The sequence below is a fragment of the Sarcina ventriculi genome (assembly GCF_900456775.1).
Lineage (GTDB): Bacteria > Bacillota > Clostridia > Clostridiales > Clostridiaceae > Sarcina > Sarcina ventriculi.
In genome coordinates this window covers 634,387-692,057 of the sequence record NZ_UAUL01000001.1, presented here as the reverse complement: position 1 = coordinate 692,057, position 57,671 = coordinate 634,387, and the positions used below count along the sequence as shown (strand labels likewise).

46 protein-coding genes and 1 riboswitch (1 of these 47 running past the window's edge) are annotated in these 57,671 nt (G+C 27.3%); of the genes, 30 read left to right on the top strand and 16 right to left on the bottom strand.

The window, feature by feature from the left end:
- The first annotated feature begins 164 nt into the window (after positions 1-164).
- From DR020_RS03055 to DR020_RS03030, 6 genes are all read left to right on the top strand, one after another.
- On the top strand, positions 165-1,373 hold the full coding sequence (locus DR020_RS03055; RefSeq protein WP_112365230.1) for an ammonium transporter: 1,209 nt from the start codon (positions 165-167) through the stop codon (positions 1,371-1,373).
- Positions 1,374-1,564: 191 nt separating this feature from the next.
- A complete protein-coding gene (locus DR020_RS03050) occupies positions 1,565-2,722 on the top strand; it encodes an iron-containing alcohol dehydrogenase (protein ID WP_055259776.1) in 1,158 nt (385 codons plus the stop codon).
- A gap of 218 nt (positions 2,723-2,940) precedes the next feature.
- Positions 2,941-3,618: a FadR/GntR family transcriptional regulator gene (locus tag DR020_RS03045; RefSeq protein WP_112365229.1), complete on the top strand. Its 678-nt coding sequence runs from the start codon at positions 2,941-2,943 to the stop codon at positions 3,616-3,618.
- Between the two features lie 212 nt (positions 3,619-3,830).
- Positions 3,831-4,217: a CidA/LrgA family protein gene (locus DR020_RS03040; protein ID WP_055259772.1), complete on the top strand. Its 387-nt coding sequence runs from the start codon at positions 3,831-3,833 to the stop codon at positions 4,215-4,217.
- A gap of 77 nt (positions 4,218-4,294) precedes the next feature.
- Positions 4,295-5,005, top strand: a complete 711-nt coding sequence (locus DR020_RS03035; protein WP_055259770.1) for an LrgB family protein — start codon at positions 4,295-4,297, stop codon at positions 5,003-5,005.
- A gap of 241 nt (positions 5,006-5,246) precedes the next feature.
- A complete protein-coding gene (locus DR020_RS03030; protein ID WP_112365228.1) occupies positions 5,247-5,831 on the top strand; it encodes a DsbA family oxidoreductase in 585 nt (194 codons plus the stop codon).
- A 64-nt stretch (positions 5,832-5,895) separates the two neighbouring features.
- Here the strand turns inward: DR020_RS03030 and DR020_RS03025 are convergent, their stop codons facing one another.
- On the bottom strand, positions 5,896-7,263 hold the full coding sequence (locus DR020_RS03025; RefSeq protein ID WP_112365227.1) for an APC family permease: 1,368 nt from the start codon (positions 7,261-7,263) through the stop codon (positions 5,896-5,898).
- Positions 7,264-7,537: 274 nt separating this feature from the next.
- Between DR020_RS03025 and DR020_RS03020 the strand changes: the two genes are divergently transcribed.
- Both DR020_RS03020 and DR020_RS03015 read left to right on the top strand, forming a co-directional pair.
- On the top strand, positions 7,538-8,230 hold the full coding sequence (locus DR020_RS03020; RefSeq protein ID WP_160110437.1) for a hypothetical protein: 693 nt from the start codon (positions 7,538-7,540) through the stop codon (positions 8,228-8,230).
- Positions 8,231-8,279: 49 nt separating this feature from the next.
- A complete protein-coding gene (locus DR020_RS03015; RefSeq protein ID WP_112365225.1) occupies positions 8,280-8,696 on the top strand; it encodes a hypothetical protein in 417 nt (138 codons plus the stop codon).
- 293 nt (positions 8,697-8,989) lie between these two features.
- Here the strand turns inward: DR020_RS03015 and mgtA are convergent, their stop codons facing one another.
- The gene (gene mgtA, locus DR020_RS03010; protein WP_112365224.1) at positions 8,990-11,635 is read right to left on the bottom strand and encodes a magnesium-translocating P-type ATPase; all 2,646 of its coding nucleotides are present in this window, start codon (positions 11,633-11,635) and stop codon (positions 8,990-8,992) included.
- A 615-nt stretch (positions 11,636-12,250) separates the two neighbouring features.
- Here mgtA and cooS point away from each other — a divergent pair.
- Positions 12,251-14,278, top strand: a complete 2,028-nt coding sequence (cooS, locus tag DR020_RS03005; RefSeq protein WP_058992329.1) for an anaerobic carbon-monoxide dehydrogenase catalytic subunit — start codon at positions 12,251-12,253, stop codon at positions 14,276-14,278.
- A gap of 242 nt (positions 14,279-14,520) precedes the next feature.
- Complete coding sequence (locus DR020_RS03000; protein ID WP_055259758.1) at positions 14,521-15,705, top strand: hypothetical protein; 1,185 nt, start codon at positions 14,521-14,523, stop codon at positions 15,703-15,705.
- 156 nt (positions 15,706-15,861) lie between these two features.
- Here DR020_RS03000 and DR020_RS02995 read toward each other — a convergent pair whose 3' ends face one another.
- Complete coding sequence (locus DR020_RS02995; protein ID WP_055259756.1) at positions 15,862-16,335, bottom strand: hypothetical protein; 474 nt, start codon at positions 16,333-16,335, stop codon at positions 15,862-15,864.
- A 429-nt stretch (positions 16,336-16,764) separates the two neighbouring features.
- A complete protein-coding gene (locus tag DR020_RS02990) occupies positions 16,765-19,134 on the bottom strand; it encodes a glycogen/starch/alpha-glucan phosphorylase (protein WP_112365300.1) in 2,370 nt (789 codons plus the stop codon).
- A 278-nt stretch (positions 19,135-19,412) separates the two neighbouring features.
- Here DR020_RS02990 and DR020_RS02985 point away from each other — a divergent pair, with 278 nt between their 5' ends.
- Both DR020_RS02985 and DR020_RS02980 read left to right on the top strand, forming a co-directional pair.
- Positions 19,413-21,398 carry a sigma-54-dependent transcriptional regulator gene (locus DR020_RS02985; RefSeq protein WP_112365223.1) on the top strand — a complete coding sequence of 662 codons (1,986 nt, stop codon included), beginning with the start codon at positions 19,413-19,415 and terminating at the stop codon, positions 21,396-21,398.
- Between the two features lie 103 nt (positions 21,399-21,501).
- Complete coding sequence (locus DR020_RS02980; RefSeq protein WP_112365222.1) at positions 21,502-22,446, top strand: PH domain-containing protein; 945 nt, start codon at positions 21,502-21,504, stop codon at positions 22,444-22,446.
- Positions 22,447-22,580: 134 nt separating this feature from the next.
- Here the strand turns inward: DR020_RS02980 and DR020_RS02975 are convergent, their stop codons facing one another.
- The 3 genes from DR020_RS02975 to DR020_RS02965 are packed head-to-tail and all read right to left on the bottom strand — an operon-like array spanning position 22,581 to position 25,975.
- Positions 22,581-23,981, bottom strand: a complete 1,401-nt coding sequence (locus DR020_RS02975) for an FAD-binding oxidoreductase (RefSeq protein ID WP_055259750.1) — start codon at positions 23,979-23,981, stop codon at positions 22,581-22,583.
- Positions 23,982-23,984: 3 nt separating this feature from the next.
- Positions 23,985-25,172, bottom strand: coding sequence for an electron transfer flavoprotein subunit alpha/FixB family protein (locus DR020_RS02970; protein ID WP_055259748.1), 1,188 nt, complete (start codon positions 25,170-25,172; stop codon positions 23,985-23,987).
- Positions 25,173-25,186: 14 nt separating this feature from the next.
- Complete coding sequence (locus DR020_RS02965; RefSeq protein ID WP_055259746.1) at positions 25,187-25,975, bottom strand: electron transfer flavoprotein subunit beta/FixA family protein; 789 nt, start codon at positions 25,973-25,975, stop codon at positions 25,187-25,189.
- Between the two features lie 713 nt (positions 25,976-26,688).
- Between DR020_RS02965 and larA the strand changes: the two genes are divergently transcribed.
- The 7 genes from larA (at position 26,689) to DR020_RS02930 (ending at position 32,118) form a co-directional block, all read left to right on the top strand.
- Entirely contained in the window at positions 26,689-27,963 is a 1,275-nt protein-coding gene (larA, locus tag DR020_RS02960; protein WP_112365221.1) for a nickel-dependent lactate racemase, read from the top strand.
- A 258-nt stretch (positions 27,964-28,221) separates the two neighbouring features.
- Complete coding sequence (locus tag DR020_RS02955) at positions 28,222-28,653, top strand: GtrA family protein (protein ID WP_112365220.1); 432 nt, start codon at positions 28,222-28,224, stop codon at positions 28,651-28,653.
- Positions 28,654-28,662: 9 nt separating this feature from the next.
- Positions 28,663-29,088 (top strand): GtrA family protein, encoded by a 426-nt coding sequence (locus DR020_RS02950; RefSeq protein ID WP_055259740.1) that lies wholly within the window; start codon positions 28,663-28,665, stop codon positions 29,086-29,088.
- Between the two features lie 163 nt (positions 29,089-29,251).
- Positions 29,252-30,490 (top strand): NAD(P)-dependent oxidoreductase, encoded by a 1,239-nt coding sequence (locus DR020_RS02945; protein WP_112365219.1) that lies wholly within the window; start codon positions 29,252-29,254, stop codon positions 30,488-30,490.
- Positions 30,491-30,612: 122 nt separating this feature from the next.
- Positions 30,613-30,969: a winged helix-turn-helix transcriptional regulator gene (locus DR020_RS02940; RefSeq protein WP_058992335.1), complete on the top strand. Its 357-nt coding sequence runs from the start codon at positions 30,613-30,615 to the stop codon at positions 30,967-30,969.
- A gap of 195 nt (positions 30,970-31,164) precedes the next feature.
- Complete coding sequence (trxA, locus tag DR020_RS02935; RefSeq protein ID WP_055259734.1) at positions 31,165-31,476, top strand: thioredoxin; 312 nt, start codon at positions 31,165-31,167, stop codon at positions 31,474-31,476.
- A 123-nt stretch (positions 31,477-31,599) separates the two neighbouring features.
- Entirely contained in the window at positions 31,600-32,118 is a 519-nt protein-coding gene (locus tag DR020_RS02930) for a nitroreductase family protein (RefSeq protein WP_112365218.1), read from the top strand.
- Positions 32,119-32,256: 138 nt separating this feature from the next.
- On the opposite strand, the gene DR020_RS02925 is transcribed toward DR020_RS02930, so the two are convergent.
- The 4 genes from DR020_RS02925 to DR020_RS02910 form a co-directional block, all read right to left on the bottom strand.
- Entirely contained in the window at positions 32,257-33,024 is a 768-nt protein-coding gene (locus DR020_RS02925; RefSeq protein ID WP_112365217.1) for an SDR family NAD(P)-dependent oxidoreductase, read from the bottom strand.
- A 30-nt stretch (positions 33,025-33,054) separates the two neighbouring features.
- Positions 33,055-33,807, bottom strand: coding sequence for an EFR1 family ferrodoxin (locus DR020_RS02920; protein WP_055259728.1), 753 nt, complete (start codon positions 33,805-33,807; stop codon positions 33,055-33,057).
- A 13-nt stretch (positions 33,808-33,820) separates the two neighbouring features.
- On the bottom strand, positions 33,821-34,207 hold the full coding sequence (locus DR020_RS02915; RefSeq protein WP_055259726.1) for an ArsR/SmtB family transcription factor: 387 nt from the start codon (positions 34,205-34,207) through the stop codon (positions 33,821-33,823).
- Between the two features lie 343 nt (positions 34,208-34,550).
- Entirely contained in the window at positions 34,551-35,774 is a 1,224-nt protein-coding gene (locus DR020_RS02910; protein WP_112365216.1) for a multidrug effflux MFS transporter, read from the bottom strand.
- A gap of 386 nt (positions 35,775-36,160) precedes the next feature.
- Here DR020_RS02910 and DR020_RS02905 point away from each other — a divergent pair, with 386 nt between their 5' ends.
- From DR020_RS02905 to DR020_RS02870, 8 genes are all read left to right on the top strand, one after another.
- Positions 36,161-37,027, top strand: a complete 867-nt coding sequence (locus DR020_RS02905) for a LysR family transcriptional regulator (protein ID WP_055259722.1) — start codon at positions 36,161-36,163, stop codon at positions 37,025-37,027.
- Between the two features lie 210 nt (positions 37,028-37,237).
- Positions 37,238-38,479, top strand: a complete 1,242-nt coding sequence (locus tag DR020_RS02900) for an NAD(P)-dependent malic enzyme (protein ID WP_055259720.1) — start codon at positions 37,238-37,240, stop codon at positions 38,477-38,479.
- 255 nt (positions 38,480-38,734) lie between these two features.
- Positions 38,735-39,691 carry a 2-keto-3-deoxygluconate permease gene (locus DR020_RS02895; RefSeq protein WP_112365215.1) on the top strand — a complete coding sequence of 319 codons (957 nt, stop codon included), beginning with the start codon at positions 38,735-38,737 and terminating at the stop codon, positions 39,689-39,691.
- Positions 39,692-40,244: 553 nt separating this feature from the next.
- Positions 40,245-41,204, top strand: coding sequence for an AEC family transporter (locus DR020_RS02890; protein ID WP_201784282.1), 960 nt, complete (start codon positions 40,245-40,247; stop codon positions 41,202-41,204).
- 154 nt (positions 41,205-41,358) lie between these two features.
- Entirely contained in the window at positions 41,359-42,201 is an 843-nt protein-coding gene (locus tag DR020_RS02885) for a fumarate hydratase (protein WP_112365214.1), read from the top strand.
- 18 nt (positions 42,202-42,219) lie between these two features.
- Positions 42,220-42,780, top strand: a complete 561-nt coding sequence (locus DR020_RS02880; RefSeq protein WP_055259712.1) for a Fe-S-containing hydro-lyase — start codon at positions 42,220-42,222, stop codon at positions 42,778-42,780.
- A gap of 265 nt (positions 42,781-43,045) precedes the next feature.
- Positions 43,046-45,196, top strand: a complete 2,151-nt coding sequence (locus DR020_RS02875; RefSeq protein ID WP_112365213.1) for a YhgE/Pip domain-containing protein — start codon at positions 43,046-43,048, stop codon at positions 45,194-45,196.
- Positions 45,197-45,223: 27 nt separating this feature from the next.
- Positions 45,224-47,536 (top strand): YhgE/Pip domain-containing protein, encoded by a 2,313-nt coding sequence (locus DR020_RS02870; RefSeq protein ID WP_112365212.1) that lies wholly within the window; start codon positions 45,224-45,226, stop codon positions 47,534-47,536.
- Positions 47,537-47,804: 268 nt separating this feature from the next.
- Here the strand turns inward: DR020_RS02870 and DR020_RS02865 are convergent, their stop codons facing one another.
- Together DR020_RS02865 and DR020_RS02860 are read right to left on the bottom strand one after the other, a co-directional pair.
- On the bottom strand, positions 47,805-48,533 hold the full coding sequence (locus DR020_RS02865) for a hypothetical protein (RefSeq protein WP_112365211.1): 729 nt from the start codon (positions 48,531-48,533) through the stop codon (positions 47,805-47,807).
- A gap of 138 nt (positions 48,534-48,671) precedes the next feature.
- Positions 48,672-49,697, bottom strand: coding sequence for a HoxN/HupN/NixA family nickel/cobalt transporter (locus tag DR020_RS02860; protein ID WP_112365210.1), 1,026 nt, complete (start codon positions 49,695-49,697; stop codon positions 48,672-48,674).
- A 906-nt stretch (positions 49,698-50,603) separates the two neighbouring features.
- Between DR020_RS02860 and DR020_RS02855 the strand changes: the two genes are divergently transcribed.
- Positions 50,604-50,825, top strand: a complete 222-nt coding sequence (locus DR020_RS02855; RefSeq protein WP_055259703.1) for a hypothetical protein — start codon at positions 50,604-50,606, stop codon at positions 50,823-50,825.
- Positions 50,826-51,135: 310 nt separating this feature from the next.
- Here DR020_RS02855 and DR020_RS02850 read toward each other — a convergent pair whose 3' ends face one another.
- Both DR020_RS02850 and DR020_RS02845 read right to left on the bottom strand, forming a co-directional pair.
- The gene (locus tag DR020_RS02850; protein ID WP_055259701.1) at positions 51,136-52,578 is read right to left on the bottom strand and encodes an amino acid permease; all 1,443 of its coding nucleotides are present in this window, start codon (positions 52,576-52,578) and stop codon (positions 51,136-51,138) included.
- A 116-nt stretch (positions 52,579-52,694) separates the two neighbouring features.
- Positions 52,695-52,866, bottom strand: a riboswitch (Lysine riboswitch).
- 83 nt (positions 52,867-52,949) lie between these two features.
- Positions 52,950-54,782, bottom strand: a complete 1,833-nt coding sequence (locus tag DR020_RS02845; protein WP_112365209.1) for an APC family permease — start codon at positions 54,780-54,782, stop codon at positions 52,950-52,952.
- Positions 54,783-55,232: 450 nt separating this feature from the next.
- Here DR020_RS02845 and DR020_RS02840 point away from each other — a divergent pair, with 450 nt between their 5' ends.
- Both DR020_RS02840 and DR020_RS02835 read left to right on the top strand, forming a co-directional pair.
- Positions 55,233-55,796, top strand: a complete 564-nt coding sequence (locus DR020_RS02840) for a nitroreductase family protein (RefSeq protein ID WP_055259697.1) — start codon at positions 55,233-55,235, stop codon at positions 55,794-55,796.
- Between the two features lie 171 nt (positions 55,797-55,967).
- The gene (locus tag DR020_RS02835) at positions 55,968-56,417 is read left to right on the top strand and encodes an S-ribosylhomocysteine lyase (protein WP_055259695.1); all 450 of its coding nucleotides are present in this window, start codon (positions 55,968-55,970) and stop codon (positions 56,415-56,417) included.
- A gap of 91 nt (positions 56,418-56,508) precedes the next feature.
- Here the strand turns inward: DR020_RS02835 and DR020_RS02830 are convergent, their stop codons facing one another.
- On the bottom strand, positions 56,509-57,671 hold the 3' portion of the coding sequence (locus DR020_RS02830; protein WP_112365208.1) for a TIGR03111 family XrtG-associated glycosyltransferase. Its footprint extends 163 nt past the window's final position; only the last 1,163 of its 1,326 coding nucleotides appear in the window; its start codon lies off the right edge, out of view; the stop codon is at positions 56,509-56,511.

The window sequence follows — 57,671 nt, the reverse complement described above, 5'->3', positions numbered from 1 at the left end:
AGTGCTTTCTATAAATAAATACATTTATTTTATATTTTAGGAAATACTATATATTGCATAGTATTTTAATGTTTAATTATGTGAACAATTTTTTTGACTCATACTAATGATAATTATAATAAAATAAAATTTTAATAATTAGTTGTAGAAAAGGAGAGATTAAAATGCCTACAATAAACAATGGAGACGTAGCTTTTATGGTAGTGACTACAGTTCTTGTATTTTTGATGACACCAGGTTTAGCCTTTTTTTATGGAGGTCTCGTAGAAAAAAGAAATTCATTAACAATGATGATGTACTCATTCATTGCTATAGGAGTAGTAACTGTTATGTGGACCTTAGGTGGATTTTCATTAGTTTTTGGAAGAGACATTGGAGGATTTATAGGTGATATATCGCAATATTTTATGTTAAAAGGAGTTGATTTTACAGTAAATCCCATTTATGGTTCTAGAATACCCTTTTTAATGTATTTTATGTATCAATTGATGTTTGCTATTATAACAGCGCCTCTTATGACAGGGGCTTTTGCTAATAGAATGAATATAGTTGGATGGATAAAATTTTTAGTTCTTTGGATGATAGTTATTTACTTCCCAGTAGCACATTGGGTATGGGGAGGCGGTTTTTTAGCAAAATGGGGATTTGTAGATTATGCTGGAGGAACCGTAATACATACGACAGCAGGTTTTGGAGCTTTAGCAGCAATATTATTCTTAGGAAAAAGAACTGTTAGACCTCACAAAGGTCCTGGAAATATAGCGCTTGTACTAATTGGTGGAGCCATTTTATTATTTGGATGGTTTGGATTTAATTCAGGAGGAGCTTTAGCAGGAGGGGAAACTGCTGCTTTAGCTTTCACAAATACTGGAATAGCTGCGGGATTTGCATCTATAGTTTGGGTTATAATAAGTTATATTAAAGAAAAGCATTTCTCGATAGTAGAATTTATAACAGGAGCTGTTGCTGGTCTTGCAACAATAACACCATGTTCAGGTTATGTAACACCACAAGGATCAGTATTTATTGGTATTATAGCAGCTGTGGCCTGTTTTATATTTGTTCATTTAGCAAAATCATTAAAATTAGATGATGCTTTAGATGTTTGGGGAGTGCATGGCATGGGTGGATTTATAGGCACTCTTTTAATAGGATTATTTGCAGTTAGTGCGGTTAATGGAATTAGTGCAAGTTTTAATCAATTCATAGTTCAACTTTATGGAGTTATTATTGTAGCAGCATATTCATTTATACTGACATTTGTAATATTAAAAATATGCGATATGACTGGAACTATAAGGGTGAGTCCAGAAGTTCAAAAAGAAGGTTTAGATAAGAATCTTTTACATGAAAAATTTTCAGTAGAAGAATAAAGAGATTAGTATAGGCTATGGCCTATACTAATTTTTATTAAATGATTGGGACAGGTTATAAAGTAAATATATCGTTTGATAGTGAAAGTTGTTCATTAGCGAATAAATTGATATAATTAAGTGAAATATTTAATTATAGATAATGTTAAAATGAATTACATAATATTTTTGTACGATAGAGGTGAAATAAAATGTTAAATTTTGATTTTTATAATCCAACTAAGATAGTTTTTGGAAAAGATAGATTAAATGAATTAGATAATCTTATAAAAAAAGATGCTAAAGTGTTGATTCTTTACGGTGGTGGTAGTGTAAAGAAATTTGGAACATTAGAAAAGGTTATGAATGGTTTAGGGAATAGAAAAATTTTTGAATTTGGTGGAATAGAGCCAAATCCTAAGTATGAAACATTGATGAAAGCTGTAGAAATAGTTAAAAGAGAAAAGATAGACTTTCTTTTGGCAGTTGGTGGTGGCTCTGTAATGGATGGAACTAAATTTATAGCTCTTGCTGCATGTTATGAAGGAATTGAAGCTTCAGATATATTATTTGGAAAAGAAACTTCAGCAATAAAAAAAGCTATACCTATAGGAATGGTTGTAACTTTGCCAGCAACAGGTTCAGAAATGAATAGAGGTGGAGTTATTACATTTAATTATGGAAAATGGTCATTTTATAATGATTTAGTTTTTCCTAAATTTTCAATATTAGATCCAACACTTACTTTTTCTCTTCCAAAATCCCAAGTTGCAAATGGGATTGTTGATACATTTGTACATGTGTGCGAACAATATATGACATATCCTGTAGATGGAAGATTTCAAGACAGAACATCAGAAGGAATATTAAAAACATTAATAGAAATTGGAAAAATTACAGTTGAAAATCCTACAGATTATAATGCGAGAGCGAATCTTGTTTGGTGTGCAACTATGGGATTAAATGGTCTTATAGGAGCTGGAGTCCCTGTTGATTGGAGTACTCATAGAATTGGTCATGAGATAACAGCTATGTTTGAAGTAGATCATGCTAAAACACTTGCAATTGTATTGCCATCTCTTTGGAATGTAACAAGAAAAGATAAACATGATAAATTAGTTCAATATGCAGAGAGAATTTGGAATATATCAAGCGGTAGTGATGATGAAAAAATAGATTTAGCTATTGAAAAAACTAGAGAGTTTTTTGAGGGATTAGGAATAAAAACTCATCTATCTGATTATGGTATACAATTTGATGAAATTGAACATTTAGTTAAAGCCTTAAAGGATCACGGTAGAGTAGCATTATCAGAAACTGGTAAAATAACTTTAGATGTAAGCAGAAAAATATTAGAAGGCGCTATATAAATATCTAAATTTAATATAGAAATAATAATAATTTAAATAAACTGTATTAAAACATAATTTAGTTTTAATACAGTTTTTTATTTTGATTTTGTTGTAGTATAGTGGTAAAATATTAAAATTGCAATAAAAGTTTGATAAAATATAATCATAGATGTAGAAAAGTATTAATTATGTTTTAGGAAGAAAGGAGGAAAAATCTAAATTTTAGATTTATATGTATGGAAAACAAAACAAATAGGGCCTACGAGGTAGTAATAGAGGCTATAAAGAAAAAAATAAAAAATGGTGAAATTAAAAAGGGTGAAAAATTAAGACCAGAGAGAGAGATTGCAGAAGATTTGGGGGTTAGTAGAGCATCTGTTAGAGAAGCTATAAGAGCTTTAGATGTTATTGGGCTTATTGAAAGTAGGCAAGGTGCTGGAAATTATATAAAAGAAACATTTGAGGAATCTTTAATACAACCATTATCAGTAATGTTTTTATTAGAGCAAAATGATTTTACGGAGATAAATGAGTTTAGGTTTATATTAGAAAGTCAGGCAGCTGTTTTAGCAGCTGAGAGAATAGATGAAAAAGATATAAAAAAGTTAGAAGAATTAATAGATGAGATGAGCAAAACATCAGATGAAGAAAAAAATGTTGAAATAGATAGACAACTCCATTATATAATTGATAATGCATCTAAAAATAGAGTAATATCTAGTATATTAGCGGTAATATCAGAGCTTATTGATGAAAGTATAAAGGGAACTAGAAGTGAGTTAGCTAGAAAGGATGCACAAAATAGCAAAAAGCTTTTGGAGATACACAAAGAGTTAGTTGATGCAATGAAAAGTAAAAGTAAAAAAAGAGCATATGAGGCTATGCAAAGGCATAGAGAAATTATAGAAATATAAATATATCACTAAAAAAACTATAAAGTCTTAACTTAATAAAGACTTTATAGTTTTTTTATTATTAAAAATAATGAATTTTAAGTAAATTTATCATTTATATAAAAGAAGTTTAAATAAAACACTAGCCAAATACAAATAAATGTTGTACAATATGTTATGTTATTGGTCATACCAATTTGGAATAATTAAATATATCAATAGGAAGTGGGTTTATGAAATTACTTAGAGAATGTTTAATAATTTTAGTTATTTATTTTGTAGGGGAATTTATATCTAGTACATTTAAGTTATCAATACCAGGAAATATTATCGGAATGCTACTTCTTTTAGCGCTTCTTATGACAAATGTCGTTAAGGTAGAACAAATAGAAACAGTATCAAATTTCTTATTAGATCATTTAGCATTCTTTTTCTTACCAGCTGGGGTAGCACTTATAACTGCTCTTGGAATATTAAAATTAGATGGTATTCAATTAGTGATTATTGCTATAGTATCTACTTTAGTGGTAATGAGTGTAACAGCTATATTAGTTCAATTCTTCATAAAGAAAATGAGCAAAGATAAAAATGAAAATAATGTAAATGTAAGCAACAAATAATTAATCATTATGGAGTAATAGATTTTAGTATATGAAAAAAGTTATAAAAAAATAAGGAAATAAGGAGGTCAATACATATGCAAGCTTTAATTAATAACGGATTGTTTGGAATATTAATAAGTATATTAGGTTATGAAATAGGAATGTTTATATTTAAGAAAACTAAAATAGTTGTATTTAATCCTCTTCTTATAGGAATCATTTTTGTTATACTAGTTTTAGTTTTTGGTCATATAAGTTATAATACATATAATTCAAGTGCAAAATTCATAAATGATATGTTAGAACCAGCAACAGTAGTTCTTGCAGTACCACTTTATAAACAAATAAAACTTTTGAAAAAGTATTTATGGCCTGTTATACTTGGCTTATTGTGTGGATGTTTAGTATCTATGAGCTTTGTTTCAGTTTTATGTTATCTTTTCGGATTTAATGCAAAACTTATTGCATCATTGATTCCAAAATCAGTTACAACACCTATAAGTTATGCTATCTCAAGTAATTTAGGAGGAATAACTTCAATTACAGTAGTATGTGTAATAATAACAGGAATTACAGGAGCAATAGTTGGTCCTACTATATTTAAATTGTTTAAGATAAAACATCCAGTAGCTATGGGAATAGCTTTTGGAACAGCATCACATTCATTAGGAACAGCAACAGCTTTTGAAATGGGAGAAATTCAAGGTGCTATGAGTTCATTATCAATAGGACTTGCGGGAATCATAACAGTTATTTTATCAACTCCAATCTACATGTTGGTATTAAAAATATTTAAGTTAAATTAGCAATTTTAGTGACAATGGGTAAAATTTAATAAAATAGATGATGAAAAACTAAGAATAATATAAAATTCTTAGTTTTTTCTATTATTTTACTGAAATATTAAGATATTTGAATAGAATTCGTGATGATTGAGAAATATAGTTTATTTAAAGGTATCAAAATGTCGAATTTTGTAGTAATATATAATTATACAGATGTTCATATAATGTTCATATATTTTTATTTTGTTAAAGGAGAGTTGAGATGGGGCTTAACATTAAGGTTTATTTGGATTATATTTGCCCTTTTTGTTTTTTAACAACATTTTCTTTTAATGCTGCTATAAAAAATAAAGATGTAAGTGTTGAATATATACCATTTGAGATTCCTAAATTAAAATTAGAAAATGATTTATTTAGAAAAAATTTTTGGAGCAATATATTAGAAAATACAGCTAAAAATTTCGGGCATAAAGCAAAAATACCAGATATACATAGACCAAAGAGTAAGTTTGCTTCAGAAGCTTATTATTTTGCAGATGAAAACGGCAAGGGAAAGGAATTTAATAGTAAAGTTTACGAAGCATTTTTTGAAAAAGGTAAAGATATTAACCGTATTGATGTATTATCTGAGGTGGGAAGCGAGATAGGAATAGATTCAGATGATATAAAATCAGTATTAGAAGCTAGAAAATATAAGGAACAACATGAAGAAGCTATAAAAAGAGGCAAAGAAGAAGGAATAAATGCTGTACCAACAATAATAATAGGGCATACTAAAGTTGTAGGATATAAGAGAAGAGAATTTTTTGATAGTATAATAGAAGAAGAAATTGAACGACTTAAATAGCTATATAATTAAGATTAAAACCACAAAATATTTTATAATATTTTGTGGTTAATAATATGGCTTTTTACTTTATTTTAGAGTGTTTATATGAATATGTAAAATAAAGAATTGCAGCAAATACAATGAATATTGCGAAATATATCCAAATCTTATAAGGTAAATTAAAGATTAAAAATCCACAACTAAGAGCTGCAAGTATAGGGATTAAAGGAACTAATGGTGTTCTAAATCCTCTTTTTAAATCAGGTCTAACCTTTCTAAATACTATAACTGATATAGATACTATGAAATAAGCAATTAGTAAAGCCATGTTTGAAAAATTAGCTAAAGATCCTAAATTAATAAAACCAGCTAGGATAGCGGCTACAATTCCAATAGACCATATTGATACTAGAGGAATGTTTTTAGAATTTGTTTTAGCAAATTTAGAAGGAAGCAAACCATCTCTTCCAACTGACAGCAAGACACGTGATGAACCATAAGTTTGACCAAATATAACTGCCATAGTTCCGATGACAGCGCCTACTGATAAAATAGCTGCTATTTTAGTTCTTCCAACACTATTTAGGGCATAAGCTAAAGCATCGCCAGTATCAAGTTTTGAGTAAGAAGACATACCAGTTAAAATTAAGGCTACTATGATATATATTATAGTAGAAATAACTAAAGATAATATTAATGCTATTGGTATAGTTCTTTGAGGATTTTTAGTTTCTTCAGCAGCAGAGGCAGTAGTGTCAAAACCAGTATAAGCAAAGAATACTGATGAAGCACCAGAAAAAACACCAGTAAATCCAAAAGGAAGGAAAGTGTTCCAATTATCAGTATTAATATAAAAAACACCTACAACTATAAAAAGAAATATAACTCCAAGTTTTATTAATACCATTAAATTATTAAATTTTTTACTTTCTTTAGTTCCAATAGATAATATGAACATTATAAATAATATTACTAGTATTCCTGGTAAGTTTACAATACCACCGTTTGCAGGAATAGTAGTTAAATATGTAGGTAAATTTATACCAAGTGCCGATAATATGTTAGTGAAATAAGCAGACCAACCAGCCCCAACGGTTGCTACGGACAATGTATAACCTAAGACTATACATAAACCTACTATATAAGCTAAAAATTCACCCATAGAGGCGTAAACATAAGTATAAGATCCACCTGAACTTGGCAAAGTCGATGAAAACTCAGCATAACAAAGTACAATGAAAATACAAGCGATACCTGAAATTATAAAGGAAAGAGATACTCCAGGCCCAGCTTCTGTTGCAGCAACAACGCCAGTTAAAACCATAACTCCAGTTCCTATAACAGCACCTATGCTCATAAGAGTCAAATCAAAAACTCCAAGAGTACGTTCTTTATGAGCCTTGTTTTCATTTAAAATATCATTTGTATTTTGCTTTCTAAAAAGATTCAAAAGACAAAACCCCCTTTTTTATTATTCAAAACAATATTAGCACTAAAATATGTTTTATTCAATTAAATTAATAATTAAAATGAAATTATGCTAACGATTTACTAAATTTATTTCTAAAATTAAATAATTTATTACAATTTACGCCTAAATACGATTTAATTTTGCTTTTCTTATAAATAATTTTAATATAGTTAAATTTTTTTTAAATAAAAGTCTAATTTTCATTTTAAAATATGTAATTAAATGTATAAAATAAAAAATATGTCTTACGAAAATGATAGAAATTTTTCAAAAGTATTGTTATACTGTATTTATAGTTAGAAATAAACAAAAAATGCTTGAAGTGGGACGACCATTTGTATTGCCAACTAAAAGGGAGATGAGTCATGTGGGAAAGAAAATATGGTCAATAATAACAAATGCGATAGCGTTAACTGTAAGAACATGTACATTTACAACTCCAGTAATGACTGAAGCTGTTGGTACTTCAAATGGAAGAAATATCAAGTTGAGTTCTAATGAATTTAAAATTAAATCATTTAATAATGATACAGATAATTGTAAAATTACTAAGGAGAAAAGTAGAAGAAAATCAGATAATGGGGATTGTGCTGATTTTGTTACTAATGTAAATGTTCAAGGTATAGGGACTGAGGAGATTTTAGCAGAATTTAATTTAAATAAGGTATTGAATATCAGTTTGTCTGAAAGAAGTAACATAATAATAAAATGTTATGATAAAGATGACAGGGTACTTATTTCTAAATTTAAGTATTATGATGAGTATTTGATAGATGCTATGGGTAGACATGCTTATGGCTTGTCCAAACCAATATTACAGTCTGGAAAATATTTTATAAAGATTAATAATAAGGATACAACTATAAATGTTCTAGATGTTGTTAAAGTTGAATTGATTTTTGTCGATTCAAGCGGAGAATCAAAAAGCATAATATTTAAAGAATAGTAGAGTTTAAATTAATAATGAAATTTTGAGAAGTAAAGGGGAAGTTATTATGAAAGATAAAAAGTTAATGGCAGTGATAGCAGGAACAGCAGCTGCAGCAGGTGTTGTAGCAACTATAGCAGGGATAAAATCTGCAAAAAATTTAAAAAGCTGTTGTGAAGATGATTCTTTAAAAAATGATTCAGAAATATCAATAGAAGAATACAGTGAAGAAAGCAAAGAAAAAATAAATATAATTAATAATAAAATAGAAGAATTAAATCAAAAACAATTAGAACTTGAGGCTGAACTTGAAGCTAAAAGAGATGAAATATTAAAATTAAAAGAAGAAGTTATATTAGAAGAAGAAAAATTGAGACAATCAATAGAAGAAGCAAAAGGTGCACAACTTGAAGAGGCAGCTGATTTAAGCGAAGAGGTTGAATCTGATGAAGTTGTGGAAGAAAAAGAAGCAACTGTTGAATAAATCAATCCATATATAGTATAAGTTATCCACAATATCCACAAGATATTGTGGATAACTTTTTGTATTAATTGAAAAAATTAATATTTAAATATAAAAATAATCTACGAGTAAAATTTTCTCGTAGATTATTTTCATTAATTTAAATACTTTAATACATAATAAATATGTTTTGTGGTTATTAAATTTTAAAGATCTTTTTTGATTAGAACAATAGCTGGAAGAACTAAATAAGCTATAAATCCAGCAATGAATCCAATAATGCTTAGTGTACTCATCTAATTCACCCCCATTCATTATAGGAGAGCGCCAAATCTTTTTATATAAAGTTTCTTTAACGCTTGAACTAATAAACATAATACTATCATTAATCCAAAGATATATAATAAGTACCAAGGTGTTATATACACCATACCCATAGCTTGACCGATAGGGGTATATGGTAGTATCCAACCAACCGCCAAAGAGGCTAGTATTGACACACTAAATAATTTTGACGGATTGCTTTGTAAGAAAGGTATTTTTTCTGTTCTTAATGCAAATAGAACGAACACGGAGTTTGATACACCTTCAATAAACCAACCAGTTTGGAATAAAGCAGATTGAGCATCTGTTGTACAACCAAAGTAAAACCACATGGTAATAAAACAGATAATATCAAATATTGAGTTAGAAGGTCCAAATACTATAAGCATTTTTGACATTTCTTTAGCATTCCATTTTCTTGGTTTAGCAATAAGTTCTGGATCAACATTATCCCAAGCGATAAATACTTGAGTAATATCGTAAACTAAGTTTTGTACTAATAATTCAATAGGTAGCATTGGAACAAATGGTAAGAATATACCTGCCATAAGAACACTTATAGAGTTACCATAGTTGTTACTTGCGGTAATTTTTAAATATTTTGTAGTATTAGCAAAAACTTTTCTACCTTCAATAATACCTTCTTGAAGTACCATAAGATCTTTTTCTAAAAGAATAACATCAGCACTTTCTTTAGCAATTTCAACAGCAGTATCAACTGAAATACCAACATCAGATTCTTTTAATGCAATAGAATCGTTTATACCATCTCCCATAAAACCAACAACTTTGTTAGCGCTTTTTAATACTCTAACAATTCTTGCTTTTTGAAGAGGATTTAATTTAGCAAAAACATTAGCTTTTAATGCTTCAGCTCTTAATTCATTATCAGACATCTTAGAAACTTCAGAACCAAGTAAAATTCCAGTTATCTTAAATCCTACTTGTTCACAAACTTTTTTAGTAACTAGTTCATTGTCTCCAGTTAGAATTTTTACATCAACACCATAGTATTCAAGTGCATCTAATGCGGCTTTAGTTGTTTCTTTTGGTGGATCTAAAAATCCTAAAAATCCTATTAAAGTCATTTCTGATTCATCTTCTAAGGCTGCAGAAGTTTTAGAAAGTTGTTTTTTAGCAAGAGCTATAACTCTCATACCTTCAAGGTTTAATTTATTCACTTTTTTCTTTAAATTAGAAATAATTTTAGAATCTATTTCTAATAATTCACCGTTCATCTCTATGTATTTAGAAATATGTAACATTTCTTCAAAAGCACCTTTTGTTATTAATAAAGGTTCGTTATTTTCTTCAATTAAAACAGACATTCTACGTCTATTAAAATCAAAAGCTAAATCATCATGTTTCTTAAAATTGTTATCTAATTCTTTAGCAAGATTTAATTCTTTAGCACGTTCTATTATGGCAAAGTCAATTACGTTTTGTAATCCGTTTTGTTTTGCACTATTTAAGTAAGCATACTTAAGGACTTCATTAGAAGTGCTACCAGTTATATCAATACATTCTTCAACTCTTATATGATCATCTGTTAATGTTCCAGTTTTATCTGTACAAAGTATTTCGATAGATCCAAAGTTTTGAATTGCACCAATTTTTTTTACAACTGTTTTACGTTTAGCCATTTTTAAAGCACCTTTAGTAAGGTTTTCAGATACAATAGCAGGTAACATTTCAGGTGTTAAACCAACAGCAAGTGATGCAGCAAAAGTTAATGCATCAAAGAAACTACCTGTTTGATACCAGTCTATAACAAGAACTAGAGGCACCATTACAGCCATAAATATTAAAAGCATTTTAGAAACTTTTCTAACACTTTTATCAAATTCTGTTTCAGGGTCTGCCTCTTGTAATGAAGATTGCATAGCACCAAAATATGTATTTTGACCTGTGCCGATAACAACAGCAATAGCTGTTCCACTTACAACACTAGTTCCTAGAAGGCAAACGTTTGTATAATCTCCAATTTCTGAGCTATCAGAATTGTTTATAGTAAATTTTTGTACAGGTTCAGATTCTCCAGTCAAAGCTGATTGACTAATCATAAGATCCTTGCACTCTAAAATTTTTAAATCAGCAGGAACGATATCTCCAGTTCTTAGCTTAACTATATCTCCAACTGCTAATTTTCTTGTATCAATTTGTTCGAAATCTTTATCATTTCTTTTTACTAGACATGTATTTTTTATGTAACTTGCCAAAGCTTTTGCAGATTTTCCCGATCTATACTCTTGAGAAAATTGAATTACTCCACCTACTACTATTAATACAAGTATAATGTTGATTTGAGACCAACTTTGAGTTCCTGGAGCTACAAACACAACATTTGTAAGATAACTTATAATAGCAATTATAACTAATACAAATACAAATGGATTTATGAAAGCTTTGCAAAATTGAACTATTATTGGTTTTTCTTTATTTGGATCAGTGCTATTATTTCCGTAAGTGGATATGTTTTTCTTAATTTGTGCTTCACTCAAACCATCAAGAGATGTATTGAATTTTTTAAATAATTCTTCATTGGAAAGTGTACTATTTTCATGTATTTTTGAACTAATACGTTTGAAATTCTCTTGATCTAATTTTTGAGCTTTTTTTCTTTTTTTATCGCTCATTTTTAATCTCCTTAATAATTACGGTACAAATAATTTTAAAAATCAAATTAGATTTTACTTTATTTATTTCATTATCTTGATAGCGCTAACAAATAGCAATGTATTTTATTAAGTATAAAACCTCCTTTTATATAATAAATAAAAAGTAATAAATAACTTACATATAAATTGATAATTGATTATCTGTTGAAAATAAATTATCAATTAGGATTATACTATATAAATATTCTCAATTCAATAAAAATTTAAACCTTTTACATAGATTTCTTTATTATTTAATTAAATTATTAACAAAAAAAACTAGTAAAAAGAAGAAATATCATATAAAAAAGAGAAAAACATTACATTAGATATGTGTAATGTTAATATATTTTAACAATTACTATATAATCAATAATAAATAAGTATAAAAAAAACATAAAATCAATAATAAGTAATATTTAAAACGTAATGATAATAATAATTAAATAATATAAAAAAACTAAAAAAAAATAGAGAAAAAATTAAAAAAACATTTGAAAAAAAGTCGAATAGTAGTATAATTATAATAAAGTTAATAATTAACTGCTGAACAGTTTGACAAATGTTTGACAAATAAAGGAGGATTTTTTTAATATGGATACAAGAGAAGTAATAAACAAATTACATAATCAAGAAGCAAAAGAACTTAAAACTACTAGTACTCATGCTCATGAACATGGAGCAGATGACTATGATTATATGAAGGCAGTTGCTGAGTATAAAAAAACATTCGCATCAAAAAAAGATGTAATAGAAAAAGCAGCTGACCCAGCAGTAAGAGAAATGTTATTACATATGGAGAAATTAGGAATAGATACTCCTTTTGATAGATTTGATCAACAAAAACCACAATGTAGCTTTGGTATAGCAGGGGTATGTTGCCGTATATGTACAATGGGACCTTGTAAAATAACTGCTAAAAGCCCAAAAGGAGTTTGTGGTGCTGATGCTGACCTTATAGTTGCTAGAAATATATTAAGAAGTATGGCAGGTGGGGTAGGAGCTCATGGGGCTCATGGTAGAGAAGTTATACTTGCGTTAAGATTTGCAGCAGAAGGAAAGTTAGATTTACCTATATTAGGAGAAAATATATTAAGAGAAAGTGCTCCTAAATTAGGAATAAAAGATTATGAAAAAATGTCAGTTAAGGAATTAGCTATGGCTGTTTCTGATGTTTTACTTGCTGATATGTCAAGATCTCTTCCAGATGAATATCAAACAATAAAAGGTTTTGCTCCATTAGAAAGACAAGAAAAGTGGAAAGAAATGGATATACTACCTATTTCGGCTTATCATGAAGTTTTTGAAGCATTACATAGATCAAATGAGGCAACAGATGGAGATTGGAAGAACATTATGCAACAATTTGCAAGATGTGGTCTTACATTCTTATATTCAGGAGTTGTAGCACCAGCTATTGCAACAGATGCTTTATTTGGATTACCAAAGAGACAAACATCAAGAGTTAATGTTGGAGCATTGGAAGAAGGATATGTAAATATAGCTGTTCATGGACATTTACCAGTTCTTGTTAGCGAAATCATAAAACAAGGTAGAAGTGAAGAATTTATAAATTTAGCTAAATCAAAAGGAGCTAAAGGAATTAAATTCTATGGAATTTGTTGTACAGGCCTTTCATCAATGTATAGATATGGTGATGTAGTTCCATTATCTAACTCAGTTGGAGCTGAACTTATATTAGGAACTGGAGCATTAGACTGTTGGATTGCTGATGTACAAGATGTATTCCCAGGAATTATGGATGTTGCTAGATGTTTTAAAACTACAGTAATTACAACAAGTGATTCTGCAAGACTTCCAGGAGCAGAACATTATGCTTATGACCACTATCATTCAAATATAGGTGAAACAGAAAACTTAGCTAAGAAAATAATGACAAGAGCTATTGAAAGTTATGCTGATAGACGTAATATACCAGTTCATATACCACAATATGAAGTTGAAGCTGAGGTTGGATTTACTTCTGAATATGTAAAAGAGAGATATGGCGGAAGCATGAAACCACTTGCTGATGCAGTTAAAAGTGGTAAAGTGTTAGGTATAGTTAACCTAGTTGGATGCTGTAATCCAAGAGTTGTTTATGAAAGAGCTATTGTTGATGTTGCAACAAAATTACTTGAAAATAATATTCTTATATTAACAAACGGTTGTGCATCATTCCCATTATTAAAAACAGGAATGTGTGCTGTTAAAGCTCAAGAATTAGCAGGAGAAGGATTAAGAAGCATTTTAGGAGATGACCTTCCACCAATATGGCATGTTGGAGAATGTGTTGATAACACAAGATCAACTGAAATATTTGCAGGAGTTGCTGGTGAACTTGGATTAGAAATGAAAGATATGCCTTATGCAATGTCAAGTCCAGAATGGGCAAATGAAAAAGGTATAGGAGCTTCATATTGCTTTAGACTTATGGGAATTAACACATATCATTGTGTATATCCACCAGCTCATGGTTCACAAAATGTAATGAATTATATTTTAGATTCAAGCAAAACTTTAGGTTCAACTATGAATATAGAAGTAGATCCACTTAAATTAGCTGATAAAATAATAGAAAATATGAAAAATAAGAGAAAAGCATTAGGTTGGGATAAATAATATTAAATAATATAATTCCTTATAATTATTAAATAGATAGACAGGGAGAGGTTTTAACAATATCCCCCTGTTTTTTTGTTTTTAAATATACATTTTTTACTTACATCTAAAATTGATGTATAAATACAAAGTTACATTTAAAATATAGTTGTGTATCTTAATAATTATATAAAAGTGCTGTATAATAGTTTTTAGCATTATAAAGAGGAGGTATTTAAAGATAACGCTATCTTTTGACAATCATGAGGAGTAATAAAGTAGATTTTTATATAAAAAAATATATACAAAAGTATAAATATGAACTGTTTATAATAATAATTTCTATTTTAGCTATTTTTATTAGATGTATGTTTTTTAATGTTGTAAGTGGAGATTATAAATATTTTTTAGAAGGATGGTTTAATACATTAAAAGCGAATGGAGGTATATTTGCCATAAAATATCATATAGGAAATTATACAGCTCCATATATGCTGATATTAGGAATTTTAACCTATATTCCAATTAAGAGTTTATATACTATAAAAATTGTTTCAGTAATATTTGATTTTATTGGTGCATTTGTGGGTGCTCGTATAGTATATAAACTTTGCAAGAATAAAAAATATAAAAAATTTTTAAGTCTTTGTACATATGCAGCAATATTATTTAGTCCTACAGTTATATTAAATAGTGCAGCCTGGGGGCAATGTGATATGATTTATGCCACATTTGTATTGGCTTCATTGTTATTTTTATTTGATAAAAAGTATACTAGGGCATTTATATTTTTAGGTATTGCTTTTTCATTTAAGCTTCAAACAATATTTATTTTACCTTTATATATAATTTTATATTTAAAAGATGAAGATATGTCTATATTAAACTTTTTTATGATACCTATAACGGTGTTTGTTGTAAATATACCAGCGATTTTGCTAGGAAGACCTATTAAAACATTAATAACACAATATATGACTCAAGTTGGGCAATATAAAGAGTTAACTATGAATCTTACTAATATATATACTTTTATTCCTAATTATTATAAAGTGTTTTCAACAGCTGGAATAATATTTACTATATTTATTTTTGCAATGCTTACTATGTTTATTTTAAGTTATAAATTTGAGATGAATAATAAAATAATTTTACAAATATCAATACTTTCAATATTAATTTGTAATTACTTTTTGCCTTCTATGCATGAAAGATATATATATATAGCAGGAATTTTAGGAATAATTTATTTCTTTATAGACAGGAGAAAATGGTATATACCTCTTGGGATAATTTCAATATCATTTTTCTGTTACATAAATTATTTATTTGATTATTTGATGTTTCCTAAAGTAATAATGGCTATTGTATTTCTTTTGATTATAATTAAATTAGCGATAGATTTAGTGAAAAATATAATTACACAAGGAAGTAAAGAAGTTTGTTAAAAACAAAATGGTTAGAAAGATTTTTCTAACCATTTTTAGTATAGCTTGTCTTTACCAACTAGTAACTTTAAATATAATATTTAATCGTTAGTAAAGCGTAATTTATATATATATCAATTAATTTATTTGGAATTCAAGATTTAAAAAATTTATAATTTATGCAGAAAGAAATCTATTTAAATAACATTGCATTTTTGGCTTTAACACACCTACATTTTCTTTTGCTTTAAACCCAGAAGTTTGATTGTCTATAGCGTAACCAACTTTAATAATTACACAATCATTATCAGCATGGCTTAATAAGAATCCAATATCTGATGTGTAGCTTAATTTTAAATCACCAATATCAGCAGAGTTATTATTATTAAATATTTTATTTCCGTCTAATAAGTAAATATCGTCACCAAAACCAACTTTTTTATAAGCAAATGGGATAAATATATCTTTATTTTCATTAGTAAATAATTCTATATATGAGTTGATTATATCATTTCTATTAAAACCATAATCACTAAGACTTTCATTTTCATTTAAATATTTTTCCTTGAAATCATTTTCTACTGATTTTATAGAACTTTCTAATAAACCACTTAAATTTAATTGTGATAGCCTTACCATTTTTTCTTTCATGTAAATTACCCCCATCTTAAAAAGTATATTTTAGAAAAAAATATTTTTAAAACAAATTTATCTAAAAAATGTTTGTTAATACCATTATATAAAAAAAAAACTAATTGTCAAAGGTTAAATGTTAATATTTTTAAATGTTAAATAAAATTTAACATTTAAAAATATTAAATAAAAGTAAAAATTAAAAAGAGCTACAATCTTTTAAAAATTGTAACTCTTTTTATCAAAAAAAAATTTGATTCAAAAATATCAATTATTTTATATTTGTAAGCTTTAACATTATATTTATGTTTCATAAAATAATTATATTTATCACTTGTTAATTATATCACTAAGTTGTGTTTTATGCAATATTATGTAATAATCAAGTGAAAAACGCCTAAAGAAAAACCTTAGGCATTTTATCAAATTATATTAATATTTTTAAATTTATTTTGTGTTTTTACATTTGTTAATGTGCCATATTTCATTACAATATTGTTGGATTGTTCTATCACTTGAGAAATTTCCAGCATTACAAACATTTAAGAAACATTTTTTAGCCCATGCAAGCCTATCTTTATAAGCTTCAAATACTTTATCCTCCGTATCTTTAAGGCTTCTAAAATCAGCCAATACAAAATATTGATCTCCTTCATTCATAAGAGAATTAAATAAATCTCTATAATCATTATTTAAATTATCTTTAAATGTCCCATCAACTAATGTGTTAATTACTCGTCTTAAATCAGGATTATTATTAAAGTAATCCCATGGATTATAGCAATGTCTTAAATTTTCGATATCATTTACTTTTAAACCAAAAATAAAGTTATTTTCTTCGCCACTTTCATTAACTATTTCAATATTAGCACCATCTAAAGTTCCAAAGGTTGGAGCTCCGTTTAGCATAAATTTCATATTACCAGTTCCTGATGCTTCTTTTCCAGCAGTTGAAATTTGTTTTGAAATATCAGCTGCAGGACATAATTTTTCAGCATAAGATACGCTATAATTTTTAACAAATACAACTTTAATTTTTCCATTTATACTTTGGTCATTATTTATTAAATTAGCAATATCATTTGTAAACTTAACTATTGATTTAGCTCTTCTATATCCAGGGAATGCTTTAGCTCCAAATATAAACGTACATTTTGGAATATCAAGATTAGGGTTTTCCTTTAATCTAAAATAAAGGTCTAAAATGTAAAGTGAGTTTAAAAATTGTCGTTTATATTCATGAAGTCTTTTTACTTGAATATCGAATAAAGAATTAGGGTCTATCTCTATCCCTTCATTTTCTTTTATAAACTGTGCTAATTGTTTCTTTTTTGTAAGTTTGATTTGCAAGAATTTTTCTAAAACCTCAGTATTATCGGCAAATTTTTTTAATTCACTTAGTTTATTTAAATCCTTAACCCAGTCCTCGTTTCCTAAAAGTTCTGTTATAAAATTAGATAATTCTTTATTGCACAGTCTAAGCCAACGTCTTGGAGTAATACCATTTGTTTTATTTTGAAATTTTTCAGGATATAATTTGTACCAGTTATTTAATTCTGAATTTTTTAAGATGTCTGTGTGAAGCTTAGCAACACCATTTACTGCAAATCCAACACTAATAGCTAAATTTGCCATTCTAACTTGCCCATTAAAATTATTTACTATTGAAAATTCATTTATTTGGTGATCGTTATAGCCTTTAGATTTTAACTCACTTATAAATATGGAGTTAATTATATTTATTATTTCAAGTATTCTAGGGAAAAGACATCTAAATAGTTCAGCATCCCATTTCTCAAGAGCTTCTGCTAAAATAGTATGATTTGTATAAGCAAATGTTTTTTTGCAAATATTTAATGCTACATCAAATTCTAATTTCTCTTCATCTACTAGAATTCTTATAAGTTCTGGAATTCCAAGCACAGGATGAGTGTCGTTTAATTGTATTACATTAAAGTTTGAAAATTCTTCAGTAATAGCACCGTGCTGTTCTTTATATTTTCTAATTATATCTTTTAAAGAAGCACTAACTAATAAGTATTGTTGTCTAAGCCTTAATATTTTACCAGACCTTCCTGTATCATTTGGATATAGTACTCTTGAGATATTATCTGCTCGATTTTTTAAATCTAAAGCTTCTGAATATTGTTGTGAATTATAAAGGTCAAAATTAAATTCTTCTAATGGTTCACATTTCCATAATCTTAGTGTGTTTATATTTTTGCTTTTATATCCTATTATAGGAGTGTCATAAGGAACAGCTTTAACTGTCATATCAGCAAACTCTACTATGGTGGATTCATCATCTCGTCTTATACTCCAAGGATCACCGTATTTTAACCAACTATCTGCCTTTTCATTTTGGTAACCGTCTTTAAATTCTTGCTTGAAAAGACCATTACTATATCTTATTCCATATCCAGTTAATGGAACTTCAAGAGTTGCGCCAGAATCCATAAAGCATGCAGCAAGCCTTCCTAAACCACCATTTCCAAGCCCTGCATCTTCCTCGATTTCTTCTACTGCATTTAGATTTAATCCTAATTCATCAAAAATTTCTTTGATATCATCATAGATTCCAAGATTTATAAGATTATTTCCAAGAGCTCTGCCCATTAAAAATTCAGCTGAAAAATAATATGCGTTTTTAGTATTTTTGTATGTTTCATCTGTATTATCCCACTCATCAATAATGTGTTCTAATAAAGTTAATGATAAAGCATTAAAAAGTTCAAAATCTTTAGCTGTATCTAATGTTCTACGATACTTGATTTTTAAATATTTTATTATGCCAGATTTTATATTTTCTTTATTCAATGTGTTCATAATATTCACACCTTTCATGTAATTTTAAAGGGTTATATTTATTAATAGTTAAAGGTAAATCTCTCTTAATATATTTTATATTAATTTCCTTTAATTTACAATTATTATTTATTTGATTATATAAAAATTATTTAAATTAAATTAATTATTATATATTTTGAAAATAATTATTTTCATCTATTGAATCATATAGCAATGAACTAGTTTATAGAAAAAAAGATAAAAATGTGCTATGATTTAATTAAATAATTCTTAATAGGAGAGTTTAGATGAAGAGGGTAGACTTAATTTATAAAACTTTGTTGGATTTGCCTATAAATAAGGGGATAGATGCAAATACATTAGCATCTATGTTAAATATAAGTAGAGCTAATGTAAGCCATGTTTTAAATACTCTTTGTAAGGAAGGTAAAGTATCTAAATCAAATGGTAGACCAGTTTTATTTTATATTAACGAATCATTAAGTTCTTTAAAGAATAAAACTAACTTAGATAAGTTAGCTAATAATAATATAAGTTTAAAAGATGCAATAGAACATGCGAAGGCTTCAATTTTATATCCGCTAAATGGAATGAATTGTTTAATACTTGGAGAGACAGGTGTTGGAAAGTCAATGTTTGCTTATTTAATGCATGAATATGCAATTGAAATGCAAGTTAAAAATATAGATTCTCCTTTTATAACATTTAATTGCGCTGATTATAGCAATAATCCTCAATTGTTAACGTCACAACTATTTGGAGTTAAAAAAGGAGCGTATACAGGTGCTGAAATAGATAAGATAGGTCTTATAGAGAAAGCTAATAATGGCATATTATTTTTAGATGAAATACATAGGCTTCCACCAGAGGGACAAGAGGCGTTATTTACATTTTTAGATACAGGGCTTTTTAGGCGAGTTGGAGATCATGAAAATAGACAGTCTAATGCACTTATTATATCGGCTACCACAGAAAATCCAGATTCAACTCTATTGAAAACATTTACCAGAAGGATACCAATGACTATTACAATACCAGCTTTGAAACAAAGAACTTTAGAGGAAAGATTCTATCTAATAAAATCTTTTTTTAAAGCAGAAAGCATTAAAATAAAGAAGGATATATTTATATCGGTAAACGCTATGAGAGCTTTGTTATCTTATGATTGCCCTAACAATATAGGTCAACTTAAAAGTGATATACAGCTTATTTGTGCTAGGGCTTATTCAGAGTATTTAACACATTCACAAAAGGATATAAGAGTGGAAATAAAAAATACTCCAACTTACATAAAAGAGGGACTTTATAAGGAAAAAAATCATAGAGTTTTGTGGAATAGATTAATAGGGGAAGATATAGATTATATAAAAATTTCTAGTTTAGAAGAAGTGATAATAGAAAAATATAAAGATAATCATATATATGAAAATATAAAATATAAAGTTGATAGATTAAAGGCTGAAGATGTTGTAGATATAAATATGGATTATTTAGTAGACAAAGAAGTTATAACTCATTTTAGAAAAGATATAGAAGGTGTTTCAGAATATGATAATGGTAAAATGTTAGAGAACTTTATAGATGAGGATGTATTGGAGTTTATAAAGCATTTAATCCATTATATAAATTGTAAATTAGAAGAGAAGTTAAAACCTAATATGTGTATAGCTATGGCTTTGCATATAAACAATTTAATTCATAGAGTCAAAAATGATAAAATTATGGTGAATACTAATGTTTTAAATTTAGAAACAAAGTATAAAAAAGAATATGATATAGCTGTCGAAATTAAAGCTCGTATAGAGAAATATTTAAAAAAAGAAATTTCTTTAGGTGAGGTTGGATATTTATGTATATTTCTTATAGAAGATGGGCAATTAAAATATAAACAAAATGATAAAGTTAAGGTAATTGTTATAGCACATGGTGATAGTACAGCATCATCAATTGTTGATGTTACTAATAGACTTTTAGGACAAAATTATACCATAGCTTTAGATTCACCAATTGACATTAAGCCATCATATATTTTAAATGAGCTAAAAAATATTATAAAAGAAAACCCATCTAAACAAGGTTACTTAATATTAGTTGATATGGGTTCGTTAGTGACATTTGGAGAAATAATAGAGAATGAATTTCACACAAAGGTTAAAATTATATCTTTAGTATCAACATTACACGTTTTAGAGGCTACAAGGAAAGCTATGCTTGGTTATTCTTTAGAGGATGTTTACTCAAGTGTAAAAAGAGTTAATTATTACATAGGATAGGATATTATATGCTCTCTATATACTGTTATTTATTTGATTTAAAAATTGTTGTATAATAATTTAAATAAAAAGAATTAACAGTTTAAGAAAGGGGGGATATGAAATGTTATTAAGAGTAGTTTCATTTATCATACCGTTTGTTATGTTGTTTATAGGTTTTGAAATATGCAATTTAGATGATAATAATGTATTATTAGGAATAAAATTTCCTAAAATTCAAGAAGTTCCAATTGCATTAAAGGAATATAAAAAACTGTTTAGGGCTTACCTTGTTATTTTTTGGGCAATCATAAATTCAATTATTATGGTTGTAAATATATCAGTTAGAGAAGGATACATTCCTCTTATGATAATATTAACAATTATTATAGATGGGATTATTATAATATTTGTCCATTACATAATAAATACTAAATTAAAAGCTTTAAAACATAGAGAAGGTTGGGAAAAATTAATCTATAACAACCCTACTTTTGTAGACAGGAAAAGTGGAGAAAGTCTAACAGTAGATGATTCTGATTATATTTTTGGAATATTTTACTTTAAACCTAAAGATTCATCTTTCTTAGTTGCAAAGAGAAATGGAAAGGGAATCAATATAAACTGGGGAAATATAATTGGAAAATCCATAGGTATAGCTATAATCGTAGCTATTATTGCTTGTGTGAGCTCAGTAGCGTATATATCTATTTCTTTAAATAATACTACAACACTTAATCTTGTGCTAGAAAATGAAAATGTAGTTATAAATGGAACTTATGGTGAATTGTTGCCTTATAAAGAAATGACGACTGTTGAATATTTAGATAAGATACCTAAAGTAGAAATGAATTTAGATGGTGTAAAATCAGGAAATAGCTATTTTGGGATTTATTATATTGAAGGAGTTGGAAGAGCTAAGCTTTATGTTGAGGATATAAATGAACCAGTAGTTAAAATATTAACTAATGGTTATTTACCTGTTTATATAAATTATCAAAAGTTAAGTTCTACACAATGGTTATATAATAGCGTGGGCTCAAGGCGTAATAATATTTATAAGACCTAAAAATGAGCGTATGTTTAGAAAAAATATAAGAGTTATAACATTTAATGTTATAACTCTTATTTTATGTGATTAATATATCATTAGGCTATTTATTGATTTTAGTATACAGTTTTAGTTTGTTTGTTTAATAAGCATTAAAATAATTTTTTAGGGTTTAAAATATCTTTAGGGTCAAATGCTAGTTTTATACCTTTCATTAAATCTAAAGTTTCTTTAGATATAGATTTTTCAAGGTAACTCATTTTAGCATAACCTATACCATGTTCACCAGATACTTTTCCTGATAATTCATTGGATTTTTTATACATTTCATCCATAGCTGCGTTTAATTTTTGTTTCCATGCAGCATCATCTAATTCATCTTTTAGAATATATACATGTAAGTTACCATCACCTGCATGTCCAAAACTTCTTATTCTGATTCCAATTGTTTTTTCAAGTTCATTAGTGAATTCAACGAATTCAGCAATTTTATTTCTAGGAACAACTACATCAACTTCATCCATATCAGTAGTAGAACCTTTTATAGCTTCTAGGAATGAACCTCTAGCTTGCCATATAGATGTTTGTCTTTCTTCAGTATCAGATATTAAAACATCTAAAGCACCACATTCTAAACAAATTTTTGCAACATGGTCATATGTAAGTTCGATTTCTTTTTTACTTCTACCATCAAATGTTAATAAAAGGTAAGAACCAGAAGCGTGGTCTGGGAATTTCTTTCCTAAGTATTGTTCAGAAGCTAATATTACTTCCTTTTCCATAAATTCAACAGCAGTAGGTATAACTTTAGCCTTTATTATTTGAGGTACAGTTTCTATTGCCATATGAAGATTTGGAAATGGTACAAGTAAGCTTAAAGATTTATCTGGAAGAGGTAAAAGTTTTAATGTAGCTTTTGTTACTATTCCTAAAGTACCTTCAGAACCAACAATTAAGTCCTTTAAAGAGTATCCAGAACTATTTTTAACAACTTTACCACCGAAGTTTACAATTTCTCCATTAGGAAGAACAACTTCTAAACCACGAACATAATCTCTTGTAACTCCATATTTAACAGCTCTCATACCACCTGCGTTTGTGCTAATATTACCACCTATTGTAGCTGTTTTTTCACCTGGATCTGGTGGGTAGAATAATCCATTATCTTCAACATATTTAGCAATTTCCATAAGTAAAACACCAGGTTCTACTGTTAAAGTAAGGTTTTCTTCATCTAATTCTAAAATATTATTCATAAGAGTCATATCAATTACTATACCACCTAAAACAGGAACAGCAGCACCAACAAGACCAGTACCAGAACCTCTTGGAGTAACAGGAATTGAGTTTTCATAAGCATATTTCATTATTTGTGAAACTTCTTCTGCGCTTTTAACCTTTAAAACTACATCTGGCATCTTTTTAATTCCAGCAAGTTCATCATGGCTATATTCTTCACTTATATTTTCATTTATTAAAAATCTCTCTTCATCATTTGAAACAATACTTTTTAAACATTCAATATCTTTATTATCAATAGTTTTGTAGTTCATTTCTTATGCCTCCTTAGTTGCTTTTATATTTTCTATTAATTGAGGAATTATATCATATAAATCACCAACTATACCGTAGTTTGCAACTTTAAATATAGGTGCTTTTTCATCCATGTCTATTGAGAATATATAATCTGAATTATTCATTCCTGCTGTAAATTGAACTGCACCTGAAACACCACAAGTTATTATAAGTTTTGGTTTTACTGTTCTACCACTTAATCCAACTTGTCTTTTAGCATCAGCCCATCCATTTTCAACAAGTGGTCTAGTTACAGCAACTTCTCCACCTAAAAGATTTGCTAAAGATTCTATCATTGCCATATCTTTTTCATTTTTTACACCACGACCAGCAACAACTATTACATCAGCATCTTCTATATTTTTTTCTTTTATTTTCTTTTGGATTTTTAGAACATCAATTTTTGAAGATAATTTAGATTCATCTATTTGAGCAAAGTTTAACTTACCTGTTTCTTCTTCAGTTCTTTCAGGAGCGTTCATAACTTTATATCTTACAGTTGCAAGTTGAGGTCTTGAATTTGGAGTTACTATTTGAGCCATAATATTTCCACCAAAGGCAGGTCTTATTTGTACTAAATCAGTATTTTCTTTAATATCTAAAATTGTACAATCGGCAGTTAAACCAGTTCTAAATCTAGCAGCAATTCTAGGAGCTAAAGATCTACCAATTGTTGTAGCACCAACAAGTAAAACAGCTGGTTTATTTTTATTTATGAAATCTTCACAAGCTGCTGTATAAGGTTCTATTCTAAAACTTTCTAATTGTTTGTAATCATAGATAAATACTTCATCAACTCCGTAATGTAAAAGTTCTTTAGCTTTATCACTTATATTATATCCTACAAAAACAGCATAAACTTTTTGGTTAACTTTTTTAGCAAGTTCTCTAGCTTTACCTATAAGTTCAAAAGTTACGGGATGTATATTTCCATCAACATGGTCAACATATACTGATATACCGTTCCATAATGATTTATCTATTTTTACAACTTCTTCTTCAATAAATTCAACAGCACCGTTTCCTTTTCTAACGCACATTTTACACATTTTACATGCTGCATTTATTTCTAATTTTCCGTTATTATTTTCCATTGCTCCAAAAGGACATATTTTTATAACTTCATCTATGTTTGTGATTTTATCTTGATTTACTTTAAGCTTACCCATATCTTATTCACCCCTTAAATAAATTTTAATTCCTTTAATTTAGATGATATTTTATCAGCTAAATCATTAGTATTGCCTGTCCACATTTGTCTATCATTATTTACTTCAGGAGGGAAAATTCTTTCAACTTGAGTTGGAGAACCATTTAATCCATATTTTTTCTCATTTTTATCTTCAAGGTCGTTGAAAGAAATAATTCTTATTTCTTTATCTTTACTAGCGACTTTTTTCTTGTAAGATGGTAATCTTGGAACAAATATATCTTTTTCTACTGTTAAAAGACAAGGGAATTTAACTTCTGCAATTTCAACAGTATTTGGCATATCCATTTTTAATTGCATGCTATTTTCTTTAACATTTATTATATCAATAACATTTGCTATATGTGGTATACCTAAATATTCAGCCATTTCTGGACCAACTTGTGCAGTATCTCCATCTGTTGTTTGTTTACCACAAAGAATTAAATCAAAATCTCCCATCTTTCTAACACCTTGTGATATAGTATAGCTAGTTGCTAAAACATCAGCACCACCAAATTTTCTGTCTGAAACTAGAGCACCATCATCAGCTCCCATAGAAAATGCTTCTTTTATAACATCCATGGCTTGTGGAGGCCCCATGCTTATAACCTTTATTGTACCTCCAACTTCTTCTCTGATTCTAAGAGCAGTTTCAAGAGCAAATAAATCGTAAGGATTCATTTTAGTATCTGCACTATCTCTTTTTAAAACTCCTGTAACAGGATCAACTTCAACTTTTGATGTTCCTGGAACTTGTTTAATACAAACTAAAATATTCATATTTATCTTCCTTTCGTGATATATTTTTTAGCTAAACTTTATATACAGCTATAACAATTTTTTTGTTTTAAACAGATATTGCTATATAATAAAAGATATTAATTAAACAAAATGTACAAATATCTTATTTGTGTTTTTTTTAGATGTAGCGACAGTTTTTAAAGTCAATATACTTTTAAATATACATCAATAAGAGTATTAAAACGGGCACATTCGATATTGGTATGACCAATAACTGACTTAATTTTATGACTATTTTTTATTAATTTCAACAATAGTTAAAAAAATAACTAATAGGAAAAATGCCATTTGAATTGCTTATTAATTAAAAATTCAGAATAAAAAAATAACTTGTTGATGACAAAAAAATCTATATTTTTAGGGATAAAAAGCCATAAAATAGAATTTATTGCTAGCATAAAAATACATTAAAAATTTTTATTTATAAATAAAAATACATTAAAAAATTTTATGTAAAAAAATATTAATTTTTTTTATTAGGAGAAAATATTTAATAATTTTAATTTGATAGTTAAAAAAATAACAAAATATATTTAATTTTTATTACTATATGTTATTAATTTATATTGAATAAGTATAAAAATAATAGTATACTAATAAAGGTCTTACCAATTTTGGTCATACCAATAATAAGATATATTAATGGTTTTTAAAATAATCATTAAATTTATTAAGAGAGAGGGTAGCTAGATATGAGTAAAATAAAAGTTCCTTATCACAAAAGTATGATAGATATTGAAATTAATGATAAAAATTTAGTAGGTGTTTTAAGATCTAAAGCAGATACATATAAAGTAGACATGAGCCAAGAGGAAATAGTTGAAAGAGCTTTAGATAATCCTATAGGTAGTAAATCTTTAGAAGAATTAGTTAAAGATAAAAATAATATGGTAATAATAACAAGTGACCATACAAGACCTGTACCTAGTAAGATAACGCTTCCTATAATTTTAAGAAGAATAAGAAAAGCAAATCCTAATATAGATATAAAAATTCTTATAGCTACAGGATTTCATAGACCAACAACAAGAGAAGAAATGATAAATAAATTTGGTCGTGAAATAGTAGAGAATGAAACAATAATAAATCATGTATCAACAGATGATTCTAGTTTAGTTCATGTGGGAACACTTCCATCTGGTGGTGACCTTATATTAAATAAACTTGCAATAGAAGCTGAACTTTTAATAGCAGAAGGATTTATTGAATCTCATTTCTTTGCAGGATTTTCAGGTGGTAGAAAAAGTGTACTTCCTGGAATTGCATCAGCAAAAACTATAATGGCAAATCACTGTAGTGAATTTATTGCAAGTCCAAATGCAAGAACAGGAATTCTTAAAAATAATCCAGTACATAAAGATATGTTATATGCTGCACAAAAAGCAAAATTAGCTTTTATATTAAATGTTGTAATAGATGGTGAAAAAAATATTATAAATGCTTTTGCAGGTGATAGTGCTGAAGCTCATTTAACAGGTTGTGAATTTGTTTTAGACATTGCAAAGGTTGATAAAAAATTATCTGATATAGCAGTTGTAACAAATGGAGGTTATCCTTTAGACCAAAATATATATCAAGCAGTAAAGGGAATGACAGCAGCAGAAGCTACTTGTAAAGAAGGTGGAGTTATAATAATGATTGCAGCTTGTAATGATGGGCATGGTGGTCAATCTTTTTATGACAATGTAGTTGGAGCAAAAACTCCTAGAGAACTTTTAGAAAGAATAGCAAAAGTACCAAGAAATGAAACTGTTCCAGATCAATGGGAATTCCAAATACTATCAAGAATTTTAGATAAATATACAGTATTTATTGTAAGTGATATGTGTGATCCAGAAATGATAAAGAATATGCATATGAATCATGCTTACACATTTAATGAAGCTTTAGAAAAAGCTTATGAAATAAAAGGAAAAAATTCAAAAGTAGTTGTTATTCCAGATGGAGTATCAGTTATAGTTAGATAAATATAAATTGTGAATAAAATATTAAATATTAAAAAATTTTTAATTTGTTATAAAAATGTAACTATTAACATTTGTAATAAATATAAAATAGATATTATAATTAGACACTCTATGTTATTTTTATATATAGAGTGTTTTATTTTGCAAAGATTAAAGATTTAAGTGTGTAAAAATAATTAATATATTTAGGTATGTAAATGGGTATATATATTTAATTTTAAAAATATTTTATAAAAATCTATAATATGGGAGAAAAATATGGGGTTATTAAAAAGAATAAGAGAAAATAAATCAATTATAAAATTTGCTATAGTGGGGGTTGCGAATACTTTAGTTGATTTTTTTGTATTTATTATTTTTGTTAATGTTTTTTGTTTAAATGATTTGGTTGCTCAAACAATATCATATGGTTGCGGTGTGTTAAATAGCTTTTTTATGAATAAGTTTTGGACTTTTAAAGAGCATAAGACAACAGAAAGTTTTATAAATCAATTTGGAAAATTTATTTTAACTAATGGAATATCTTTAACTGTATCATTAATTGGATTAAATTTGTTAAACTCTATTATAGGCATAAATGTTTACATATCTAAAGTTATGGTAACATTATTTTTGCAAATATTTAATTATATAGTTTATAAATTTATTGTTTTTAAATATGATAAATCAGAATATGGTACTGTCAAATAGGAGATTAATATGGATTTAAAGAAAGAGATACACAAATATATAGAGTTTATAAAATTCAATATGGTTGGAATTGCTAACTTTATAGTTGATTTTATAATATTTATTATTTTAATTAATGTGTTTCATGTAAATACTATAATTGCTCAAGGGGCATCTATTACGGCAGGAGGTTTTAATAATTTTATTGTAAATAAAGTATGGACATTTAAAAAAACTAAATCATCAAGACAAGAATTAGTAATAGAATTTATACATTTTCTTATAAGTGATGCTATTTGTACATTAGTATCTATGGGAGGTGTATATCTTCTTAATAATATTATAGGAATAAATGTATACATAGTAAAATTTCTATTAGGCACTTCTGTTCAATTATTTAATTTTGCTTTTTATAAATTCATTGTGTTTAGAAATAAAAAGCCTCAAGCTAAATAACCTCTAAGAAAATAATGTAAATATAGGGTTTAATGTATTTAATTAGTAAATATTAATAATGTATTTAAATAATTAATAGCGTAGTTGATATAATTTTAAAATTAACTTATAATATCATTAATTATGACGTTTATATGATATGATTTAGTGGAGGGGACTAGAAATGAATGAATTTTTAAATGATGAGGTTAACAGATGTCTACAATGTAAAAATGCAAGATGTCAAAAAGGTTGTCCTATAAATACACCAATACCTGAAATTATAAAATTATTTAAAGAAGATAAAATAAAAGAGGCTGGAGAAATTTTATTCAATAACAATCCTTTAAGTGCTATATGCTCAATTGTTTGTCCAGTAGAAAATCAATGTCAAAAGGATTGTGTAAGAGGAATAAAGGGAAATTCAGTTGAATTTAATAAAATAGAAGAGTATATTTCAAATAAATTTTTAGAAGAAGTTAGCTTAAATCAACAGGCTAAATTAGATACTAGGATAGCAATTATAGGTTCTGGACCAGCTGGAATAACTATAGCTCTTATTTTAGCTAGAAAGGGATATAAGGTTACTATATTTGAGTCACATAGTAAAATAGGTGGAGTTTTAAGATATGGAATTCCGGAATTTAGGCTTTCTAAGGGCGTATTGGATAGGTTAGAAAAAGAACTTATAAGTTTAAATGTTAAAATAAGACCTAATACTTTAATAGGGCCAGTTTTAACTTTAGATAAACTTAGAGAAGATGGATATAAAGCAATATTTGTCGGTACAGGAGTTTGGAATCCAAAAGCTTTAGGGGTAAAGGGTGAAAGTTTAGGTCATGTTAATTATGCAATAAATTACTTAAAAGACCCTAGTGTTTATAGGCTTGGAGATAAAGTTTGTATAATAGGTGCTGGAAATGTTGCTATGGATGCTGCAAGAACAGCTAAGAGAAATGGTGCAAAAGAAGTAACTGTTCTTTATAGAAAAGGCTTTGAAGATATGCCAGCTACAAGGCTTGAAATAAATGAAGCTAAAGAGGACGGAGTAAGATTTGAACTATTTAAAGCACCGCTTGAAATATTAGATGAAGGTGTTAAATATATAGAAACTGAAAGAATAGTAACTGAAAGTGGAAGAGTAAGCACTAGAAATTTAGAAGGAACTGAGAATATATTTGAATGTGATTCAGTTATAATAGCTGTAAGTCAATCACCTAAGGATAATATAGTATCAAGTACTAAAGGGTTAAATATTGATAAGTATGGACTTATTGTTGTAGATGAATTAGGGCATACTACCAAAAAAGGAGTTTTTGCGTCAGGGGATGTTGTTACAGGTGCAAAAACAGTAGTTGCTGCTGTTGCACATGCAAAAGTAGTTGCTGAAACTATGGATAAATTTTGTGAAGATTTAATATAGTATTTATATTTTAAGAGAGGTCGTGAGGATAAATTTTATTTAACTCATGACTTTTTTATTAATTTTAATGAATGGGGTGAAATATTGGTGAGTTATTATAAATTATCTCACTTTTAATAATAATGAATGAAGTAGATGATAGAAAATTTAATGATAATTTGTATTATGATATAGATTGCCCGATACAAGTTTTAGGAACTGTATTGGGGAAAAAGTGGGTTGGAAAAATAATATGGAATATTAAAAATGATAAAAAAAGATTTGGAGAACTTCAAAGACTGTTAAAAGGATGTAGTAAAAAAGTTTTATCACAACAATTAGAAATGCTTATAAGTTATGAGATAGTTATAAATGAAAGATGTAAAAGTGGAAATTCTGTGGAATCTTTTTATTATTTAAGTGAAAAAGGTAAAGAACTTGTTCCTATAATTGCAATGATGATAGAATGGGGAAAAGATATTATGAAATGTAATAAATAGATTTTATTTTTAAGTAAAGTGTGAGAGGTTACTAAGAAGTTACTAATTGTTTAAAATCAATAAAAATAGTATAGTAATTACGTAAAAAGCAAATTAAATAAATTAATTATTTAGGATATAAATTAAATTTAATCATAAACTAATAAAGCGAAGTTTTATTTTAAATAATTTTATTAAATTTTAGGAGGATTTAAAATGGCAAAAATATTAAATAGTAACGATTTTGATAAAGAGGTAGCAGAAGGAGTAGTTGTTGTAGACTTTTTTGCAACATGGTGTGGCCCTTGCAAAATGTTAACTCCAGTATTTGAGGAGTTATCAGTTGAATTAAATGGAAAAGCTAAATTTGTAAAGGTTGATATAGATGAGAGTTCTGAAATAGCTTCAAGATTCCAAGTTGTAAATGTTCCAACTCTTAAGGTGTTCAAAGATGGAAAGGTTGTTAAAACTTTAGTAGGATTTAGACCAAAAGAAGCTTTATTAAGTGAACTTTCAGATTTAATATAACTGATAGTATACTAAAGAAAAAATGGTTGTTTAAAGTGAAAATTCCTTTAGGCAACCATTTTTTATGTGATATTTATTAAAATAAATATTGATTATGTTAATTGAAAGGATGTACATGGGTAAATGATAGAATTTTTAAAAACAAGAAGAAGTATAAGAATATATGAAAATAGAGAAGTTGAAGAAGAGAAGGTAAAAGAAATATTAAAAGCAGGATTATTAGCTCCAACTTCTAAAGGAAAAAGGTCTTGGGAGTTTGTTGTAGTTAATAATAAAGAAATTCTTGAAGTATTATCAAAGTGTAAACCAAAAGCTTCAAAGTTTATTGGGAATGCAGGTGTGGCTATAGTTATTATTGCTGATACAGAAAAAAGTACTGCATGGGAAGAAGATTGTGCCATTTCTTCTGCTTTTATGACTTTAGAAACTCATAAATTAGGACTTGGAAGTTGTATTGTGCAAATTAGGGGAAGGGAACATGATGAAAAGAAAAGTGCATCAGAATATATAAAAAAAGAATTAAATATACCAGAAAAGTATGAAGTTGCAAGTATTCTTTCAATTGGATATAAAGGACAAGAAAGACCAGCTTATGAGGATAAGGATATAGATTTTACAAAGATTCACTATAATAAGTTTTAAAATTGTAAAATATAAAAAAGCTATGTTTTAAATAAGTGTTGATTTTAGAGAAATTTAATAGTAGATTAAGCTTAAAAAATTTATACTAGCTAAAATTAATACTTTACTAAAACATGGCTATATATTAGAATAATTTTATTAATTTTTGAGACTTTGTTGCCATTTACCTACGTAACTAGCAATTATTTTTGCAGGAAGTAATTTAGCTAAAAATACTTCAATTTTATATTTGATACTTGGAATTATTATTAATTTTCCTTGCATCATTCCCTTATAGCCTTCAAGGGCAACAGTTCTAGCATCCATAGCAAATTTAGCATCTTTTTTTCCAGCTCTAGTGGCGAATTCTGTTTTTGTTGGGCCAGGACAAAGAGCAGATATAGTAACTCCACTATTTATTAATTCTCCTGAAAGAGATTCAGCCAATAAGAGTTCATACGCTTTTGTAGCTCCATAAACTGAGCCAAAAGGATTGGGTTGAAAAGCTCCAATAGATGATACAATTAATATTTTACCAGAGTGCCTTTTAACCATATCGGTTAAAAAATATTTAGTTAGTAATGTTACACTTGTGATATTTAAATTAATCATGTCTATTGAGGATGCATCTTGGCTATCTGCAAAAAATCCATATTTGCCACTCCCAGCATTATTTACAAGAACATCTATTTTAATACCTTTTTCTGATATCTCATCATAGATTCTTTTTGGGGAATTTACATTAGATAAATCTGCAACTATTATAGTAACTTCTATACCATACTTTTTTCTTAACTTTAAAGCAACGTCCTCTAGCTTTTCTTTATTTCTTGCAACAATGACTAAATTATACTTTTCTTTTGCAAAAATATCAGCAAATTCAAAACCTAAACCAAAAGAGGCTCCAGTTATTAATGCAGTTTTCATAAAATCACTCCTAACAATTTAACATGTTTATTATCTAAGATTTTTATTATAATATCTTTCTTTACCAATAGTTTTTTTACCATATTCAATAGCAGAATTTGGACAACAATTTATACATGAAGTACAATGAATGCAATTATTTCCCCATTGGGGTTTGTCATTTAATATTTTTATATTATTCATTGAGCAAAGGTCGACACACATTCCACATTTCGTACATTTATCTGTAGTATAAAAATTTTTAGTTTTTACAATCATTGAATAGAATATTGGGTTTACAATACTACTCATGATTTTTCCTTGAAATGAAGGTTTATTCATACTCAATTTAGAATTATTTTTTATTTCTTTTGCTATTTTATAAATTTGAGGAGTTACACTTTCTATTACTTTATCTGCACTTTGTTTATCTAAAATAGGATACATCATAATATAATTTTGAGGCATTAATATCTCTTTAGCACCTTGAAATTGAAGATTAGTTTGCATACAAAGTTTTTTAATGTATTTTTCTGAATTCCAAGCATTTTGAAAACAAGTCGTAATAAAATAGCTATTTGTATTTCCTTCAAATTTATTTTGTTTTATAAAGTTTTCTACAATAGGTGGAATCCTTCCTGAATATATAGGGCATACAAATATTAATGTTTCTTTAGAAAAAATTGTTTCTTTCTTATTGTTTTTCATCCAATCGTTTATGGATAATAGGTCATCATTATTTTCTTTTGCGATTATTTTTGCTACATATTCACTATTTCCTGTTCCACTAAAATACAATATCATTTTTACATTCCTCCTAATAACTTTCTATGTGATTACAGTCATTTGTTTTATTATGGTTATTTGATGAAACTTCCTGTACAATACTATAAATGTGATTTATAAAATAAGTTAATTGTTTCCATTGGCTTTCGTTAGAATTAACATAATAATAATTTTTAGTTCCTTCTCTATGCATATTTATAATCCCGCTATTTTTTAATATTTTTAAGTGATGTGATACAGCAGGTCTTGAAAGATGTGTTTTTTTTGTAATCTCTCCAACTCTTATTCCATGACCATCACTTTCTAGTAATGCTATTACAATTTGTTGTCTAGTTTCATCTCCTAAGGCAATAAATGCATCTTTACATTGCTTAAATTCTTGAGCTAGTTCAGCTCTTCTTATTTTACAGTTACTCATATAAATAAAATCCTTTCTTTTGTGAAATTATGTTTATATTTAGGTTTTATTTTTGGATTATGATTTGCTTGAATTATTTGTTTATTAGTTTAAATTTTCAAACTATTATATCACGTAAATATTTTATTTTGTTCAATGGGAAAGAAAATCGAGACCATTAATTTAATATCCATTGATTTTATTAATTTTTAATAATGATGAGTTTAGAGATAAATTTAAAAGGAGAGAAATCTTTAGAAGAATGTGGAGGATAAAAAGAAGTTATACGGGATATGTATAATATTTTATAGTGGTTAAAAGATAAAAATAGATTGTATTAATACAATCTATTTTTACTTATAAATTAATGATTATGTTCTTGTACTTGCACGATAAATGGTTTTTTATTAAATATAATCCAAAAAGTTAGAGCTATTAGCGCAATTAATGTGTATAGGAAACCAATAGCTACGATTTTATTTCCTACATTAAAGGTTATAATTATCATACCAATACATCCCATAATAGTGTTACCAAAACTTATTAATGATGAAGCAGAACCTATATTAGTATCTTGTTGAGCTAATATAAGATGAGTACTAGGTGGTCTTAGCATATTTCCGCAAGCCATTGCAGGTATAAGGCATAAAGCAAATGCAATAGGAGAACTTGGGCCTATTAGAATTAGCGCAATACCACTTAAAATCATGACAACAAAATCAAATAGTATAATTTTTTTGCTAGTGAAATGTTTAGCAAGACGAACGTAAGCCATTGGACCTATAATTAAAAATATTGCTGTACAAGCATAGAAATAGCTATATACTTGGTCAGATAACTTAAATCCATCAATATATATGTAAGATGAAGTTGTTATGTATGCCATTAAAGGTAGTGTAGTTATTGCAAAAGTAAATAATAAAACTGCAAAGCCAGGATTTTTAGCTACAACTCTAATATTATCTAAAACTTTTAATAGACTTCCTGTATTATAATTTTTTAATGTTTCTTGTAAAAGTAAGGAGCCTATTATGGATATAAAACTTACTATTGTAAGTATCCAAAATATACCTTTCCATGATGTAAAGGTAAGTATGAAAGCACCTATTACTGGAGAAACAACAGGAGATGTCATAGCTATTGATTGAACAATTGCAAGCATTGAAACTAGTTTTTTACCAGTATAAACATCTTTCATCATAGCTGTTGCAACAGATACAGCAGAACCACTACCTATTGCCTGTATTACTCTAAAGCAAATAAGAAGAGGTATGTTGTTAGCGTTAGCGCATAAAAGGCTACCAACACAATAAATAATCATTCCTATTGTTAATATTTTTTTTCTTCCAAATTTATCACTTAAAGGCCCCCAAAAAAGCATACCAAGTGCATAAAATATAAAGAAAAATGTTATTGTTAAATTTAAGATTCCTTCACTAGTATGAAATGTATTTACCATTTTGGGCAAAGCTGGCAAATATAAATCAGTAGATAGTGGAACAAAAGCGCTTAAAAAGCCTATAAAAATTATAAATCCTAAGCTTCCCAAATATTTTTGATTTGGTTTGTTGTTTTCATTTAATTCCATAAATTTATCCTTTCATTTATTTTATTTTAAAATTACAATATATGATTATAAATGTAAAATTAATATTAATTACATGATTAAAAAATAAGATAGTGTTCATAAGTGAACATATATATTATTGATTAAATATTTAAATTTTGCAATAGAATATCATAACAATATTTAATGATTAATTATTTATAAAAAATAAGTTAAATTATTAAAAATTTTTATAGTATTATCTTTTACTATACAAATTTATAATATTATAATATAGAAAAAAGATTAAAATATAAAATTTATAAAGAAATTTTATGATAAAATAATTTAGGTTTTATGTTGAAATGGATGAGTTTTTATTAAATCTTAGAATATAAATGAAAATAATATTAAAGGGGGAAACAACAATGGAATTAAGACAGTTAGAATATTTTATTGCTGTGACTAACTTAAAAAGTTTTACCAAGGCAGCTGATAAGCTTCATGTAGCTCAGCCATCGATAACTATAGCGATAAAAAAATTAGAGGATAGTTTAGGTGTTATTCTTCTAGAAAGAAAACAAAAAAATATAAACTTAACAAAAGAGGGTGAAGTATTTTATAAAAGAGCCAATGAAATAATAAATAGAGTTACTAATGTTGAAAAAGAAATGTACGATTTTAAAAAATCAAAAAAGGAGATTATAAAAGTTTCTATACCTCCTCTTATAGGTTTTCATATGCTTCCTAAAATATTTTCTCAATATTACAATAAAAATTCTAATGTAGAACTCGAAATAGTTGAAGTTGGCTCGTTGCAAACTGTTGAACTTTTAGAAGCTGGAGAAATAGATTTAGCACTTATAATACAATCTCATAAAAATGATTGCATTGAAACAACTCCAATTAATGCACGGGAAATTCTTTTATGCCTACCTAAAGAACATTCGTTAGCTAAACAAAAAACAATACCTTTTGAAATGCTTAAAGACGAGAGATTTCTTCTGTTAAAAGAGGGAAATTATATAAGAAAAAGAATCTTAAATGAATGTAAACATCATAATTTTGAGCCTAATATAATATATCAATCCACTCAGATAGAAAGTATCTGTACTCTTATCTCAAATGGAATAGGAGTAAGCTTTTTGTTAGATACTATAGCTACAAGAAATAAAGATATAACTTGTCGTTCTCTGAAAAATCCTATCAAAGTAAGTATTGCAATAGCATGGAATAAAAATAAATATGTAACTAAAAGTCAAAGACAGTTTATAGATTTTGTAAAAAATTTATAAATAAATATTTTTAAAGGAATTAATAAGAGCTAAAGTTTAAAGATATTTATTGTTTTTATGGAAAGTTTATTTATTGATATATAAAATCTATTAGTATATAATTTTTTTATATTTTACATACTATTCCAAAGAGTGATAAGATGGTTTCAAGGAAGAGTAATTAGATAAAAAACATAGATTAAAATTTTTAAAATATAGGAGGCTTTAAAAATGAGTGAAAATTTATCAGTAAAAGAAAAAGCATTAAAATTACATAAGGATAATCAAGGTAAATTAGAAGTAATATCTAAAGTACCAGTAAATACTAAAGAAGATTTATCTTTAGCTTATACACCAGGAGTTGCGGAACCTTGTTTAAAGATAAAAGAAAATTATGATGATATATATGAATATACATCAAAAGGAAATATAGTAGCAGTTGTAACAAATGGAACTGCAGTGCTTGGACTTGGAGATATAGGAGCAGGTGCTGGACTTCCTGTTATGGAGGGTAAAGCAGTTTTATTCAAAACTTTTGCAGGAGTTGATGCTTTCCCAATATGCTTAAATAGTAAAAATGTTGATGAAATAATAAACACAGTAAAATTAATGGAACCAAGTTTTGGTGGAATAAATTTAGAAGATATAAAAGCACCTGAATGCTTTGAAATAGAAAGAAGATTAAAAGAAGAAATGAATATACCAGTATTCCATGATGACCAACATGGTACTGCTATAGTTGTTTTAGCAGCAATAATAAACTCTTTAAAAGTAACTAAAAGAAATATAGCAGATGCTAAATTTGTTATAAATGGAGCAGGATCTGCTGGAATATCAATAGCTAAGTTACTTATGAGAGCAGGAGCTAAACATGTAACAATGGTAGATCGTATAGGAATAATAGAAGAAAGCCAAGAATGGATGAATGATGCTCAAAAAGAAATTGCTAAAGTAACAAATAGAGAACATTTAACAGGTACATTAGCAGATGCAGTAAAAGGAGCAGATGCATTTATAGGAGTATCAGCACCTGGAGTATTAACAAAAGAAATGGTATCAACTATGGCTAAAGATTCTATAGTATTTGCTATGGCAAACCCAGTACCAGAAATATTCCCAGATGAAGCTAAAGCTGGTGGTGCATTAGTTGCAGGAACAGGTCGTTCAGATTATCCAAACCAAGTTAACAATCTTTTAGCTTTCCCAGGAATATTTAGAGGAGCTTTAGATGTTAGAGCAACTGATATCAATGAAGAAATGAAAATAGCTGCAGCTTATGGAATAGCTGAATTAATTCCAGAATCAGAATTAACTCCAGACTATGTAATTCCAGCTGCAACAGATCGTAGAATATCACCAGTAGTTGCATCATTTGTAGCAAAAGCTGCAATAGATACAGGAGTTGCAAGAAGAAGCGACATGACTCCAGAAATGGTTGCAGAACACACAAGAGAACTTTTAGGTATAAAATAATATAATAGAATATTTCATTATAAATTATTAAAAAATTAATATTCAACTACCAAAGCTATATCTTAGGTTATAAAGTAAAAAATAAGTTAAAATTATTACTTTATAGCCGTATGATATGGCTTTTTTTTATATAAAATAACTATAAAGACATAGTATATTTATATTTTACAAAGTGGTTAGACCAATGTAATATAGACTTGTAAATTTAAATATGAGCTTATAAAAATACTATACATAATAACAAGGAGGAAAAAAATGAATGTTCCTATATTAAGAACAATGAAAAAGGTACCAGGAGGAATGATGGTTGTTCCTTTGATTTTAGGTGCTATAGTAAATACTTTTATTCCTCAATCATTAAATATTGGAGGATTTACAACTTCTTTATTTAAAGATAGTGCAATGCCTTTAATTGCTTTATTCTTATTTATAATGGGTTCTCAAATACGTTATAATCAAGCTAGACGTCCGTTAGCTAAAGGAGCTGTATCTTTATTAAGTAAATTTTTTGTAGGTCTTATAATAACTTTAGTAGTTGGATATTTCTTTGGAAACAAAGGTATTTTTGGAATATCAACAATGGCTTTAATGGCAGCTTTTGCTTGTAATAATACAGGACTTTATGTAGCTTTAGCAGAGGAATATGGTGATGCAGATGATCAAGGTGCATCAACAATAATATCTTTAAGTGCAGGAGCATTTTTTACAATGCTTGCTTTGGGAGCTAGTGGACTTGCAGATTTTCCTATAATGTCAATAGTTGCTGTAATAATTCCTATAATTATAGGGTTTGTTATTGGTAATTTAGATGAAGAATTTAGAAAATTTTTAGGTTCTGGTAAACATATATTAACACCATTCTTTTCATTTGCATTAGGTACAGGAATGAATTTTGCTGATATTATACATTCAGGGCTTCCAGGAGTATGTCTTGGAGTAGCAGTAGTTTTCATAACTGGATTTGTGAATTACTACATACATGCGATATTTTGGGAGAAGAAAGCTGTTAATTTTGCAATAGGAACAACAGCTGGGAATCAATTAGCAACCCCTATTGCGGTAGTTGCTGCGGATAGTGCTTTAGCTCCATATTTAACTTCAGCAACAACACAAATAGCAGCTTCTATAATAGTATCAGCTATACTTTGTCCATTTATGGTTGGATATTTAGATAAAAGGCTTAAGAAAAAGCAATTAAAAAAGCAAAATTAAAATAAAGTAACTATTAAAAAAATATAAATAAAATTGTAAAAAAATGTCCATAATATATTATAATGATTTGGTAAAAAACCATTATAATATATTATGGTTTTTTTATAATTTAATTCCTTTAAATGTAAAAATGTAATTAAAAGTAAAAAATATTTGTTAAAAATTAAATTATAAATAAAATGTTAATAAAATAACTAAAATAAATTACTTTAAATTCAAAAATCATTATAGATTTCATTTATTTATATATAGTTTTTTTATATTTTACTTAAAAATTTGTAAATGATATTCTTGATGTATAGAAAAAATAATTTGTGCAAAACTTAATAGGAAAACATAAATTTGTAAAATAATATATGAAATATGTAATTTATTTTAAATATTTTTTAAAGGACATACCTTGCTAAACTAAATAAATGATATATTTGTATATTATTAAATTTCAGATAATTCAAATTTAATAATTAAATTAGAAAATTAATAAGGATTATTATATTTTCTAAATTTAGATATTTTACTATATAAAAATAACATAATAAGGAGGGAGTCAATAATGTTTTTTACATCGATTGAAAGTGTTTTAACCATTGTTATATTAATAGCAGTAGGATATTTTCTGCAAAAATATAAATGGTTTGGGCCAGATTTTAGCAAAGGTATATCAAAATTAGTTGTTAATGTTGGTTTACCATGTAGTATTTTTACTGGTATATTAGCAAATTTAACAGTAGGTAGTTTAGGAAATTTAGGAATTGGATTAATATTCCCATTTGGTACTGTTATCGTTTCGTACATAATAGCATTTATATTAATGAAAGTATTTAAAATTAGACCTGAACGTAGAGGTATATTCTTAAATGGTGTGGCAAATGCTAACACAATATTTGTTGGAATGCCTTTAAATGTTGCATTATTTGGTGAAGCAAGTATACCATATTATTTAGTTTGTTACATAAGTAATACAATATCAACTTGGGTAATTGGTATAATTATAATGTCTGCTACAGATCCTCATAAGGAACCAGGCAAAAAGTCATTTAATTGGAAAAAGGTTTTAACACCTCCTTTAGTAGGATTTATAATAGGGTTAATATTCTTAATATTCAGTATACCAGTTCCAGATTTTATAAATTCAGCATTAAAATATTTAGGAGCTTTTGTTACTCCACTTGCTTTAATTTACATAGGTATAATGTTATATAACGCAGGACTAAAAAATATGAGATTAGATCGTGATAGTGTTCTTGCTTTAGTAGGACGTTTTGTAATTTGTCCAATTATAATTATAGTTTTAATAATGATTGGAACAGGAGCGTTTGGAATAGTTATGCCTAGCATAGAAAAGAATTCATTTATAGTTCAATCAGCAACTCCAATGCTTGCAGTTTTACCTATTTTGGCAGACCAGTATCATGGTGATGTTAAATATGCAACTAATATTACAACAATAAGTACGGTATTATTTATAGTAGTTGTTCCGGTATTAATGTTAATAACTCAGTATATTAAATAAGTATAAAAAGCATCTTTAAAATTTTAAAGATGCTTTTTGTGTTTTTTACAAGTAATGGTTTCGAGAAAGAATGATATTTTGTATAATAAAATTGTAAATTATTTTTTAAAAATAATACTTATATGGTTAGATGGAATTGAAGGGGGAGCTAAAAATGAAAGAAATAAATGTTTCCAAGATAACTGAAGTTGTAAAAAATATGTGTATTGATGCTAATTATTACTTAACACATGATGTTAAAGAAAAAATTGAAAGTGCATATAAGCAAGAAAATTGGCCTATGGCTAAAGAAATATTAGAAAAAATTTTAACTAATATAGATATTGCAAAGAAAGAAGAAATGCCTATATGTCAAGATACAGGAATGGCTTGTGTATTTGTTGAAATTGGTCAAGACGTACATATAATTGGTGGTAATTTAAAAGATGCTATAAACGAAGGAATAAGACAAGGGTATAATGAAGGGTTTTTGAGAAAATCTGTGGTTATGGATCCATTAGATAGAATAAACACTATGGATAATACTCCAGCTATAATTTATTATGATATAGTTGAAGGCGATAAACTTAAAATAAAAGTAGCACCTAAGGGATTTGGCTCTGAAAATATGAGTCAACTTAAAATGCTAAAACCAGCAGATGGATTGGAAGGTGTTAAAGATTTTGTGTTAAAAGTAGTTAAAGAGGCAGGTCCTAATCCATGTCCACCAATAGTTGTTGGAGTTGGTATTGGTGGAACTTTTGATAAGGCTGCAAATCTTGCGAAAAAAGCTTTAGTCAGACCTTTAAATGAAAAAAATAATAATGAGTTTTATGCTAATTTAGAAAAAGAACTTTTGAAAGAAGTAAATGAGCTTGGAATAGGGCCACAAGGTTTTGGTGGTAAAACCACAGCACTTGCTGTTAATATAGAGACTTATCCAACGCATATAGCAGGTCTACCTGTAGCTGTTAATATAAATTGTCATGTTACAAGACATGCAGAGATAGAACTTTAATTTTGGGTGGTGGAAAGTATGGAAAAAAAAATAACTATGCCTTTAACAAAAGAAAAGGTTCAAGATTTGAAAGCTGGGGATATGGTTTTAATATCTGGGGTAATTTATACCGCAAGAGATGCAGCACATAAAAGATTGATTGAACTTTTAAAAGCAAAAAAAGAACTTCCTTTAGATGTTAAGGATTCTATAATTTATTATGTAGGACCAAGCCCTGCAAAGCCAGGAAATGCTATAGGTTCGGCTGGCCCAACTACGAGTTATAGGATGGATCCTTATGCTCCTAGTCTTTTAGATTTAGGTTTGAAAGGAATGATAGGAAAGGGTCTGCGTTCTAAAGAGGTTATAGAATCAATGAAAAAAAATAAAGCAGTATATTTCGCTGCAATAGGTGGTGTAGCTGCTTATATGTCAAAATGCATTAAAAAAAGCGAAATAATTGCTTATGAGGATTTAGGTTCTGAAGCTATAAGAAGATTAGAAGTTAAGGATTTACCAGTTATTGTTTGTATAGATTGTTACGGAAATAATCTTTATGAAATAGGAAGAAAAAATTATTTAGAAGATAATAATAAATAGGTTAAGCTATTAGTCATTGGAATGACTAATAGCTTTTTTTTATTGCTGATTGTTGAATAAATGTTTCTATTTATTAATTCAAGATATTTTAGGATAATTTAATATAAAAGTATATGATAAAAATAAAAAATATGTTGATTTATGAAAAAATATTAAATATTCTAGAAATATTTGTTCTATAATGTATTTGTACTATTTATTTTACAATGATAGAATAATTTTTATATAATATTTGTACTAAAGAGTTTAGACATGGAGGTGACTAATGAAAAATTGTTTTAAAGTATTAAAAAGAGATTTAGGTGCATTAATAAAAAATCCTGTAGCGATATTAATTGTAGCAGGACTTTGTATATTGCCCTCTTTTTACGCTTGGGTTAATATTGCGGCTGTTTGGAATCCTTATGGAAACACAAGTGATGTTTGTGTAGCAGTTGTAAATAATGATACCGGAGCTACTTTGGATGGTAAAGAGATTAATTTAGGGAATGATGTGGTTGATAAGCTAAAAGGTAATGATAAAATTGGTTGGAGGTTTGTTGATGAGCAAGAAGCTCAAAATGGACTTTTAAGCGGTAAATATTACGCAGAAATAGAAATACCTAAAGATTTTTCAGAGGATTTAGCTAGTGTAACGTCTGATAATCCTGTAAAGCCAGACATTATTTATAAAGTAAATACTAAAGAAAGTCCTGTGGCAGGTAAAATAACAGAAGTTGCTCAAAGCAATTTAGTTAATGAGATTTCATCTAGTTTTATAGAAAGTGTAAGTGAAACTATGTTCTCAAAAGTTAATGGGTATGGTGATAATCTTAATTCTCAAAGAGATAATATATTAAAGATAAAATCTGCAATTATATATTTGAATAATAATATGAATAGTATAGAGGATGCTTTAAAAAATATTAATAGCAATTCAAATAGCTTAAATACGACTTTAGGATTATTAAAGGGAGAAATTCCAACAATATCACAAGGAATTAATTCTTTAAGTAATATTAATATAAATACTCAGGATTTTGTTTCTAGCGCTAAAAGTAGTGTAGATACATCATATAACACATTGAAAACAAATTATACAACAATTCAAAGTGAGATTGGTAGTGTAAGTGGCTTATTAGATAATTTAAAAAATTTAGTTTCTAATAATGGAAATTCAGAAGATAAGTTAAATACTATAAATGAAGCTATAAATAAAATTACAACTATAAATACGTTGATTAATGCTAATATAAGCTTTTTAGAAGGATTTAATAATTCTAAGTTAGATAGTGCGATAAATGATTTAAAAACATTACAAAACTTTTTAGATACACAAAAAGCAGCATTAGAAAATGCTAAAAATATTATAGGTTCAGGGCAAGAGTTAAGTAATACTGTGATAAACACATTAATTGATAATGGAAATAGTGCAAAAACACAAATAAATAATATAGTAAATACAGTTAATAATGTAACTATGCCAGAGCTTAATAATATAGGAAATGAAATTTTAAGTGCAACAAATGATGCAACTAAAATTATTGGAACTTCTAAAGGGTTAATAGGTCAAATAAATACTATTTTAAATACTGCAACAACTGGAACAAATATGGCAAGTAATATGTCAAGCGAACTTATTTCTAAATTAAATGAATATAAGGAGCCAATAGCTAATTTAGCTACTCAATTAGAAAAAGTTAATGATAATGATTTATCTCAAATAGTAAGTATATTACAAAGCAATCCCAAAGTTGTTGGAAGTTTTGCTTCTAGTCCATTTAATATAGATGAACAGGTGCTTTATGCTGTACCTAATTATGGTAGCGCAATGGCTCCTATATATACTGTTTTGGCTTTATGGGTTGGTGCATTGTTATTAACATCATTGTTGTCAACTAAATCTAAAGATTTTGAAGGAAGCGAAAAAATATCTGTTAGACAAAAACATTTTGGTAAAATGATGTTCTTTGTAATATTAGGAGCTTTACAGGGGCTTATAGTTTGCCTTGGAGATAAATACATTCTAGGCGTATATACAGTTAATTTCCCGCTTATGATATTATTTAGTGTATTGTCGGCAGTTACATTTACTATAATAGTATTTACTTTTGTTTCTGTTTTTGGAAACATAGGAAAAGCTATTTGTATAGTGTTGATGGTATTGCAACTTGCAGGTTCTGGAGGAACTTATCCAATACAAGTTGTACCGAAAATTTTTCAAATACTACAACCATTCTTTCCATTTACTTATGCAGTTGGTGGATTCAGAGAAGCAATTGCAGGTCCATTATTAAGTAGTGTAATTAAAGATATTGAAATTCTTGTAATAATGGCGATAATATTTATTCTTGCAGGATTTTTCCTTAAAAATCTTTTGAACAAGAAGGTTGAAAAGTTTGAAGAGGAATTTAAAAAATCTGGAGTTGGAGAATAAAAGTTTAGTTTAGGAAAGGAGGGCATTATGAAAAATATTTTTAAAATATTTTTTAGAGATTTAAAAAATATATCTAAAAATAAAGCAGCACTTATAATAATTATTGGTATTTGTGTAATACCATCTCTTTATGCATGGATAAATTTAAAGGCTACTTGGGATCCTTATTCTAATACAGGGAATTTACCTGTTGCAGTTGTAAATGAAGATAAAGGAGCAGTTATAAATGGTAAGGAGATAAATATAGGTGATGAGATAATAGATAAACTTAAAGACAATAAAGATATAGCTTGGAAATTTGTCACAGATGAACAAGGTCAAGAGGGAGTAAAGACTGGTGAATATTATGCTATGATAGAAATACCAGATAATTTTTCATCTCTTATAACTAATACACAAAATATTGGGGCTGAAAAACCAGATATAATATATCTAGTAAATCAAAAAGCCAATGCTATTGCTACAAAAATTACTGATGTGGCTACAACAAAGCTTACAGAAGAAATTAAAAGTAGTATGAGATCTGCTATAACAGATGCCGCAGGAAGTACATTAAATGAGGTTGGAGATAAGCTTAAAGAAAATGAAGTTGGGCTTATTCAATTTAAAGATGATATGTTAACAGCTAGTTCCTCAATAAATAATATAAAAGATTATATGAATAATGTGGGTTCTGATGCACAAAATTTTTCTGATTATTTAGGTCTTGTTAAAAAAGATACTTCATCAATTACAAATGGCTTAAATAGTTTGCAAAATGTAGCAAACTCTAGCAAGATACTAGTTGCATCTACAACTAATACTTTAAATAGTTTAGGTCAAAATGTTGAAAATAATATAAACGGTATTCAAAATGCTATATCACAAACAATATCTTTTGTAAATGAATTAAAAGCCATTGATTATGATGTTAATGGAAATAAAGCTACTGCATTAGTTCTTATAAATAAAATGAATAATTCTTTAGAGAATGCAAATAACTATGTAGGAAAAGCTATTAAAACATTAAAGGTAATAAATAATATAGTTCCAAGTAATAAAATAACTGCACAAATAGAATCATTAAATAAATTAAGTTCAACTATAAATAATGCAATATCATCATTAAATTCTTTAAAAGATAAAGTAAATGCTATACCAGATGTTATAACTAGTAAAAAGATAGGAAATGAGGAAAGTGTGCAAGGTGAGCAAGTTTTAGTTGATGAAACGCTTAGTAGCACTCAAGTTCCAAGTGATTCAATAATAAATGATGGTAATAGTTCCAATGAAACTGGAACAGTTATTGATTTAAGTGGTGTAGATACAGCTTTAAACAATGTAGTAACTATATTAAATGGTGCATCAAGCACATTAGGAAATATATCAAATAATTTTTCAAGTACGTTGCTTCCAGAAATAAATAATTTGGCAACTAATTTAAATAGCAAAATAAATAATGCGGATTCTATTATTGCTAATTCATATCAAATTGTACCTGTTATTAAAGAATTATCTAATACAGGAATAGAAATTAGTGGTCAAGCATTAGATACAGCTAATCAGGTTAATTCTAAACTTGCAAGTTTTTCAGGAAGTTTAAGTACTTTAAATGATAAGTTAAGCATTTTAAATAATGATACATTAAATAGTGCTGTAAATCTTCTTCAAAGAAATACAGATGATGTTTCAAACTTTTTATCTTCTCCAATAAATGTGGAGCAAAAGGAAATATATAACTCAGATACTTTTGGAAAAGGACTTACACCTTTTTATACAGTTCTTGCTATTTGGGTTGGAGCTCTCCTTTTAACATCTCTTTTAACTGTTGAGTGTGAAGAAGAGTTAGAAAAAGGTAAGAAGGTAGGATTAATTGAACAACATTTTGGGAAAATGCTTTTATTTATATTTCTATCACTTATACAAACCACAATAGTTACATTAGGAGATAAATTAGTGTTAGGAATTGAACCGTCAAACATGTTAGTTATGTTAGGTTTTGCATTTTTAAGTTCAATAACATTTACGATTATAATATTTACTTTAGTATCGCTTTTTGGAAATATAGGAAAGGCAATGTGTGTTCTTATAATGGTATTCCAGATTGCAGGTTCAGGAGGAATATATCCAATACAAACAAATCCAAAACTCTTTCAAATTTTACAACCAATTTGGCCGTTTACTTATGCCATAGATGGATTTAGACAAGGAATTGCTGGAGTTTCTTGGAGTAATGTTAGGCATGATGCTTTAATATTAATATGCTTTTTAATAGTATTTTTAGTTTTATCATTATTAAAGAAACCATTTCATCATGTAACAGAATCCATGAGTAAGAAATTTAAGGAATCAGGGTTATAAAAATGTTTATAAAAAGCACCAGGAAATAGTTCTTGGTGCTTTGTTTGCATTATTATTTAAAGAATCGTAAAAAAGAGACTATAATTATAAGAATGATTAAAATAATGGGAGAAAATAAAGTTGCATATCCTAGGAATTCCATAGATATATTTCCTCCTCTATAATAAAAAACATCTTTTTTATATTATAACTATAATCCAATTATGTCAATTTATTTATTAATTTCAGATATAAAAGTTTTAATATATATAATCTTTATTCATTATTTTTAGGTGTTAAAAAGTAGTTCAGCTAAATGAATGCCTTGTTTTTTACCTAATTTAAGACCACTAACACAGTAGTGACAGTAGGCTATTACTTTTTCAGTAGTTATTTTACTGCAATATTTTTTCATTAATTCTTCTCTTTCTTCAATAGAATGTGGAATAAATTTACCATTTGCATTTTTAACAAAACGGTTTGGAGCTAATTTTAAATTCCTTGGTGGAGCAGGTTTATATAGTGAGTCACCACAAAAGTTAGTTTTTTCATAGTTATTTTCTAGTTCTACGATATTAATATTCATTTTTTTTAATAATGTTCTAACAGATTTTTGTTCTGTATAGTTATCGTGAGAGCGCCAACAATCTTGTAATGATATTTTTTCATTATTATGATTTGAAAATTTAAAATTTTTATCATTTAGAATAAACTCCCATAGAGATATTCTTTTTATATTTGGTCTATATTCTTCAAAAATAGCCGAACAATTATGGCAAACATAGATTATTGTTTGATTAGGGGTTATATCTAAGAAATCCGGTGTGTTATCCCAATGATTTTGTAACCAATCAGGCATAGAATTTGTAAATTCTTTTAATTTGTATTTTGGAACACAACATCTCATAACAGGAATATTAAAATTTTTTGTAAGATAATCTTGAATCTTCATGCTAATCTCTGGATATTCTCTAGTGAATACACAGCTTGCAATATAAACATAATTAGAATTTTTCATATTAATTCATCTCCAATTTAATAAATTTTATTTTTCCTCTTTTATTATTAAGAATATTTAATTATGTTTATTATAATATAAAAATAGATTCAGAAATAAAATTTATTCTGAATCTGTTTTGTTTATATTTAAATATATTTATTCTTTTATTATAGAATTTTTCTTTTCCTCAAAGTTAAATATTTTCCAACAAAGCATGGAAACAACCCAAACTAATATAAATAATCCAACTAAAATAAATCCCATTATACCAAAATCTAAGTTTTGTAGCCAGCCCCAGAAACCAGAATCTAAGCCACTTTCCATAGCAAAGAATTGTCCAATTTCTATAACACCTATAATTCCAGCAGCTAATATAGAAAGGGATGTTATAGTTATATTATAATATATTTTTTTAAATGGTGATGTAAGTACCCATTGATATGCTGTGGACATGAAGAAGCCGTCTAATGTATCCATAAGGCACATACCAGCAGTAAATAAAATAGGAAAAGAGATTACAGCAATCCAAGGTATTCCTTGTGCAGTTGCAGTTGCAGATGTAGCAAGTACTGCTATTTGAGTTGCTGTGTCAAAGCCAAGTCCAAATAAAAATCCTATAAGATAAATGTGCCAATTTTTATCAGCAATGTTAAGTAGACGATTAATAGAACGATTTACACGTCCTTTATTTGGTCTTTCAAGGCTTTCTTCAGTATATGTACCGTTTCTCATCATTTTGAATGTTTTTAGCATATCTTTTAAAATAAAAAAGTTAGCGATAGCAAGAAGAATTAAAAAGGTTGCTGAAATAAGAGTACCTAAAACTCCTCCGATTGCTTGAAATTTAGGAAGTGCATCTTTTGCCCAATTAACTGCAAAAATTGTTGCAAATCCCATAAGAATAACTACTGTTGAATGACCAAGTGAAAAGAAAAAACCAGCGCCCCTAGTTTTACCTCCTCTTTGAACTAATTTTCTAGTCATATTATCAATACATGCTATGTGATCGCAATCAAATGCATGAGCAAGTCCAAAGGTTAAAGAAATAACAGCCATTCCAAGAAGAGTTGGAAATTTAAAAACACCAGATGATAAAAATGAAAATCCACAAATAAACATAATAATTATAAAGATTCCATACTTCATTGCGTCTACTTTCCAGTTTGCGCTACTATTACGCATAAAAATCAGTCCTTTCACAAATTTAATATATGTATTTATTAATGTTCTTAGATATACAATATATTGAAGTAGTTATATGGTGATTTAAAATATGTAATTTCTTATAGGTGATTTGTATGTTTTTTTAAATAAATTTATCACCTATGAAGAATTATACACATTTTATAGTGTTTTTTTTGCAAATAAGATATTGTTAACAATAAGTTAATAACATTTGTGAAAATGTAACTAATTATTAACAAAAAATTAAATTAAAATTAATTTTATTGGATAAATATAGAAAATTTATTAGATGATTTTTCATTTGATAATATATTTATAATTGATAAAGAATTGCTTATTAGAGATTAATTAATTAAAAAAATTATTTTAAATTAAGAAAATTTAATTGATAGTAATGTATTAATTGATAATAAAATATATAAAAATAAAAAATGAATCAACAATGTTGATTCATTTTTTATTAAGCAAGTAATAAACAATAATTACATAAATACTGTAATAAATCATAATCTAAGAACAATTATATGATACAATATTTTTATAAAAAAGAAAAGTATATTTTTAATTAAAAATGATTTTCAAAAAAATTATCTATTTATAAATACAATTAATTATATAAAAGAAAATAAAGTTATTAGTTTAATAATTTATATCAATTAATATCAGTATTTTAATTGATATAGTATTTTCAAAAGAAAATAAATTTATATTTATTATATTTTAAATTTATTATTTTTTATTTTTGTTTATAAATTAATTAAATATAATAGTAAATTAATGATTGCTAGCGCTATCTTATAAATGGTATATTAATTATTAAGAAATGATTATAAAGTTAAGTTATTAATCTATCTTACTGTAAAAATTATAATAAAATATTTAAAAATGTAGGTGATGATATAGATGCTAACAGTAGCTATAGGGATTATAGTAGTCGCAATAGTAATTTATTTGATAATTGATTTTTTTAAAAATGGAAAATTAGCTGCAGGGCGTAGAAGAAAATTTATGTGGTTAGCTGTTATACTATTATTTTTAGTTAATGAATATGCTGGTGCTGTTGCTGTCTTGGCGGTAGTAGTAATTACCTTAATAACTTCACTAAATAATTCTAAAAGAAACTAGATATATTAAGAGAAGATTATATATTATTTTGTAATTTATATAATCTCTTTTTATTTATACTATATTTCGGTTTATAGAATGGTTTAAGATTTTAATAAATGGAGGAATTTAAATGAATAATTCAAATATGTTTATAATAGTATGCATAGTAGCTGTCATAATAATTATAGTTCAGGTAATTAAAATGAGATTAAGCGGAAAGTAATATATAAAAATAATACAAGAAATTTTATATTAACATAGTATATATCCTTTTTACATAATCATATCTATAAATAAAAAAGCCATGCAAAGATGCATAGCTTTTTGTTTAAGAATCTTTTTTATATGCTGATATATCTGGATTTGTTTCAGAAAATGCCAAGTCTACTTCATGTAATTTTAATATTTTAGTTTTATATTTTATTTTATATCCAATATAAAATGCTAAAAATAAAGGTATACCTATATAAGCTGCTACAAGAGTTTGCCATGTTGAATCTCCAAATCCTTGGAAGATAACGATAAGTCCACACATTGTAAGAGCTATTATTGGGCCTATTGGGAATAGTTTAGCTCTGTATTTTAATTTTTTAACATCATATCCTTGTGCAACATAAGCTTTTCTAAATCTATAATGACATAGAGATATTCCAAGCCATGCTATAAATCCAGCTAGACCAGATGCATCTACAAGCCAAATATATACTGTATTTTGAGCAAATACTCCTGTTAAGAAGCAAAGTGATGCAACAATTGTAGTTAATATTATAGCGTTTAATGGAACTCCTCTTTTGGTAACTTTACCAAATACCTTTGGAGCCATACCTTCTTTAGCCATAGAGTAAAGCATTCTGCTTGATGCATACATTCCTGAGTTACCTGCAGATAAAACAGCTGTTAAAATAACGGCATTCATAACCGCAGCTGCAGCTGCAAGACCAGCCTTTTCAAATACTAATGTAAATACACTTGTACTTACTCCAGCTTGAGCAGCTGGGATTATAGCACCTATTACAAGAATTGTTCCTAAATAGAATATTAATATTCTCCAGAAAACTTGATTTATAGCTTTAGGTATTGTTTTTCCTGGATTATCACTTTCACCTGCTGCAACACCAACAAGCTCTGTTCCTTGGAATGCAAATCCTGCAACTAGGAATACTGAGAAGAATGAAAAACCATTACCTATGAAAGGGCCACCATCTGCTGTGAAGTTTTTAAGTCCTATAAAATTCCCATCAAATATACCTAATATTGTAAGTACACCTACTGCTAAGAATATTATAACAGTTACAACTTTAACTAAAGAAAACCAAAATTCTGCTTCTCCATAAGCTCTAGCAGATAAGATATTAAGTAGTACGATAATTCCTAAAAATAACATACTCCAGTAAACAGGTTTTACGTTTGGAAACCAAAAATGCATAACAAGTGAACCAGCTACCATTTCAGTTGCAATAGTGACTGCCCAGTTGTACCAATAGTTCCATCCAAGCGCAAAGCCAAGAGCTGGGTCAATAAATTTAGTTGCGTATGTACCAAAGGAACCTGATATAGGAATAAATGTAGCAAGTTCTCCAAGACTTGTCATTATGAAATACACCATAACTCCAATTAATGCATAAGCTAAGAAAGCGCCACCAGGACCGACTTGTTGAATTGTATCTCCCATTGCAAGGAAAATACCAGTTCCAATTGCTCCACCTAGAGCAATCATATTAAGATGTCTTGCTTTTAGAGATCTTTTTAAATCTCCATTTTTTTCACTCATAATTTTCTCCTTAGTTTTTATGTATTCTTTAACTAAGATAATTTTTCAAAATAAAAAATGCCATGAGCAAATACTCATGGCATACAAAGGCATTGTTAAAATACCATTATAATTCATTGAATAATAGCTCTCCACAAAAAAATGTGACAGTCGTGTATATATTTTATACAAAACCAGCTAATAGCTTTAAAGCTTCCACTATTAACTTCGGCAAAATTTCCTTTTCTATTACTTCATTGAGCTTACCTCCATAACAGTACTCTTAAATTTTGCACCTCTATCTTAGTTATTAACTTTTGCAAAAATAATTATTACATATAATATTAAAATTATCAAGTTTTTTATTAAGGGTACAAATAAAATACTGTATTTTAATTATTTCCAATAAGATAAGGAACTGAAATAACAACAATATTATTCTTTTTAAGAAGCATTGTTCTTAATATAAATGATGTTTGGTTATGTAAAATTTTGCTCCACCATTTTGTTGTAACAAATTCAGGAAGAACGATGGTTATTATTGTATTTGGTTCAGATTCCTGCTCTATTGATTGTATAAATTTTAAGAATGGTTTATAAAATTCTCTATAAGGAGATTTTATAACAGAAATATTAGTCTTTCCGCTGTATTTCTTCCATTTGTTAATAAGACATTCTGTTTGTTCATCATTAGATGATATATGAAAAAGTATTATATCATCAGTTATTGTATTTGCATAATCATAAGCCTTTAAAAAACTCTTATTTAGGGTGTTTATAGGAACTATAACTTTTTGTTTAGCGAAATTAAATTCTTCTTTAGTGTTATCGTTAATATTAAATTTTAATTCTTTAGCAACAGTATTATAATGTTTTTTGATTTTTAGCATTATATAAGTAAAAAGTGGTATAAGTAAAAATACAATCCAAGCCCCATGAATGAATTTAGTCGCACTTATTATAATAGTTGTTGATAAAGATAAAATAGCACCTATACCATTTATTAAAGCTTTGAATTTCCAATTTTTAGGTCTTTCTCTATTCCATTTAAATAGCATTCCAGTTTGAGCTAAAGTAAAGGAAATAAAAACTCCTACTGCATAAAGAGGAAGCAATCTATCTGTATCTCCATCAAATACGATAATTAAAATAGATGCAGTTATAAATAATAATACTATACCGTTTGAAAAGCTAAGTCGTTTTCCTCTTTTAGATAATTGTCTTGGAACATAACCGTCTTGAGCCATGATTGAAAATAATACAGGAAGCCCTGTAAATGCAGTATTTGCAGCTAAAATAAGTATTAAAGCTGTTGTAATTTGAATGAAATAATACATTATTCCTCTTCCAAATATTTGTGTTGCAATTTGTGATATCATGGTTTGTGAGTTCCCAGGGACAGCATGATAAAGTGTTGATAAATAAGAAAGTCCTCCAAAAATTATAAGTATTAAAATACCAAGAGCAAACAATACTTTAATAGCATTTTTTTGAGCGGGTGCTCTAAAGCTTGGAACCCCGTTACTTACCGCTTCAATTCCTGTTAGTGCAGTACATCCTGAAGCAAATGCTTGTAAGAATAATATTAATGATATATTACCAACTTGTTTAGGGATTGAATATATTGGTGTTGGAACATAACCAAAAACATAAACTTTAATAATTCCTACTACAATCATGATTATTATACCTAAACAGAAAAGATAAGTAGGAACCCCAAATGATTTAGAAGATTCTCTGATACCTCTAAGGTTTCCAATGGTTATTAGTGCTATTAAAGCCAAAGTTAAAGGAACCTTAAATTCAGATAGTTGTGGAAAAGCTGATATTATGGCAGCAGTTCCAGAGGAAGTACTAACGGCTACTGTTAAAATATAATCTATAGTAAGTGCAGATGTTGCTATAAGTCCATATTTAGCACCTAAGTTTTCACGAGCAACAATATAAGCGCCACCACCATTTGGGTAAGAATCTATAACTTGCTTGTATGAAAAAATTAGTGTTGCCATTAAAATTACTATACATATGGCTGATAAAAACATATATTTGTAAGAATCGGCACCGAGAACAGGTATTAAAATTAATAAAATAGCTGAGCCTGCATAAGCAACTGATGAGATAGCATCACTTGCCATGATAGGAAGACCCCAAAAAGCATTTAATTTTTCACCTTTAAGTTCTTCTGTTTTTAAGGCTTTTCCAATAAATAATTTTGAAAAATTCATAAGTAGCGTTATCAAAATCTATAAAAATCTATAAATTTTTATTTTAGAAGATTTAAGAATATTTAAAATTAAATTTTTTATAGATTAATAGTTTTTGCAACGGTCACCTCTCTTTCTTATAATTTATTATTTTCATAACAGTTTAAAATTATTATTTAAATTAAAAAGGTAAACGTGACATTGTTTAATTTAAGCTGTGAAAATAAAATTACTTTATTTGTAAAATATAGATAAAGCTATATTTCGACAATATTCTACCAATATACTACTATAAAAATTATTTATAGTCTATATTTGATTCATTAAAAATATAAATGATACTAATAATAAAAAAGTGAAATTAATAATATTATTAGTAGTAGTTAAGCAGTATTATTTTAATTAATTGACATAATAATATATTTTTGCTAATATAATCGTACAAGAACGAATAATATTGGAGGGTTAAAAATGAATCAAACATTAAGTGTTATAAGACAAAGAAGAACGACAAGAAAATTTAAATCAGAACAAATAAAGGATGAAGAATTAAAGGAAATAATAGATGCGGGTTTATATGCTCCAAGTGCTCATAATCAACAATCATGGAATTTTACAGTTGTTCAAAATGGAGAACTTATTAAAGAGTTAAGTGATGCTAGTAAAGAAAGTGCTAAAGATGTTCCAAATGAAATGATTAGGAAAATAGCTGCGAATAAGGATTTTAATATTTTTTATGGCGCACCAACAATTATTATAGTTTCAGGAAAAGAAGAAAATGTAATGCCAGAAGTTGATTGTGCAGCTGCTACTCAAAATATGTTAATAGCTGCTGAAAGTTTAGATATAGGAGTTTGTTGGAATGGCCTAGTAGGATTATTATTTAATAATGAAGTTATCTTTGAAAAATATATAAAGAAATTACAAATACCACAAGGATTTAAACCATATTATGCAATAGCTTTAGGTTATAAGGAAGTTAGAATGAGTAATGCACCTGCTAGAAGAGAGAATACTGTTCAATATATAAGATAATATGTTTGTCTGTTATAAATTTTAAATATAGAGAAATAAGTTATATCATTAAATTTTTAAATTGATGATATAACTTATTTTTTTAAAATAAATTATATTTACAAAAATTTAAAATAAATATAATATTAAGGTGTATTTACTTAAAATATAAATTTGAGGAGGGGAAATTTTATGATTAAAGTAGAAAGTTTTGAGTTAGACCATACAAAAGTTAAGGCTCCATATGTTAGAAAAGCGGGGGAAGATGAAAGAAATGGAGTAAAAATTACTAAATTTGATTTAAGGTTTTTACAACCTAACGAAAAAGAAATGCCCACAGGTGCAATTCACACAATAGAACATTTTTTAGCTACCTTTATGAGAGAAAAAATGGACGGTATTATTGATATATCTCCTATGGGATGTAGAACTGGATTTTATATGATAGCATGGGGTGATGTTTATGTCGATACTGTAATTGATACATTAAACTATGCTCTTAATAAAATTTTAGAACAAGATATTATTCCAGCAACAACAGCAAAAGAATGTGGAAATTATAGAGACCATTCTTTATTTGCAGCTAAAGAATATATAAAAGAAGTTTTGCAACATGGTATAAGTGATAATATATATAGATAAATAATAGTGTAAAATCATATGGAAAAACTCCATATGATTTTATACTATTATGAACTTATATATTTATAAGCTTAATATTAATATTTTAGGTTTAATTAACTTTGCCTATTTTATTAATTAATGATTTTATATATTGAGATACTTCATCTTTTTCAGTTTTAAAGCTTTTTCTGTTCCAATTTGATTCATCATCCATAGCATTTATTGCACCTAAAGCTCTCATAAAGAATGTAAACATTCTATATGAAGGCATTAGGAATGCTATAAAGAAGTTTCTATTGTAATAAGATTTATACTCCTTTAAATTTTTTAAATATTTTTTTATAACTATAAAGTTACAAACAGATATAAGTGAATACATAAAATATAGTAATAAATTTGATATTAATATTATGTAAAGTGGATAAGAACTTGCAATTAAATATATATTTGCAAAAAACCAAATCATTCTAGAGAATAAAAATGTATGGTCTTTAATCAAGGTAACAGTAATCATTCTTCTTAATTTTTTACTTAAGTTTTGTTTTTTAAATAAAGCGGCAACTTCAAGTTCTCCACATTGCCATCTTTGTCTTTGAAGATAAAGTTTATCTATGCTTTCTATTGAATCTGTAAAGAAATAAGCAGTAGAACATAGTTTTACTTTACCATTTAAAGATGTTTTTATTTCAAATGTCATAGCTGTATCTTCGCCAAGTGTTTCTGCATTATAAAGATGTGTTTTAACTATTGCAGATCTTCTAAATCCTGAAAAAGCTCCAGCTAAAGTAAACATATTATTTCTTTTAGACTCATAAGCTCTTCCAACTAGAAAAGCTTCTAAATACTCATATAGCTCACATTTTTGAATAAGTTTAAGGAACTTTTTATCATTGTCCTTTGTCATAGTATCTTTATTTATAAGAATAGCTCCTGTCATAGCATATATACTATGGTCTTGTTCAAAGTCGTAAATCATATTAAAAATAGCATCTTCATGCAATATTCCATCAGAATCTATATTAATTAAATAATCTCCTTTAGATAAATATAAACCTTTATTAAGAGCATTTACTTTACCGCTACCAGAAGTTAACCACCACATTTGACTACTTGAATAAATATTATGTATTTTACGAAATACTTCAAATGAGTTATCAGATGAACCATTATCTATTAAAAATATTTCTATTTTATCTTTAGGATATTTTTGTTTTACAACAGATTCAATACATGCTTCTAAAGTGCTTGCTGAATTATAAACTGGTATTATTA

Excerpts from the sequence above, each read along its gene's own strand:
- larA (WP_112365221.1), top strand. The coding sequence starts at position 26,689 with ATGAGTAAAATAAAAGTTCCTTATCACAAAAGTATGATAGATATTGAA.
- DR020_RS02950 (WP_055259740.1), top strand. The coding sequence starts at position 28,663 with ATGGATTTAAAGAAAGAGATACACAAATATATAGAGTTTATAAAATTC.
- DR020_RS02940 (WP_058992335.1), top strand. The coding sequence starts at position 30,613 with ATGAATGAAGTAGATGATAGAAAATTTAATGATAATTTGTATTATGAT.
- DR020_RS02965 (WP_055259746.1), bottom strand. The coding sequence starts at position 25,975 with ATGAATATTTTAGTTTGTATTAAACAAGTTCCAGGAACATCAAAAGTT.
- DR020_RS03030 (WP_112365228.1), top strand. The coding sequence starts at position 5,247 with ATGGGGCTTAACATTAAGGTTTATTTGGATTATATTTGCCCTTTTTGT.
- DR020_RS02955 (WP_112365220.1), top strand. The coding sequence starts at position 28,222 with ATGGGGTTATTAAAAAGAATAAGAGAAAATAAATCAATTATAAAATTT.
- DR020_RS02915 (WP_055259726.1), bottom strand. The coding sequence starts at position 34,207 with ATGAGTAACTGTAAAATAAGAAGAGCTGAACTAGCTCAAGAATTTAAG.
- DR020_RS02930 (WP_112365218.1), top strand. The coding sequence starts at position 31,600 with ATGATAGAATTTTTAAAAACAAGAAGAAGTATAAGAATATATGAAAAT.
- DR020_RS02840 (WP_055259697.1), top strand. The coding sequence starts at position 55,233 with ATGAATCAAACATTAAGTGTTATAAGACAAAGAAGAACGACAAGAAAA.
- DR020_RS02910 (WP_112365216.1), bottom strand. The coding sequence starts at position 35,774 with ATGGAATTAAATGAAAACAACAAACCAAATCAAAAATATTTGGGAAGC.
- DR020_RS02995 (WP_055259756.1), bottom strand. The coding sequence starts at position 16,335 with ATGAAAGAAAAAATGGTAAGGCTATCACAATTAAATTTAAGTGGTTTA.
- DR020_RS03035 (WP_055259770.1), top strand. The coding sequence starts at position 4,295 with ATGCAAGCTTTAATTAATAACGGATTGTTTGGAATATTAATAAGTATA.
- DR020_RS02900 (WP_055259720.1), top strand. The coding sequence starts at position 37,238 with ATGAGTGAAAATTTATCAGTAAAAGAAAAAGCATTAAAATTACATAAG.
- DR020_RS02980 (WP_112365222.1), top strand. The coding sequence starts at position 21,502 with ATGTTATTAAGAGTAGTTTCATTTATCATACCGTTTGTTATGTTGTTT.
- DR020_RS03055 (WP_112365230.1), top strand. The coding sequence starts at position 165 with ATGCCTACAATAAACAATGGAGACGTAGCTTTTATGGTAGTGACTACA.
- DR020_RS02925 (WP_112365217.1), bottom strand. The coding sequence starts at position 33,024 with ATGAAAACTGCATTAATAACTGGAGCCTCTTTTGGTTTAGGTTTTGAA.
- DR020_RS02905 (WP_055259722.1), top strand. The coding sequence starts at position 36,161 with ATGGAATTAAGACAGTTAGAATATTTTATTGCTGTGACTAACTTAAAA.
- DR020_RS03040 (WP_055259772.1), top strand. The coding sequence starts at position 3,831 with ATGAAATTACTTAGAGAATGTTTAATAATTTTAGTTATTTATTTTGTA.
- DR020_RS02885 (WP_112365214.1), top strand. The coding sequence starts at position 41,359 with ATGAAAGAAATAAATGTTTCCAAGATAACTGAAGTTGTAAAAAATATG.
- DR020_RS03015 (WP_112365225.1), top strand. The coding sequence starts at position 8,280 with ATGAAAGATAAAAAGTTAATGGCAGTGATAGCAGGAACAGCAGCTGCA.
- DR020_RS02985 (WP_112365223.1), top strand. The coding sequence starts at position 19,413 with ATGAAGAGGGTAGACTTAATTTATAAAACTTTGTTGGATTTGCCTATA.
- DR020_RS02875 (WP_112365213.1), top strand. The coding sequence starts at position 43,046 with ATGAAAAATTGTTTTAAAGTATTAAAAAGAGATTTAGGTGCATTAATA.
- DR020_RS03045 (WP_112365229.1), top strand. The coding sequence starts at position 2,941 with ATGGAAAACAAAACAAATAGGGCCTACGAGGTAGTAATAGAGGCTATA.
- DR020_RS02945 (WP_112365219.1), top strand. The coding sequence starts at position 29,252 with ATGAATGAATTTTTAAATGATGAGGTTAACAGATGTCTACAATGTAAA.
- DR020_RS02970 (WP_055259748.1), bottom strand. The coding sequence starts at position 25,172 with ATGGGTAAGCTTAAAGTAAATCAAGATAAAATCACAAACATAGATGAA.
- DR020_RS02975 (WP_055259750.1), bottom strand. The coding sequence starts at position 23,981 with ATGAACTACAAAACTATTGATAATAAAGATATTGAATGTTTAAAAAGT.
- DR020_RS02855 (WP_055259703.1), top strand. The coding sequence starts at position 50,604 with ATGCTAACAGTAGCTATAGGGATTATAGTAGTCGCAATAGTAATTTAT.
- DR020_RS02860 (WP_112365210.1), bottom strand. The coding sequence starts at position 49,697 with ATGCGTAATAGTAGCGCAAACTGGAAAGTAGACGCAATGAAGTATGGA.
- DR020_RS02920 (WP_055259728.1), bottom strand. The coding sequence starts at position 33,807 with ATGATATTGTATTTTAGTGGAACAGGAAATAGTGAATATGTAGCAAAA.
- DR020_RS02890 (WP_201784282.1), top strand. The coding sequence starts at position 40,245 with ATGTTTTTTACATCGATTGAAAGTGTTTTAACCATTGTTATATTAATA.
- trxA (WP_055259734.1), top strand. The coding sequence starts at position 31,165 with ATGGCAAAAATATTAAATAGTAACGATTTTGATAAAGAGGTAGCAGAA.
- cooS (WP_058992329.1), top strand. The coding sequence starts at position 12,251 with ATGGATACAAGAGAAGTAATAAACAAATTACATAATCAAGAAGCAAAA.
- DR020_RS03000 (WP_055259758.1), top strand. The coding sequence starts at position 14,521 with ATGAGGAGTAATAAAGTAGATTTTTATATAAAAAAATATATACAAAAG.
- DR020_RS02865 (WP_112365211.1), bottom strand. The coding sequence starts at position 48,533 with ATGAAAAATTCTAATTATGTTTATATTGCAAGCTGTGTATTCACTAGA.
- DR020_RS02895 (WP_112365215.1), top strand. The coding sequence starts at position 38,735 with ATGAATGTTCCTATATTAAGAACAATGAAAAAGGTACCAGGAGGAATG.
- DR020_RS02845 (WP_112365209.1), bottom strand. The coding sequence starts at position 54,782 with ATGAATTTTTCAAAATTATTTATTGGAAAAGCCTTAAAAACAGAAGAA.
- DR020_RS02835 (WP_055259695.1), top strand. The coding sequence starts at position 55,968 with ATGATTAAAGTAGAAAGTTTTGAGTTAGACCATACAAAAGTTAAGGCT.
- DR020_RS03020 (WP_160110437.1), top strand. The coding sequence starts at position 7,538 with ATGATAGAAATTTTTCAAAAGTATTGTTATACTGTATTTATAGTTAGA.
- DR020_RS02870 (WP_112365212.1), top strand. The coding sequence starts at position 45,224 with ATGAAAAATATTTTTAAAATATTTTTTAGAGATTTAAAAAATATATCT.
- DR020_RS03050 (WP_055259776.1), top strand. The coding sequence starts at position 1,565 with ATGTTAAATTTTGATTTTTATAATCCAACTAAGATAGTTTTTGGAAAA.
- DR020_RS02880 (WP_055259712.1), top strand. The coding sequence starts at position 42,220 with ATGGAAAAAAAAATAACTATGCCTTTAACAAAAGAAAAGGTTCAAGAT.
- mgtA (WP_112365224.1), bottom strand. The coding sequence starts at position 11,635 with ATGAGCGATAAAAAAAGAAAAAAAGCTCAAAAATTAGATCAAGAGAAT.
- DR020_RS02850 (WP_055259701.1), bottom strand. The coding sequence starts at position 52,578 with ATGAGTGAAAAAAATGGAGATTTAAAAAGATCTCTAAAAGCAAGACAT.